Below are 57671 nucleotides of genomic sequence, written 5' to 3' on the forward strand. Positions count from 1 at the left end.
TCATTGATTTTTTCATCAGCAATTTGTTTACGCTCATGTAGTTCATTAACCTTCGTATCAACATTTTCCTTAACTTGGTTAAGTTCATTCAATGTTTGATCCACGTTTTCTTTGTGCTGCTGCAATTTCGCATCTAACTCTTGTCTATGTTGCTTAATTTCAGCTAATCGATCTCCCGTACTTTGCTGAGGAGTAGCATCAGTTACTTCCGCATGAGCAGAGTTTGCGCCAGCAATCATTGCTAAAGCTAGTGTAGACGCAGCAATTGTTTGTTTTGTTTTCATATTTTTGTACCTCTTTCCTATGAATGCACTCTATTGTGTAAAATTGAGCATATAATAATAGATTATTACATCATTATATACCATGTACGATGTCTAGAGGAAGTATTTGCATAATAATCTATCATTATGTAATTCTCATAGTCTCCTATTTTGGAGTAGGGGACAAATCTTTAACAAGATGCACAATTTCTTCTATAGTAAGGTTTATATCCTTGCTATTGCGAATAACAAACAAATAATCAGCCTCGTTTTCTATAGGATCTACTACATCTTCTTGTAGTGATTCAGACTGTTGTCGATCGAGTACTTCTTTGAAACTAGAATAACTGCCTCTAAAAATATTCGTACTTCGCGTGCTTCGAGCTACTCTTTCGTAAAGTACATCATCTGGAATATCAAAATGAACGAGTATGCGTACATAGTCTTCTTTTGGAAACAATTCATTTAGTAAATACATCCGGCCATTTCGGCTTCTATTTGAGTTGCAAATAATAAGGTGTAAATTTGTATGTTCTTTTGCATAATCAACAATGAATTTCGAAAGACCGTGTTTAAAGGTATTGGCGCCTTCAGCCGGCTGTAATTTTTCATAATGCGAGTTAATAAATTCTGCTTGGTTATCTTGATCCATAACGAAAGAGTGGGGTAACTCTTTTTCTAGTTCTTGAGCAAATGTAGTTTTTCCGCTATGTGTTTTTCCTACTGTAATAATGACGAATCGTTTCATAGTGACCTCCATATGTATTATTATAATTTGGAACATTCTGTGTGAATCAACAATTTTCCTGCTAGAGAATATACAAATTGTTGGAGTAATAGCAGGCTGAAAATTTGACAAAAAAACTTATTTATGCTATAATTTAACAATATAAAAATAAAGTGTATAATAGGGTTCTCCTGGCCAGGGGAACCCTATTTTGTTGTGAAAATGAAGGAGTGTATGTGCGTGAAAAAAGGTGAAGCAAGTGTAACGTCGCTAGTATCAGCTTTCGGGAGGGCGTATCATAGTGATTTTGATCGTCCTAAAATTTTTGATGATTATGTAGCTAAAGATTTTATTTCACAAAAAGAGCGTAATGATATTGAAACAAATATGGTTCAAGGAATACAGTTTTTTAATACAGACATTGCACATCAGTTTCAAGACAATCCACAAGAAATATTAAAATGGATTACACAAGTTCAATTATCACCAACACCTTTGGCACGCGCGGCATATTGTGAAAGAGTATTACTACATGAAATTATATTAGGCGCAAAACAATACGTCATACTCGGTGCAGGCCTAGACACATTTAGTTTTAGACACCGAGAATTAGAAAATAAAATAGAAATATTTGAAGTGGATCATCCTTCTACGCAATCGTTTAAAATACAAAGAGTGAAAGAAGCAGAGTATGAAATTCCAAGCAATCTTCATTTTGTTTCGATGGATTTTACTAAGGATTTCTCGAAGCAAACATTAGTAAATGAAGGATTTGAAAACAAAAAGACTTTCTTTAGCCTATTAGGTGTTACGTACTATTTAACGAAAGAGGAGCTTTCTAGTTTAATAGAATACTTATTCGAGATGGTTCCAGAGGGAAGTTCTATCGTATTCGATTATCCGGATGAAAACTTATTTACGGAAAAAGGACTGTCCAACCGAGTTGAAAATATGGTGAAAATGGCTACAGTAGGCGGAGAACCGATGAAATCGTGTTTTTCTTATACCGAAATGGAAGCACTATTAGAGAAGGCGGGCTTACTCATTTATGAGCACGTATCACCAGAGGATATTCATACATTATATTTTGAAGGACGAAACGATTATTTAAAAGCTTTTGAGACGGTGCATTATGTGCATGCGGTGAAGAAGTAGAGGATTAGTAGTGTGAATTTAAAATAAAGTCATGATGTTTCGAATGGAATTTCGATGTTTCTGAAAGATATGAACCGAGATATCTTAATAATGAAGAGGTCTTGTTTTTTTATACACACGGATCAGTTTATTTTAATAGTTAGATTAAAATAAACTGTGATATGATTAGTATTGGATTTATCCCGCTTTAATGGGCAGTAAGACCCCCACCTCAAAATTTAGCGAAAGCACAGAATTTAGGTGGGGGATCAACTGCCCATAAAAGCCCGATTGGTTCAACTAATAATCAGTGGGGGTTTTCAAATGACGCCAGAACAAATTGTTAGAAAATTTTTTGAAGAAGTACGTTCAGGGAAGAATCCTGACTATTCAAATCAGTTGATGGCAGAAAAAGTATTGGCACATCAAATTGTATCTGAAGAAGAACAAACAGTTTGCAGAACACCTGAAGATTATGCTGAACATGTAAGAGAGATGATTGAAGTATATGGTGATTTTTCTTTAGAAATACAAGAGTTTTTAGTACAAGGAAGTAAAGTATATGTACGTTGGAAACAAGTAGGTAGACACTTAGGAGAAATCGATGGATATCAACCTACAGGACTCCCAATCATTCAAATGGCAAGTGCTGTGTATAGAATAGAAGATGGAAAAATAGCAGAGTATTGGATTCAAATTGATAGGTCAGGAATTCAAAATCAATTTGAGTGCAATAAAAATATGCAGTAGTTAATTGTTAAGAGTAATAGAAAAATAAAAGCAAGAAACAACATCTTGTTAAGCGAAAAGCTTTTGTTGTATAAGGTGTACAAAACAATTAAACTTTTTTCGGGAGAATTATTTGAATTATCACAAAAAAATCGTATTATGATTGACCGTTTTTAAAAATAAGCTCTTATCTTTTGTTTATTAAAGCTACAATTGGGCATGGGGAGAAATCTCTGTGTCTCTTTTTTATGAAAAAAGGAGATGGGGTGTAGTGGTGGAAAATATTAAGTACATTGCTATTGGAAGGTGGGGGATTATGAAAAATTATATAGGGGTAGCCGCTGCCATCAGTATCTTTATCCTTTCAATTATCTTTTTATATTTCAACCCGCATAGTAAGCAATTACTGGATAAAGATTTATATATCACCGTATTTTTTATGTTCTTATTTCCTTCTTTTCTAGCAGTAATTGCGACAGTGGCAAGGAAAAAAGCTTTTATGGTCGTTTGTTGCATGTGGATGTTACCAGGAACTCTTTATTTGAGTGTCGCTGCAATACCCTCGTTATGGAATTTATATATTATATTTTTAATGATTTATTTTCTATGTATCGTTTGGATGAAAGAGAGAAGTGCTTGAAGAGTAGTTCTCTTTTTTATTAAGTTTTTGAAACAGCGCATTATGTATATACAGTAAAGAAGTAGAAGATTAGTAGGCATGGGGAGAAATCTTTATGTCTTTTTTTATGAGGATTTTTAATTTTAAAAATATATTGTAAGAAATAATTTACAATTTGTAAAAAATAAATTACAATTATCTAAAGAGGTGTTGCTATTGTTGCATAATAAAATTGTAGTTTGTCGAGCAGAAAAAGGTTGGACCCAAGAAGAACTGGCAACAAGAGTGGGAGTTAGTCGTCAAACTATCGCTACTCTTGAAAAGAATAAATATAACCCTTCTCTAATTCTTGCCTTTAAAATCGCAAATGTATTTGAAAAGCCGTTAACCGACGTATTTGATTATCTAGAGGAGTGATACATATGTTGTTGTTAAAAATTTTGTTATTTGGTTTAATAGTGATAAGTAAGATGTATGTAATAAAATTTCAATCAAGTGATGAAGCAAACGACGAAAGAGGAAGAGAAATTCTATATAAAACAAATAATGCTTTGTACAATATTCTATATTTAGGTATCCTTGCCATTATTGTTTTACAATTAATTGATATTATTCCTTTGAAATTTCTACCTGATTTGTTGTTATATTTTGCACTTTCATTAAGTGTGTTAGGCAGTATTTTTATATTTATCAACAGAAACAGTAAAAATTACTAATACGAGTTAAGTGTTTAATCTTGTTCTGTTAGTTGATTAAACAAAATGTTTTTTTAGTAGGCTACATAAAATAATCAATCTTTTTTATAAAAACTTAAGGAAGCCAGAAGAACCCCACACATTTTAATCAAAATGTGTGGGGTTCTTCTTTTTATAGAATAAATATTTGCAGCAATATTTTGTTCAAATTCTAATTAAAACTAAAATCCACCTTTTCTATTATAAATTTTTGTAGTTTGGAATATATCTATTTGATTAACCTAACTAGTATTTTAGGGGCCTTAACTGAAACAATAAATATAACTTCATATCAATCTTGTTAATGAATTTCATTGCCCTCGGATAAAGGACAATAGTAGAACTTTGATTTTTATTACAATTTTGTAAGGTTAAGTAATAAAAATCGATAGAATGGGATATTAGAATGGGATACTCTGATTGATGGGTAGAATATTCTGAAAAAGGGGTAGAGCAAATGAAGAATAGGCAAAAAGCATCGATAATATGCAAAAGTATTTTATGTTTAATGATTTGTATATTCATTACGAATGAAGCATGGTTTACAAATGTGGTGAGGGCAGAATCGGGCACGTTAACTGATAGAAGTATAGAGGATTTCAAAAAAAAGCTGGATGAGCAGGTACCAAAATGGCAGGAGAATTATGAGGTACCAGGGGTTGCAATAGGGATTGTACATGAGGGGCGTATTGCTTATACACTTAATTACGGTTATGTAGACAAAAAGACAAAAAAAGCGGTGAGTGATGATACATTGTTTCAAGCTGGTTCCATATCTAAAAACCTTACAGCGTGGGGAATCCTACATCTTGTAGATGAAGGTCGTTTATCACTAGATGATCCCGTTGGAAAATATCTGACCAAATGGAAATTACCTAATTCAGAGTTTAATAATAATGAAGTCACAATAAGAAGATTGTTAAGCCATACAGCAGGGCTGTCTGCACATAAAGGATACCTCGGGGTTGCACCAGGGAAACATCTTGACTCTATTGAGGAGTCTCTATCTGGAAAAGGATGGCTTAATGAACCAGTGGAGGTTACCAATAAACCAGGTTCAGAAACAATTTACTCTGGTGGTGGATATACAATTTTACAACTTGTAATGGAAGAGGTTACCGGAATACCGTTTGATCGTTATATGGAAGAACAAATTATGAAACCTTTAGGAATGAAATCTAGTTCATTCTTACAACGTCCTGAAAACCATAACCTGTCGAAAGCTTATGGATATTTTGGAGAGGAGCTCCCTAGTTACCAATTTACCGAACAGGCTGCTGCAGGTCTTAAGACAAATGTTACCGATATGATGACATTGATACTTGCAAGCATGGATGCAAATAATAAAGGGAATGGTGTCATCAAAAGTGAACGTGTTACGGAAATGCAAAAGCCGGTATTAGGGGAGAATGGTTTAGGTATATTTGAAAAAAAACTATCTAATCAATGGAAATTAATTTATCACTCTGGTGACAATCGAGGGTGGCATTCTTTTTATGGTTTCATTCCTAATACAAAGGATGGATTGGTAATCCTTACAAATGGTGAAGGTGGTATAGACTTACGACAGGATATTTACCATGCATGGATTGAACATGAAACTGGAAAATTACCTGAAAGTTACTTCTCTCTAGCTGAGCAGAGAAAAATTAATTCCATTACATCAATTGTTATTGGAGCCATACTTAGTGTATATTTGCTGCTATTCGTAATTAGATTGTACAAAGGTAGAAGAACTTTCATTTTTAAGCAAGAGAAGAAACCTTACATAAGATTAGTAGTTAGGGTATTTTTACTTAGTATTACTGCTATCCTCGTTTTTTGTGCTGCCTACTTGTGGAGGGTTTTCAGCTTGAATTCCGGTAATACAATAAATTTTATTCTAATAATGGTATGGATTATAACATTATTAATTAGTGGATTTTTCCCGAAAATTAGAAGTAATAAAAAACAACGTATGAAAATAAAAGATTTAACATCAAAATTTACATGTATGTAATGTAAAAGGCTAGAAAGCTAGATTGGCGTGAATCGCTAATTGTGGTTTGCAAAAAACGACAAAATCTCTTAAAAAACACTTAACTTTTAACTCCATCTACCTTTACAATCCCTCCCTATAATGTGAATTGGACAAGCACCTAAGAGAAAGCAGAACATGTCAGTTTGTACATTCTATTATTAGGGGGAGAATTTGTATGAAAAAGACAGTTGCTTCGTTAGCAGTTATGGCGGCATTATTGCCGACGTTTTCAGCACATGCGGAAGGGAAAGAGCAAGTTCGAAAATCAGCTACAACTTTTAATGTTATTAGTGATATTCAAGGGGATTTAGGGGATTTTGATCACGTATTAAAAGATATGAACAAAGTGACACCACTTTCTAGAGCGCTTATTATGAATGGGGATATAACGTCAACGGGACAACAGTCACAATATGATGATGTGAAGCGTGTGTTAAACAAAAATAAGCATCCAGAGAATGTATGGTCAACTGTTGGGAATCATGAGTTTTATGCTGGTAAATGGACAGTTGATGGGAAGCTCTCTCAAAGTACATGGCCCAATGGTGTAACGGAAGAAACGCTATTCAACCGTTACTTACAATTTAGCGGGCAAGAAAAGGTGTATCATAAAAAAGAATTAGACGGTTATCCGCTTTTATTTTTAGGAACTGAAAAATATATGAAATACCACGATTCAAAAATGTGGGATGAAGTATTTATGAGTGATGAGCAATTAGGTTGGTTAAAACAAAATTTAGAAGAATATAGCCAAAAAGATAAAAATAAGCCGATCTTCATTTTCTCTCATCACGTTTTACCTGATACAGTATCTGGATCAAGACAATCACCGTACTTACAAGATTATTTAAACGTCGATAAGTTGTACGATATATTAAAAGACTATCCGCAAGTTGTTTTCTTCACGAGTCATACGCATTGGGATTTAAACTTGCCAGATTGGGCTGGTAAAAAGAAGATTGCAGGCGGAGATAAAAAAGGATTTACGGTTGTAAATACGGGCGGAATTGAAACAGGATGGATGTCAGCTGGACCAAATGGCGGAGAGAAGACTGCTCCTGATGGTTATTCATTTAAACAAGGGCTACAAGTGAAAGCATATGGTAACAATGTAATTGTAACAGCTTACGACTATAAACGTGATAAGGATATAAAGAAGCTACTAATTAGTGATGCGAAGGTCGCACAAATGGCACCAAATGTAACCGCTGACGATAGTAAAAATGTAATTGTCGGTGCAACGGAGTATATGGAGTACTCTGTAGAAGGAACGAACGAGTGGCTGACGTATAATCCAGGAAATTCACCAAAATTTGATGGGGACAAAATTGTATACGTACGCCATAAAGGCGAAATGAATTTAGAACCAGGATTAACGCAGCTACTTCGATTTTCGGTAAATAAGTGATTAGAGAGGGCCTACTTTTTAATGAGTGGGCTCTTTATATTTTTTTCACTTTTTGTCGAATCGTCGATATATTGAAAAAATCGTTGGTATAAATTTCATGTACCGTAATGAAGTTAAAATTATTAATACAATTCCATTCATCAAAACCAAATTCCAATACATTTTTCCTCCAGAAAGGTGACTTCATCATTTTTACATGCAATAATAGTATCGTTACATACATTGTGAAAGAAGTACAAAAGGAGCGTTATTAATGAATTTAGCTAAATTCCCGAGAAAAAAATATACAGAATCATATACACCAATTGAAAAATTAAACAATTTTTCTGAAGTACTTGGTGGGCCGACTATTTATTTTAAACGAGATGATTTACTTGGTTTAACAGCTGGTGGTAATAAGACGAGAAAGTTAGAGTTTCTAGTTGCGGATGCGCAGGCAAAAGGAGCAGATACGTTAATTACGGCTGGTGGTATTCAGTCAAACCATTGCCGTTTAACCCTTGCAGCTGCGGTAAAAGAAAAAATGAAATGTATTCTTGTATTAGAAGAAGGGCTTGAGCCAGAAGAGAAGCCAGACTTTAATGGAAACTATTTCTTATATCATTTACTAGGTGCTGAAAATGTAATTGTTGTACCAAACGGAGCAGATCTTATGGAAGAGATGCATAAAGTCGCGGAAGAAGTAAGTGAGAAAGGTAGTACACCATATGTAATACCAGTTGGTGGATCAAATCCTACTGGTGCAATGGGATACGTTGCTTGCGCGCAAGAAATTATGGCACAATCATTCGATCAAGGAATTGATTTCAGCTCGGTTGTTTGTGTAAGTGGTAGCGCTGGTATGCACGCTGGTTTAATTACTGGTTTTACTGGAACACAAAGTAACATTCATGTAATCGGAATCAACGTAAGTAGAGGAAAAGCGGAACAAGAAGAGAAAGTAGCGAAACTTGTAGAGGAAACTTCAGCTCACGTTGGTATTCCGAATTTTATCTCGCGCGAAGCTGTTACATGCTTTGATGAATATGTAGGACCAGGTTACGCGTTACCAACGCCAGAAATGGTGGAAGCAGTTCAATTACTTGCGAAAACAGAAGGTATTTTACTTGATCCAGTGTATACAGGTAAAGCAGTAGCGGGACTAATCGATTTAATTAAAAAAGGTGCATTTAATAAAGAAGACAACATTTTATTCGTACATTCAGGTGGTTCACCAGCTTTATATGCGAATACGTCTTTATTTGCGTAAGTGTGAAAAAGCATTGGGTATCCAATGCTTTTTGCTATATACTGGAATTATTAGGGGGTGAGAGGAGGCAGTATATGAGTTCAAGTTTAAAATGGATTATATACACGGTGCTCAGCATTTCTATTTTACTAATTTTATTTGTGGCTTATGGAGTTTATTTATCTTTCACTTAAGTGAAATGGTAACCAAACCAAAGGAAAAATAAAATAATCGCTGTGTTACATAGAGTAAAACATAAACCGATAATGGCTAAAACTTTTTTCTCAGTCCGGCTACAAAAAGAGATGACTGCTAATAGGATTGCTATAACAGCGGAAACTAATATGAAGTAGGCGAAAGGCACGACATATTCTACTCCAACTCGGTCTAAAATAGGTGTGAAGAGAAAGAGATTAATAGTAACCAATATACTTACAATGAGAAACGTATAACTTTTCCAAGTGTATGTTTGTAACTGCATGGAACGATACTCCTTTCTCTTTATTATTTCTATTTTTAAGTTTAAATTAATTACCTTTATTTTACAAATTAAAATATTTTGTATTGAAAAGAGGGTATTAATATGAAATTTAGAAATTGGCCTCTAGTTATTATTAGTATCTGTATATTCATAATAACCGGCTGTTCAAATGTACTAGAAAATGAAGATCAAAGAATCGAAGTGCAAAAACGTATTGGTGCTAATGAATATGAAGATCTTAAGGTAGTGACAGATAATAATGAAGTGTTGCAAGTAAAGAAAATATTACAGGATACTACTTTTGAAAATAAAAAAGTGGAAATGTCTCGTCCACCGGATTATCAATTTGTTTTTCAATTTAAAAATCCGAAAATAGAGGCGAAAGCTGTGTTGTATCAAATTTGGGTAAGTGCTAACAAGGAGAAATTGGAAATTAAGGCGGGGGATAATCGGTACGCTCTATTAGAAGGGAAACATGCAACCACGTTGTTTCAAATCGTTACAGGGGAGAAGTTAGCTGAATAAACGTATATAGAATTATAGGAATCCAGTTCGTATTTTGCATTTTGAGAGATACTTAGTTTTCAATAAAAATAGTTATCTTTTGATATTGGAATAAATATTGAGAATCGGATAAAATGGAAATTGGACATTGACTTGATGAGCATAGGTTTCTACGCTTATAAGCAGATTACTGCACCTTAACGTGTGCAGTAATCTGCCAATGAATAATAAAATTAGGAAATATATTGTTTTTACAAAGATTCGATGTTATGTTTATTTTTCTTAATATAATATTTCCCTTATATAGGAGTGGCTATTTGAAGAAGTTAATATTATTAGTTTTATTGGCTACATGCTGCCTCACCATTGCAGGATGTTCTAATAATAGGATTACAACAAAGGATGAGTCTAAAACTTCAACACCTGTAAAGATTAAACGTATCAATAAAGCGTGGTACAAACATATATAATAGTTTAAAGAATCTTGAAATTGTTGATGATAAAGATTATAAGGTGAAATTAGTTAGGCCGATAGTAAATGTTGTGAAACATGGTGGAAAGCAGGGAGCATGATTTGCATTTAAATGTATATAATATGCGACATTAAAATATTCACAAAGAAGAGTCTACATGTAGTCCTTTTTTTGTGGATATTTTTCATAAATAATAAACACCCTATGGTGCCTTTCTCTGATTTGAACTATCCGAAAAGTATTTTATCAAGTTAAGTAGTATCGTTCTTTAAAATTTGGCGAATACGAGGGGCACGTAATAGCTCGATTGTTGTGATCCTTTTTCACTTTATCTATCATCTTTATATATCTTACTATTAAAAAATCTGACTTTAATCGATTAAATGAGATAAAAACTGGTTAAAAACAATGAAATTTTAGGAAAAATAAGGTACACTATTCAATGGTTTTGGTTTAAAATCGATTGACGTTAATGTATACGGGGGAAAGATTGATGAACAATAATACAGTAAATGAATCTGTTGAAGAAGTTGAGAAAAAACGGGTAAGATCAAAAAAACGTTTTACAAATTGGAAACTTATCGCAGCGGGTGGCGGTGTAATTGCACTTCTCGTTGGGGGAATGAGTTATTACCAGGCAACTCACTTCAATTCAAATGTTACGATTAATGATACAAAAGTCGGTGGTTTGAGCGCTGATCAGGCAATGCAAGAATTAAAAACATCTGGACTAGCAAACAAAGTCTATATTGATCAACAACAAATTTTAGATGAACAAGATACAAAAACGGAGCTAACGGAAAAAGACTTACCACAAGTTAAGAAACTATTAAAAAGCCAGTGGACATTTTTCCCTTCTGCAAAGGAAAAAGATTATTCATTGTTACCGAAAGAAGCGGATCAGTATCGTAGTGAAACGATGAAAAAACTTGTAGAAGAAAAGATTGTTTCTATGAATGAAAAGTTAAAAGCGCCTCAAGATGCTATGGCGAAGCTCGAACAAGGAAAAGTTGTAATTTCGAAGAGCGTTGATGGAAAACAATATGACGTTACGAATCTACTAAAAGATTACGACAAGCAGAAGCATAAAAGCGAAATTCATTTAAAGTCTGCATACATACAACCTATTAAAGAAGACGATCCAATCATTAAAAAAGAAGAGAAGGCATTACAGAATCTTCTTCAGCAGTCTGTTGATTATAAAGTGCAGGATGAAGTGTATTCATTAAAAGCGAAAGATCTAATTCAAAATGCGTCTATGTCAAAGGATATGAAAGTGACAATCGATGCGAGCGACATTAAGAATAAGATTACTGAAATTAATAAGGCTAAATCTACATTACATAAAGACTTTGCTTTTAAAACACATTCTGGTTCGGTTATTTCAGTAAAGGGACAAGGATACGGCTGGGCACTAGATGTGGAAAAAGAAACAAAACAACTTCAACAAGCCTTTGAGAAAGGCGAAAAATCGCTTTCTGCTTCTAATATTCACGGGAATGGTTGGGAGAAGGAAGGGGTCGGCTATAAAACAACATCGAATAATGGCATTGGAGACACATATGCAGAAGTGTCCATTGCAGATCAACAAATTTGGATTTATAAAGATGGAAAACTAGTTCTCACAACAAATGTAGTAACGGGTAAACATAGCACGGGTGAAGATACATCACCAGGTGTATGGTACGTTTTATATAAACGAACTCCATACACGCTGAGAGGTAGCGCAGTAGGGAAAGCTGATTATGCAGTGAAAGTAGATTACTGGGTTCCATTCACAAATAGCGGTCAAGGATTCCATGATGCCGGCTGGCGAAAAGACTGGGGAAATAATGCTTATGTAACAGGGGGATCAGGTGGGTGTGTAAACCTTCTGCCTAACGTTGCAAAAACTGTGTATGATAGTTTGAACACATATGATCCAGTTATTGTGTACTAGAAAATAGGTACGTATTAAGAAATAAATAAAGCAGGAAATCTTACTTGATGGTACATGAAAAAACACCTCTTGAATTCGCATACGAAGTATGTAAATTTAATGGAGGTGTTTTTTGTTTGAAAACAAGGGTTCATTGCCTATAAGAAACAAATTGGACAGAGATTGAGATGAAAAATAGATATTCAAACAGTCAATAAAATTGACACTGAATATCATTTTCATTTATGATGGAATCGTCGTATGTAATTGGATATGATTTTTATGAAAAAAGTTTACTAATATAATAGATTTTTATTAAGGTGTCCCATTTAAGAATTAAAAAGTAGGAAAGGGTAATATAAAAATGAACTGGAAAAAAGGCGGATTATGGATTATTATTTTTTTCATTGTAAAAGGTACGATTTCTACACTTTTAATCGTTACAGGTGCTAAATATTTTGATTTATCATTTATGCAGATTTTCGTACTCATATTGATTTTATTACTGATTTCTCTCATAAGTCGAAAATTGCTACATAGACATAAACAAAACAAAAAGCAAAAAGAGCTAAATATATAATGAAGCCCCAGAGACCTTTTGATTTCTGGGGTTTTATTTTGATATTTTTCCATATGCATATCAACTTAACAGAACAGGTTGTCCAACATGATAAAATCGATGCTGTTTAAAATGCGTCGATTACTGTTATATAAGGATTGAAGAATCTTTATTCTGAAGTTACAAACATTCATACATTATGCTCGTTTTTCAATTGGTAGTTTAAAGGTAAAAGTACTACCTTCTCCTAATTTACTTTCAACCGTAATTTCTCCTCCATGTAGTTCGACAATCCATTTTACCATCGACAATCCTAAACCTGTGTTTCCGGTGCTTGAAGATGTTCTTGCTGCGTCAACTCGATAGAAGCGGTCCCATATTTTCATAATATGTTGCTCGCTGATGCCTATGCCATTATCGGAGACTTTACCTATTATGTTGGTTTCATCACGGAACAGTTGCATATGCACAGTGCCGTTCGCTTTGCTATAAGCAATCGCATTCGTTAGTAAATTCATTAATAAACGCATCATCAATGTTTGATCTGCTTTTATAAACAGGTTTTCCTCTATATGAGTTGTTATATTAATCGATGCTTCTTGATCCATTAACGAAAGCTCTTCTACAACGATTTCTGTTAATTCACTCATATTGATGCATTCAAATTGAAAAGTATTATGGTTTCCTTGATCAGCTCTTGCTAACAATAAGAGTTGAGATAGTAGCGCGGACATTTTACGTGATTGCTTTAAAATGACTTCTAACGATTCTTCCATTTCTTTCGGGTTATTTCTCTGCGATAAAGCGTATTCGCATTGTGAAATAATAACAGATGTTGGTGTTCTCAATTCATGAGATGCGTCAGATGTAAATTGTTTTTCACTTTCAAATGATGTTTCCAATCGCGCAAACATTTTGTCAAAGGTTTGTGCTAAATGATACATTTCGTCTTTCGGTGAACCCTGTAAATGAATTCTCTTCGAAAGGTCTTTACCATCACTAATTTTACTAGCTGAATCACTCATTTGTTGCACAGGTCGAAACGCTCTTTGTGTAATAAAATATCCTCCGACTGCCGCAATGAGAATAAGCAATGGAAATGAGATGAGTGTTAATACAATAAGCGTATTCATTGTTGATGATAATTGGTTCATGGTCATTATTCCACGAATCCAGACTTGCTCATCGCCGCCTGCATTATGGAGAAAATCATATACAATCCATTCTTTATTCCCGTCTTTAATGGTTTGTATTTCATCGGATTTAAGCGATATCTTTTTATTAAAGCTTGTTGGACTATTTCCTGCCAGCAGCTCACCTTGTTTATTATAAATGATGATATTTACTCCATCTTCAAAGGGTTCAAAATCATCGTCCATCTTTAATTGTCCATGCTTATATTCGATATCTTCCATGCTTTCTTTTACGGTGCTTTTCAATTGATCTTTCATATTAAAAAGCAAAATTTTATCTGAAGAAGTTAAAATAAAAGCTAACACGAGTGCCATAATAATTACAATTAGCCCCGTATACCACAGGGTTACTTTCATTTTTATTGATAGTCTTTTCATGACTCTACTCGCAATACGTAACCAGTTCCTCGTACTGTATGAATTAACTTCGTTTCAAATTGGCTATCAATTTTTTTGCGAAGATAGCGGACGTAAACATCAATAATATTCGAGCCACCTTCATAGTCGTAATTCCACACATGTTGCTCTATTTTATCTCGTGTCAACACAACTTCTTTATTACGAATCATATATTCTAAAATAGAAAATTCTTTACTGGAAAGAGTGATAACTTGGTCTCCTCTTGTTACTTTATGCATATTGCAATCAACAACTAGGTCAGCGATTTCAAACACATTTGATGTGTTTCCTGTATTTCTTCGCATTAACACTCGAATTCTTGCTAGCAGTTCGTCAAAAGCAAACGGCTTTACTAAATAATCGTCCGCACCTAAGTCGAGTCCTGTTACGCGATCATCAATTGTATCTTTAGCTGTAAGAAGCAAGACAGGAGTTATATTATTATCTGCGCGTAATTTTTGTAATACTTGCAAACCATTTATTCCGGGAATCATAATGTCAAGCACAATCAAATCGTAGGTAGCCATGTTTATATAATCCAAGGCATCTTCTCCATTCCCACATGCGTCGACACTATAATGTTCTGCATTTAATCGTTTTACTAATATATTTTGTAAGTCTTGTTCATCTTCGACAATAAGAACTCGCATTAACATTCTCCTTTTTTCCTTATTTATCCCGCTTTAATGGGCAGTAAGACCCCGACCTCAAAATTCAGCGAAAGCAAAAAAGTTAGGTGGGGGATCAACTGCCCATAAAAGTCCGATTGGTTCAACTAATAATCAGTAGGGGGTGAAGAAAACCCCCACTGATTAAAGTTTCACTTTATATGTATCACTATAATTCCAAAACATTAAAGAAAGATTAGAAACGATTTAATTATATCATTTTATTTTTTTGTACATTAATCTTCCTTTAATGTTTGTTCAGTAATATAAAGGCAAGGATAAGGTGCACATGTAAAGGGAGGAAAACAGAATGGGAAAATGGATGTTGATTGGAGCAATGTCTTGTTTATTCTTAACAGCTTGTTCTACTCAAGCTGATAACAATACAGAAGTACAACAACTGAAAGTGGAAAATGATACATTGAAAAAAGAAAGTGCTCAATTACAACTAGAACCAAGCAAAACACAAGCTGCTGCGAATGATACGAAGCAAATACAAGATTTCAAAAACGAAGTCACAGCTATCGTTGAAAAGGCAAATAACACGAAACCAGTTGGAGCAAAAGAAGAAAACTTAAATACGTACTTTGCAGCAAAAAAAGAAATTGATCAATTGGATGACAAGATAGATCTATCCGATAATCAGCTTGAAGCAGATTATCGCGCTGGAACGATAACGATTGAACAATATAAAGCGCAAGAAAGAGAACACGATATACTGGAAGATCAATTAGAGCAAGCAGAAAATGCGCTGGAAGCAAGATTTGGAATAGATGATTAATCATGAAGGAGTGGATGAAAATGTTAAAACATAAAAAGAAAATAATGATAAGTGTAATTGCTATTTTAGTAAGTGGTATTGCTATTGTTGGTGGATATTATGGTATGGGTTACAACTATGCCAAAAAGAATGAAAACTATACAGAGAAACAAGTTCGTGAAATTTCTTTAGCGCATACAAAGGGAGAAATTATGAATGTGAAAAAAGAATTCGAATTAGAAGATGACAACTTAGCACAATCTACATTTGAATATGAAGTGGAAATTAAGACACCTGATAATCTGTTAAATAGTTTAAAAGTTAGTGCTAGAACAGGTACAATAGAAATCGATAGTGAAGATTAAAAAATATCGCGTATTTGAAAAAAACTCCTAACAAAATTTTGTTAGGAGTTTTTTCATGTTTATACTCTACTATTTTTAAAGGGGGACCGCTACATCACCATCAAGCTAACAAAACAAAATACCAATTAATATAAAAAAATACGCTATTCTTTCTGAATAATCATAGGAAAAGTATCGGTCCAATCCAAGTGTATATTTGTGATGAGTTGAATTCAAACTTGACCTTGGATTCAGAGATTTTTCTTTTTCTCTAAGCGTGCAAATTTGATTACGTATAATTACATAACAACTTGTTATTGTAACTTTGATATCTTGCGGTTACATTCCAAAATGCATACAACAGCGCGGCTTCAAGGTTATACTGAGGCTGGAGGTGATTCAAAGTGACATACGATCGGAAAATGAATTTGAAACAAACGAATTAACAACTAAATTATTACCGGTCAACTCAAACTGTATATCGATTGGTTTATAAACGAATGCTGTGATATTTTTCGGGAGCTGATCTTTTCATTAGCCAGGAGAGTTTTAAACATCAAGTCTTCATTTTGAAACTTAAATCGCTTTTATATTAGGTTTCAAATTTTATGTGGCACAGACATTAATTGAAAGATAGGTTTTTCCTGCTCTGACTTACATCGTAAACTTGATAATTTATAAAGATGGATTTAACGGGGGGATATTATGAAAGATAGCAAACATTTAAATTTTCATAAGCTTTGGCTAGGACAGTCTATAAGTTTGTTAGGTACTCAGTTTACAATAGTAGCTTTGCCACTTTTTGCATTAGAGGTGTTACAAACAAGTGAAGCAAATGCTGCTATGCTTCGTGGGGTTATATTCGTCCCGTACCTAATTTTCGGGTTAGTAGCCGGTGCTTTAATAGACATTTTTCATAGGAAAAATGTCTTGCTAATTTGTAGTATATGTCAAGGAGTATTGTTTTTATCAGTATTCATACTGACTGTAACAAATAGTATTACGTTCCCTTTATTGGTATGTATCATGTTTTTTAATGGAATATTCACCACGTTTTACAACATCGCTATTCCTTCTTTCTTACCGGAAATAGTAACAGATAAAGATCAGTTAAAAAAAGGAAATGCTCAACTAGCACTTTCGGAGTCTCTTTCTATAGTAATTGGTCCTATGCTAGCTGGAATTGTCATTACTCTAGTTGGATTAACAGGTTCATTCACTGTTGACGCAGTGACGTATTTTGTTTGTTTTGTATTTGTATTGTTTATTTCAAAGTTTAAACCGCATACAGAGGGCACTTTAAAAGACGTAAATATAAAATCTATATACCAAAACATATATGAAGGGTTGATATATGTTAAAAAACACCCTGTATTAGAACCGATTGTAACGTGTGGTGCTGTTTACGGTTTTTTTAAATACATATTAAATAGCATTTTAGTAATATTCCTTTATAAAGTAATGGGGCTATCTGAAATTGAAATAGGGTTTGTTGTAGGTTCAGCAGCGGTGGGATTTTTAATAGGTAATACGGTTCTCATGAAAAAAAGTCAGCAAATTAATAATACAAAAATGCTTATTTATAGCGCTACTGTATCAGTTACCGGTTTGGCTTTTATACCGATAATGGGATATATGGGAACAGTTTACGGTATAGTAGCCGCAAGTATCATACATGGTATGGGGGAAGGGGTATTTGGCCCTTACGCTGCAACTATACGACAACTTGCCTCACCAAAGCACATGCTAGGCCGAGTAAATGCTGTACAGCGTACGCTTAATTGGGGAGCTTGGGCATTGGGAAGTTTTGCTAGTGCATTTTTAATTTCTATATTTGGGCTTCAAACTACGTTGTTTATAGGAGGTTTCGGAACAACATTGTGTTTAGTGGTGTTGTTAAGACGAGGTGTATCAAAAGGAACTGACATTGAATATACGAGTTCATTTTAGAGGGGATGATTATGATGAATAAGGTATTAAAAGGAACTGACATAGAAAATAAACCACACATTTTATTTATAGGAGGATGGACAAAGCCTATACAAGATGCGTTAGACAGTAGGTTTATTGTTTCGTATATAGGGTCTTATGCTAAACACATATATTTTGATGGAACTATTTTAGAAAAGTGTTTCTATAAAAAAGAAATAGACACAACAAACATCCCCTTGTCTATATACTATGCTGAAGAATTATTCAAAGAGAAACCTTTTGATGTGGTTGTATCTTTCAACGAAACAGCATTAGATACGGCTTGCATAATTGCAAAGATTTTTAATGTTAAAGGTCCTTCTTACAATGCTAATATGATAACACGTAATAAAGATATGATGCGTGAACTTCTAGCAGGTAAAGACTTTTCGATAGATTCGACAGTTTGCAATAACATTGAAGACATTAATGAATTTTTGAACAAAAAAGATAGTGTTATAATAAAGCCACCGATTGGGGCAGGTGGTAAAGGGGTATCTAAGCTAGACACAGGAACTGACGTAGGGAGATTTATTAAAGAAAACGGTATGCAACTACCTGTTTTAGTAGAAGGGTATATTGAAGGTGATATAGTTTATACAGTTGAAACCGTTTCTTATAACAAAAAGCATTCTATACTTGCTATATCAGCTGAAGTATTTAAAGAAGATACATTTATAATAAACTATACGATTATGCCAGCACCTTTAGGTGAATCTCAAAAACAGTTAATTATGGAAAAAGTAATACTATTTTTGGACGACGTGCAAATGGAAAACGGCATTACTCATACAGAAGTAAAAATAGACAAACACAATAAACCAATAATTATAGAATCTCAAGTTAGAATAGGTGGCGGAAACATTTGGAAGATGGTAGAACTATCAACCGGCATATCTCAATTTAGGTACTATTATGATGTGTTAGCTACTGAGACTATAGATGAATTTAGATGTGTATCTTCGAAATGTCAAGCTATGTCCTTAAGTTTGATTCCAAAATCAGGTTACTTAAAAGAAATTAAGTATAAAGAATTAGCTAACATATCCGAGGTCGTATTAATTGATCTATTAGTAAAAGAGGGCGACACTATACCAACTATTGTAGATAGCACTCAACGTAAAGGGAGTATATTATTTATGGCTAATGATATAAAACATATATATGAAGTTGCAGAGAGAATATGTAACAATATAACGTTTGTTTATCAAGATTTATCAGAATGGAAACCTTCTTTTAAAAAATATATGTAAAAAGAAATGTGGCAAATTTGATTTACGTTAATATTGAAGACGTTGATGATTCGCTAATTTTCGCAAGGAAAGTTAGAAGAGTGTTATGCAATTAACTAATTTATTTAGTTAAATGAGCAATGTAGTACATGAAAAAACACCTCTTGAATTTGCATACTAAGTATGTAAACTCAATGGAGGTGTTTTTCATTTGAAAGTAAAGTTTTATGATCTAGAAGAAATAAAATGAAAAAGGGTAGTTATTCAAATCAATAATCGCTTTTCTTAATGAATTACAATTCGGAGAGTTCTTTCTGGACTTTTAGACGATAGTCTTTATTACCGAGTAATTTTGATTCGAACGAATTCAAATTGTTTCGAATGAGCATTCCCTGCCATAAGTTTAGTTTATCTGTTAAGATAACCATTTCAATCTTATCGCTATTATGATTTTCTGAGTATAATGCGTCGTTTGCTATAAATGCAGTTGATCCACCTTTTGCACCAAGATGAACAAAACGCGCATGGTTGCCTTCGTTCATCTGCATTGGCCACTCAAGTAAATCCCTTGCTGTTTCAGCAGCTTTCACTGGAAGTTGATCATTTGATATAACAGCTAATAACTTCCCATAATCATTGGCTGATGCACCAATTAGACGATCGGACCATACTCTTTGTAAATCTAAGGACAAGTCAAATGAATAGTCTTCACTTTTGATCGTTCCTTTTTTCATTTGCTCACTTAAATCTTTCGCTAAGTTCCGGTATTTCTCAATCGGCATCGCTTCAAGCTCTTTTACTAATTGTTTGTTCTCCGTTGATCCACTTTTCAAGTGCTCTGAAATTAAGAGAGCACTTACAATCGGATAGACTTCTTCATGTTGCGTAAGTCCAAGGGATTTCGCCCGTTCATTGATAGCTGCTGCGCCAAGCACATCAATAAGATAATCTGTATTGGCATTAGAGCTATAGCTTATCATCCCTTTTGCAACGTCATGTAGCGTTACTGCATTATTTTTAACCTTTTTTTCACTATCTATCGATTTCAGCCACTCTTCATGTGCATTGCCATCCGTTCCTTTTAAATAATAACGGGTTAACTCATCAAGTGACACAGTGCTATCTTTATCTAACAAGCCTGCATCAACCTGCATCGCATATTCTACAGCTATTAGCATCTTCACTGTGCTTGCTAATGGTCGAACGACATCTGATTGATAAGTAATTAATTCAACACCATTTTCCGCCAAGTAAAAAGATGTTGTTTGCGGATTGTCTTTCAAATGGTTCAAAACGTAATCAGGATTGTCTCGGAATACAGAGTAGCCTGCAATTCCTAACATAAGAATAATCGAACCATAAATCAGTAATCTCTTCTTTGTATATGTTTTTTTATCGAATACAATCATTGCAACAAAACCAACCACAACTGCAAGTAAATAATTTACATTGAAAAATAAAACCGCAATGATAATTGTTAGCACAATTACTAATGTCACAATAACTTTTCTAATTTCCTCTTTTGTCCTGTTCTCTTTTTTTAGTAAAGGCAAAGGTGCGGTAATTAAAATTCCTAATATCCCAATCCAAGCCCAAATATTCATACTGCCAACCCCTTTCTTACGATAGATAGAAGTGACTTAATATTTTCTTCTTAGTACCGTTATGATTGTTGTGTGAAGAATCATTAAACCTGAGATTAAAAACCAAATAACTAATTTGTATGTAGCGTAATCCAGGTGACTAATGAATTGGTCATACAATTCAATCAAAAACCATCCCAAAGGCATTAAAGGAAATACAATACCATAGGATTTATTTGAAATGCTCTTCCCACGCTCATCCTTATTCTCTTCGCCCATTTCGAATTTCAGTGAAATAAAGACTGCAATAAAGAAAATAATTACATAACTAATACGAAGAATAGCTAGAAAAATTTCCATATTTATTTCTCCTCCTATATTTCATATTGAAAAACTTCATGTAAATCCACATTGAACATGAGTGCTATGTCATACGCTAATTTTAAAGATGGATTATATCTGTTTTTTTCAAGTGAAATAATTGTTTGGCGACTTACACCGAGCTTATCAGCAAGCTCTCTTTGTGATAATCCTCGTTCAGCTCTTAATACAACAATCCTATTACGAATCTTTCTTTCGTTACTTAACGGCATCTCAGCTCACCTCTTATATTTAAAAAGGTAATATATTTTTGACCTAAAGTAAAGTTTTTTTTACATTTAGTATGAAATATATTACTTGTATTAGTGTGGGTATTAAAAGTATGTATAGAATCTATAAAAGAACTAAACTAGGATGGAATTTTAGTATTAAAAAAGTAAAGTACATAAAAAACTGCTTTTTCCTATGTGGACATTTAGAAATGAAAAATCAATGGAAGTGAAAAAAGATGACTCGTTTTATGCTAAAATTCATTTAGTGTATATTTTCGTTAAAATGTGGGTGGGCCCCCTTTTAGCAAAACCGGAGTGGAAATGATGAGTATAAACAGTTTTGTGGGATTGATAAAGGACGACTTATTAAAAGAGATAAGCATAAGAAGTGAGGATGAATTCGAGCCTGTAGTAGTTAAAGATATTCCTAGACTTTGGAAGTGTTTAGGGATAGGTAATTATGCCGCAGTATTCATGCACAAAGAATACAAAGATTGGGTAGTGAAGGTTTACGCACGAGAAGGAGAAGGAATTGAAAAAGAGTCAGAAGTATACCGAAGAATCGGAAACCATCCTTCTTATTCGAAGCTTATATATAAAGGAGAAAATTTCATAGTATTGAAACGTTTAAAAGAAATTACCTTATACGATGCTATTCATAAGGGGATTAAAATTCCTAAGCAGGTGATCCTTGATATCAATGAAGCATTAGAGTATGCAAGGGAACAGGGATTAACTCCTTGTGACGTTCACGGGAAAAATGTGATGATGGAGAACGGAAGAGGATATGTAGTCGATGTATCTGATTTCTTAAAAACAAAAGAAGATAGTAAGTGGAGAGACCTAGAAAAGGCATATTTTATATTTTATTTGCCTTTCATTTATAAATTTCCTTTCCCTATTAAAATACCATATTGGATGTTAAACATTGTTAGACGTTCGTATAGAAAATATAAGAAGTTTAAAAAGAAATTCAAATGGTAAAAGGGCCACATACTTATCTTTAGGTTAGATAAGTGAACCACTAGTAAACAAAAGGACCGTACATTTTAGATATGTCTAATATGTACGGTCCTAGTTTTATAACTTTATGAAGTAATCAGTAAGCTTTACATTTCCTTTTTCACGCAATTACTTATTTTTCCTCTATCTTTTCAATTCTTCTTTTAAGAGAAGCAATGAAGGCATCTTGATTGTTCTCGTTTTGTTTAAACCTAGGGTCCACAAATACTTTTTCTTGTTGATTTCGCAAGAATTGATGCGTTCTTTGAGCTCTGTATGGTTATACAGTGTGGTTTTACTAAGTAGGATTCTTTTTGCCACACTCCAGAAGTTAATTATATTTTTCGACGTACGAAATAAAAAGCTAAGGACCCCATAATTACAGGTACAACGAAATCAAAGAAATGGGAAACATTAAATGGAAAAAGAGAAAGAAATGGTATAAGTGCATAGATAACTGCTTGTCCTATAAATATAGGAATTCCAAATTTAAATTCTCTACATCGCTTGATTTTCCTGTATAGCACTTCTCCAATTAGACAAGCTACAAGAGCCGGTATACTACCATAAGTGACAATCGTTTTAATGAATCCTAATACAACGTTCGGATGAATAAAGCTAGGATGAGAAATATATGAAATCAAGAACCATCCAAAAATAAAAGCAAACAGACTTGCAGCATAACTAATTACAAATTTTATCAACGTAATCATCCTCACAGTTTTCTAATAGTAACTCCATTGTATGACATAACGTCCTATTAACAGTAGTCAATGATGCATATAATTTTGTTTTTGGGGGTAGGTGCATTTCTTAGCTTGATAACGATGGGATGAGTCCTCAATAGTGACAAATATCCATACTGCTATTAACTGGTTAATTAAAGAAAAATTTGTTCCACAACTCTTAAGTTATTATAATATGAAAAAATGAAATTCTCCTTCTGTAATTCATCCAAATGGTTCAATCTTCGCATCTTTTGAATTCCCTGAAGTGCTAAACATAAGAAAAATAATTAACTATCCTATGCAAGAAAGTTTAGATAGCTAAAAGCATATGTTTTATTGAAAGGATGTGATTGAATTATGGAAAAGCCGAATTGGGGAATTGGAGGATTAGTATTCGTTGGTTGCATGTTTCTTGGCGGAGGAGTGGGATCTATATTAGGCGATACTCATGCTGGATGGCTAGTAGGGATGGGGGCTGGATTTATTGGGATGGCTTTAACGAGACTGATCAGAAAGTAATATAATGGGATTCCTCTTATGGTGAATAATGTAATTAATGGCATAAGAGCTCTATAAATTATAGTTAGAACCTTATCTTTAGTATTTGTCATTTCTAAATTTCTCCATACATAGATATGATTCTCAAGTCGGAGGATGGCACCTTAGGGTGTTTTTTTTGTGCTCTCTAAAAATGCCTTACCATATAATAGACTTCGTTAGATTTCGATAATATTTTTTGTAATAGAATAGATTCATTACCGTTTCAGACCTAAGTATTCATTCATAACCTAACAGTAAAAAGGGGGATGATTAGAGGTATGGCGTGTAATGATGAATTAATTTGTCAACAGTTTGCAAGGATTATCGGTGGCCAAGAAGGGTTCGCCGGTGGAAAATGCGTGGCTACAATAAATCGGGATGAAATACAAGCAACTATCTTAGGAAAACGTTTTAGAGTAACAACTTCCATTTCATTCGAATCACGAGATAATAAAACAGGACGAGCATTATGTTTAGGCCGGATAGCGCTATTGCAAAGAGAAGTCAATGGGTTTGTTGCTACAATTATTAAACAAGGAATAATCGTTTCGTCTATACACAATGAGTGGTTATGTGATGAGCCGAATTTAATTTACGTTAATATCGAAGACGTTGATGATCCGCTAAGCTTCGCAAGGAAAGTTAGAAGAGCTTTATGCAACTAACCAATTTATCCCGCTTTAATGGGCAGTAAGACCCCCACCTCAAAATGCAGCGAAAGCAAAGAAGTTAGGTGGGGGTCGGGCTGCCCATAAAAGTCCGATTGGTGAGGGCTAATAATCAGTGGGTGATGAAGAAAACCCCCACTGATTAAAGTTTCACTTTATTTAGTTAAATGAGTGAGTATGTGGGTTAGAATATTTCAGATTGTTGACTCGTTTTATAAAGTGAAAGAAGACGTTCCATAATTGGAATGTCTTTTCTTGATGTTTTTATAATTTGGAAAACGAGGAAACGAACCTGGAGGAAGTATGTTTGAGGAGATTAAAAGGAAATGGTTTTTAAGTCTTGGCTATGGATCTATCCTCCTGTTCTAATTAACTAAAAGAAGAACTTTCCCATACCGATTAGACTACTAAGCATTCCGATTCCATTCATGGTGCCTTTTCCTACTGACAGTAAGTTTCCAAGCATTCCTGGCTGACCGTTATTCCCCCATCCCATGGGACTTACCTGTCCTCCCCATCCTGGATGGTTTCCAAAAATACCCCAGTTATTATTGGTATTAAAATGAAAAGGCTTGACTGGCGGTGATAGTAAAGCGGCAATATGGCCTGGTGCGAACATCCCTGTATGATTGAATGGTTGGGGCCATGCAGGTTTTTGAAAATTAAAACCTGCATGGCCTTGTAATGGAGCCCAATTAGCAGCATGTCCTTGGGGTATCATCCCTGCATAATGGATTGGCTGACCTAAAGGGAAGGGAGGGGGCCCGGGATTGAAACCCGTATAATTGGCTGGTGAATCCCAACCAAATGGATAGACTCGACAACTCCAAATTTCAGGAACTTTCAAATCATTCATTCCCTCAGTTTTCGCTATTTGTTGCTGTAAATATAATGATGACATTGCAATTTGGTTATTATATTGCTCTCCGTTTCCATTTGAATTCAAATACCAATATTGGTACATAAGCGCATTCCCCTCACTTTAAAAATGTAATGTTAGACTTAGCCTATGTAATATTCCTTTTTATGGATGGTTACATAACTAGATTTACAAGCCTGTATTTAAAGGAATAGGTGTGTGGTCATATTTATCCAGCTATTTGTGGGCAGCAAGACATCTCCAGCTCAAAATTCAGCGAAAGCGGCTGCTTGTAAAAATCCGACTGTTTAAAGTGTCACTTTATTTTAGAAGGGGATTTTCAGTCGCTCCTTTTGTTTATTTCAGCATAATTTAATTTTGGATAACAAACGTGTTTATCAAGGTTTAATCAACCAAAAAAATTAAAATGTTATGTTGAGCAAGTAGAATTACTAAAAAGAGAATATCCATTCGAAGAGTTTGGCAAAATACTGCAAGGACAATGTATCCTTATGCAGATATACAAACGATTTAAACTGATCAATGGAATTTATAATGAAGGGGCAAATGAATATATGAGTGAAACATTACATAAAAGAAAACCACCATATTTAATGCTTGTAATTCTTTTTATTGGGGCATTTGTTTCATTTCTAAATAACTCGCTTTTAAATGTAGCTTTGCCATCCATAATGAAGGATTTAGACATTAATGATTATTCAACGATCCAGTGGCTTTCTACAGGGTATATGCTTGTAAGTGGTATATTAATTCCGGCATCAGCATTTTTAATAACTCGCTTCTCCAATAGGAGCTTATTTATTACATCTATGGTGATTTTTATTTTTGGTACGGCCTTAGCGGCTTTAGCACCAAACTTTAGTTTATTACTTACTGGCCGGATGGTTCAAGCAGCAGGTTCTTCAGTCATGGGGCCTTTGTTAATGAATATTATGCTAGTAAGCTTTCCAAGAGAAAAAAGGGGAACAGCAATGGGGATTTTTGGGCTAGTTATGATTACCGCTCCAGCAATTGGACCGACACTATCGGGTTATATTGTAGAGTATTATGACTGGCGTTTGCTTTTTGAAATGATTTTACCGTTAGCGATCATTAGCTTACTGTTAGGGATTTGGAAATCGGAGAATGTCATGAAACAAAACAAAAATGCAAAACTTGATTATCTCTCATTACTATTATCTTCTATCGGTTTTGGCGGTTTGTTATATGGATTCAGTTCTGCAAGCTCCGACGGTTGGACGAATAAAGTTGTTTTAACAACCTTAACCATAGGCGCTATTGCCCTAATTGCTTTCATTGTCCGCCAATTAAAAATGAATGAACCGTTATTGGATTTACGTGTTTACAAGTACCCAATGTTTGCACTTGCGTCTGTAATTGCGATTGTTAACGCAGTGGCCATGTTTTCGGGTATGATTTTAACACCAGCTTATGTACAAAACGTCCGCGGTATTTCGCCGCTGAGCTCTGGGCTGATGATGCTTCCAGGTGCGGTAATAATGGGGATTATGTCACCAATTACAGGTAAACTATTTGATAAATATGGCCCGCGTATTCTTGGTATAGTAGGACTTTCTATTACAGCTGTTTCAACTTATATGCTGGCCAACCTGCAACTCGACTCTAGTCACACACATATTATTCTTATTTACACACTGCGGATGTTTGGGATGGCTATGGTGATGATGCCACTTATGACAAACGGACTTAATCAATTACCAACTCGTTTAAATCCGCATGGTACAGCTGTTAATAATACAGCTCAACAAGTGTCCGGTTCGATTGGTACTGCTATTCTTGTTACGATTATGAATTCTGTAACAAAAACAAAAGCTGAAAGTCTAATGGCGGATGTAGATCCAACAATCTTCACCGAAGCTACGAAGGCAATGTTAACTCAGAAGGCTTTATTATCCGGAATTCAATATTCATTCTATGTAGCGCTTGGCATGAATGTTGTTGCACTACTATTAGTTTTTTTCGTTAAACGTGTAGATACAAGTGCGGAAGCTGTCGAGAGGTTAAATCGGTAGAGCAAAATAAAACTTTAGATCATGATTCATATAAGTTCTTACTGTTTAGTTAGATTATGAAGAAATGCAAATGTCTGCTGCTATGGCGCTAGTATTTAAATTTGGAAATGAACCAGTGAAATAATTATATATAGTAAAAAGGATCTGATATTCATATCAGATCCTTTTTCATTAGCAACACAGTATAGTTATTTATCGTATTTGTTTGAATTGACATGAGAAGCTACTGGTTTTCCTAATACTACAATCTTTAGCTCTCAATTTCTTATAAACATTATAATAATATACTTCATTTTCATTTAGTATTTTTTCTGCAAGTTATACATGTAATAGCAACAAACAACTTAGATTACGAACTTTATAAGCAATATCATAATCGTGAATAGTTAGGGAAAAGATAAAATAAGGTAATCAATTACATATCTTTATCCCAGGCGATTCATTGCTATCTTCTTTTTATTGAATGGGATATTTTATCCCGCTTTAATGGGCAGTAAGACCCCCACCTCAAAATGCAGCGAAAGCAAAGAATTTAGGTGGGGGGCGGGCTGCCCATAAAAGTCCGATTGGTGAGAGCTAATAATCAGTGGGGGATGAAGAAAACCCCCACTGATTAAAGTTTCACTTTATTTCATGTTTTTTGAAAGGGTGTTTTTAATGGATAAAAAAGTATCTGCCATTCCTCAACCGAAAACATATGGATTGCTGGGGAATCTCCCATTAATCGATAAAGATAAACCGACCCTATCCTTTATCAAGATAGCGGAAGAGTATGGTCCCATTTTTCAAATTCAAACTTTAAGTGATACCATCATTGTCGTTTCTGGACATGAACTGGTAGCAGAAGTCTGTGACGAAACACGATTTGATAAAAGTATAGAGGGTGCTTTAGCGAAAGTTCGCGCCTTTGCTGGAGACGGATTATTTACAAGTGAGACTCATGAGCCTAACTGGAAAAAGGCTCATAATATTTTGATGCCTACATTTAGCCAACGGGCAATGAAAGATTATCATGCTATGATGGTCGATCTTGCCGTACAACTCGTTCAAAAATGGGCAAGGCTTAATCCGAATGAAAGCGTAGATGTACCGGAGGATATGACCCGCCTTACATTGGATACAATTGGTCTATGTGGTTTTAATTATCGATTTAATAGCTTTTATCGTGAGACCCCTCATCCTTTTATTACTAGCATGAGCCGTGCTCTAGATGAGGCGATGCACCAATTACAGCGGCTGGATATAGAAGACAAACTCATGTGGAGAACGAAACGTCAATTTCAGCATGATATTCAATCTATGTTTTCTTTAGTAGATAATATTATTGCTGAACGTAAAAGTAGTGGAAATCAGGAAGAGAATGATTTACTTTCCCGTATGTTAAATGTGCAGGATCCGGAAACTGGTGAAAAATTAGATGATGAAAATATTCGTTTCCAAATTATCACTTTTTTAATAGCTGGGCATGAAACAACAAGTGGATTATTATCTTTTGCAATCTATTTTTTATTAAAGAATCCAGATAAATTGAAAAAAGCCTATGAAGAAGTAGAAAGGGTTTTGACAGATCCTACTCCAACATACCAACAAGTTATGAAACTTAAGTATATCCGGATGATTTTAAATGAATCGCTACGTCTATGGCCTACTGCTCCAGCATTCAGTCTCTATGCAAAAGAAGATACAGTGATTGGTGGGAAATATCCAATTAAGAAAGGAGAAGATCGTATTTCTGTTCTTATTCCACAGTTACATAGGGATAAAGACGCGTGGGGAGAAAACGTGGAAGAATTCCAACCTGAACGATTTGAAGATCTGGATAAGGTTCCTCATCATGCTTATAAGCCATTTGGAAATGGTCAACGGGCATGTATCGGTATGCAGTTTGCACTTCATGAAGCCACACTTGTAATGGGCATGCTTCTTCAACATTTTGAATTCATTGATTATCAAGACTATCAGCTGGACGTAAAACAAACATTAACGTTAAAGCCTGGTGATTTTAAAATTAGGATTCTACCCCGAAATCAAACTATTAGCCATACTACTGTTCTTGCGCCTATAGAGGAGAAACTGAAAAACCATGAAACCAAGCAGCAAGTTCAGAAGAATCCTGCTATTATTGGAGCCGATAATCTTTCGCTGCTTGTTCTGTATGGCTCGGATACAGGGGTAGCAGAAGGTATTGCAAGAGAACTAGCAGATACAGCTAGTTTAGAAGGTGTTCAAACGGAAGTGGTAGCTCTTAACGATCGAATTGGAAGTCTGCCAAAAGAAGGGGCGGTTCTTATTGTAACTTCTTCTTATAATGGAAAACCGCCAAGTAATGCAGGACGGTTTGTGCAGTGGTTGGAGCAATTAAAACCAGATGAGCTAAAAGGTGTTCAATACGCAGTTTTTGGTTGTGGAGATCATAATTGGGCGAGTACCTATCAACGAATTCCAAGATACATTGATGAGCAAATGGCTCAAAAAGGAGCAACAAGATTTTCTACACATGGAGAAGCGGATGCAAGTGGTGATTTCGAGGAACAGCTCGAGCAATGGAAACAAAGTATGTGGTCTGATGCGATGAAGGCATTTGGGTTGGAACTTAACAAAAACATGGAGAAAGAACGCAGTACATTAAGTTTACAATTTGTTAGTCGTCTTGGAGGATCTCCTCTTGCGCGAACATATGAAGCGGTTTATGCATCTATACTAGAAAATCGTGAGCTTCAATCATCTAGCAGCGAAAGAAGCACGCGACATATTGAGATATCCTTGCCAGAAGGCGCTACGTATAAAGAAGGAGACCACCTTGGGGTGCTGCCAATTAATAGTGAGAAAAATGTCAACCGAATTTTAAAACGCTTTGGATTAAACGGAAAGGATCAAGTCATATTGAGCGCAAGTGGGCGCAGTGTAAATCACATACCTTTAGACAGTCCTGTTCGTTTATATGACCTTCTTAGTTATAGTGTAGAAGTGCAAGAAGCAGCCACTCGGGCACAAATACGAGAAATGGTGACATTCACAGCATGCCCCCCTCATAAAAAGGAATTGGAATCATTATTGGAAGAGGGAGTTTATCATGAACAAATATTAAAGAAACGTATGTCAATGTTGGATCTTCTTGAAAAGTATGAGGCTTGTGAAATCCGATTTGAACGCTTTTTAGAACTTCTTCCTGCGCTCAAACCGCGTTACTATTCTATTTCAAGCTCTCCACTCGTTGCGCAGGATTGTCTGAGCATTACGGTTGGTGTTGTTCATGCACCTGCATGGAGTGGGGTAGGGACATATGAAGGAGTCGCTTCTAATTATTTAGCTCAGCGCCATAATAAAGATGAGATTATTTGTTTCATTCGAACGCCACAATCAAACTTTCAATTACCTGAAAATCCAGAAACACCAATTATCATGGTTGGACCAGGTACTGGAATTGCACCATTCCGTGGATTCTTGCAAGCGCGTCGTGTTCAAAAGCAAAAAGGTATGAACTTAGGAGAAGCACATCTATACTTTGGTTGTCGTCATCCTGAAAAGGATTATCTTTATCGTACAGAACTAGAAAATGATGAAAGAGATGGATTAATCTCTTTACACACAGCTTTTTCTCGCCTAGAAGGATATCCTAAAACATATGTACAGCATTTAATAAAACAAGATAGAATCAATTTAATTTCGTTATTAGATAATGGGGCTCATCTTTATATATGTGGTGATGGAAGTAAAATGGCTCCTGACGTAGAAGACACCCTTTGTCAAGCCTATCAAGAAATTCATGAAGTCAGTGAACAAGAAGCAAGGGATTGGTTGGAACGTGTGCAAGATGAAGGACGATATGGAAAAGATGTTTGGGCTGGTATATGAATTTTTCTTAATTGGATAAGTAATATTTCATTCACGAACTTCTTTCGACTAAGTATAACTGTAAACAAAATAAACTGTTTTATAAAAACCCTGTATTTTTTATTGAATATGGGGTTTTCTTATTTTTAAATAAAAGGGGCGTATATGTTGATTCAAAATCCAATAATCTTTATGTATTATATACACAACATGTTAGATTTGAAATACTTAATAAAAAGGGGAAACATCAGGGAGAAGTAGACTTTAATTTAAACTCAACAAAATGCGTAATTGTTGTTACTCATTCACAAGAATTTGCAAAAAAAAATCAGATCCAGCATTTTATTTAAGTAAAATGAAGTTAGTAGTAAACGAAATTAAGAATAGTTAAGAAAAAGCTATTTTTGTCCTTAATTAACATAATTTTCGAAATGTATGAATGCTAATATTTGTTATATGATATATTTATCAAATTATTATTCATGTAGTTTCTATGATGAATCTGTAAGATAGTTTAAGGGTTGAATGTGGATTTGAAATAAAGAAACGATTTTTTGAGAGGAGAAAAGTAAATGTTTATAAGAACAGAAAGATTATTAATACGAAATTTTGAGTTCAAAGATTGGCAAGATGTCCATGAGTATACATCAGATAGCAATGTTATGAAATACATACCTGAAGGGGTTTTTACTGAAGAAGATACAAGAAACTTTGTAAATAGAAATATGGGTGAAAATGCAGAGAACTTTCCTGTGATACTGGTAGATGAAAATATTCTGATTGGTCATATTGTTTTTCATAAATATTTTGGTGACCATACTTATGAGATTGGGTGGGTATTCAATCCTAAATATTTCAATAAAGGATATGCTTCTGAAGCAGCACAAGCTACATTAAAATATGGGTTTAAGGAAATGAAATTACATAGAATTATAGCTACATGTCAGCCCCAAAATACCCCGTCATATCGATTGATGGAGAAAATTGGAATGAGAAGAGAAGGATATTTCAGGAAGTGTATACCCCATGGAAATGAATGGTGGGATGAATATTATTACGCTATTTTAGAAGGAGAGTAGTGTCTCAGAACGCATTGTTTAAATCAAAATCATAATTAAAATGTGGGCGGTTCTCTATGCCCATCAAGCTAACATTATATAAGTTTAATTTCATGTAAGATTTTTAAAAAAATTAAAATAAAGGTTAATTTTCTTAATACAGTATAGTATCTACAGCAGTTTATTCAGCAAACGGGCAGGATTGTGAAAGTATTGAGTTCGAGATATCTTCCTAAAAAACATTACTATAATAAAAGGATGACAAAATTTTTATGGTTAGTATGATAATTTGGAAACAGAAGTCAGCTTAATCTATGAAAAACTTATCAGAGGAGTGATGTAAGTGAAACAAAATGTTTACGATAATCCGAATTTCTTCAAAAACTACACAGCGTTGCGTGAAAGTGGAATAAACGCTAATGACTTCATAGAACAGCCAGCAATCAAATCATTAATTCTGTGTTTGAAAGGAAAATCGGTATTAGACTTGGGTTGCGGTGATGGTCATTTTTCAAAGTATTGTATAGAAAATGGTGCAAAAAACGTAGTAGGTGTAGACATATCCAAAAATATGATTGAACGTGCTAAAAAGTTAAATCAGGATGATAACATAGAATTTATGTGTCTTCCTATGGAGGATATGGGACTAACCAATCAAAAGTTTGATCTGATTATAAGTTCCCTCTCTATACATTACATTGAAGATTACTCGGCAATGATTCAAAAGATTAATGAACTATTAAAAAGCAGTGGTGAATTTATCTTTTCAACCGAACACCCAATAGCAACAGCTCGCAAAGGGAGCAACCATTGGATAAAAACTGAGGATGGTAATAAATCACACTGGGCATTAGATAATTATCAAGAAGAAGGAATCAGAGTACACAACTGGTTTGTTGACGATAGTGTGGTAATTTATCATCGAACAGTTGCCACATTAATAAATACTTTAATTGAACACGGGTTTTCGCTGGATAAAATAATCGAACCACAATCAACTTTGGCAGGGATAGAGAAAATGCCAGATTTAATAAACGAATCGCGAAGTCCATCTTTTATTATAATCAAGTCAAAAAAACAAAATAATATTTAAAAATATCTACCGCAATCTGGGAGCTTTTATTGAATTATGACAACAGCCGTTAAACTGTATGCATTCGAATTGAAAATATTGAACATAGGAGTGAGTGAAAATGGCATATTTACTACAAGTTGATTTTCCGTTTGAAGGTCCTTTTGGTGAAGAAATGGAAAAAGCATTTTTGGATTTAGCAAAAAGTATTAATAAAGAAGAAGGATTCCATTGGAAAATATGGACGGAGAACGAAGAAACGAAAGAAGCTGGAGGCATCTATGTATTTGAAGAAAAACAAGATGCTGACAAATACGCCGAAATGCACAAAAACAGACTGCAAGCATCTGGTATTAAAGATATTAGAGTAAGAATTTTTCACATCAATGAAAAGTTAACGAAACTGAATCGTGGTTATAGTAAATAATAAGGGTTACGGAATTCAAAAAAAGGAGGGGATAATCCCTACTTTTTTGAATTCTTCCTTTATAAAAAAATTCCTATATAAATAGGGATTCGTGTATCTTCATATAGTTCCTTGGAAAAGGTAACGTATGAGAGTTCTTAAACTTGTGAAATTGACGAGAAAGTACTGCGGAAAAAGTTGTATTGAAATAATGATTTATAAAAGGGTACGCCCCTTACTGGGAGGTAAGGGGCACAGGAAATGCAAATTTATTTGTAATTTGCTAAGTTGATTATAACATATATACCTGTCTATACATGTTACAAAATTATGAACATAACTAATATTTAGTAACTAGGAGTGATGAAGGTTGTAGGACTTAAAAATGCGAGAAGAGACCTGATAACAGGTCCGTTTTTGTTATTGTTTTGGCATATAATAAATAATGTTGATTCTCGCGTATCGATACGGGAGAAATAGAGGGAATATCTCATCGCTATACTTTCCTATGAATCTACAGAAAGAGTAGCGTGTTTTTATTTAGGAGTATTTTTTTATTAGTTTGATACCGATGTGACAATACCTCTTTATTATTTTTCAGGTTACAATACATGTATTGCATCACTAACATATGATCATTCTTAAGAATGTCATTAAAATGTTAGTGCAGCAAAATAAATTGTGTTATGATGTGAGCAAATATAAAGCTATGTAACGGAGGGATTCACATGCCGCATGTTGTGTTTCGTGGAATTACTACTGAACAATTAAAAAGGATAAGCAAGCCATTAGTAGAAGAACTCGCAGAAATCTGTGAGTGTGGTACGGATAATTTCACATTGGAACTACCAAGTTCTACGTTTGTATTCAATGGAGAAGAAATAGAGGCGTTTCCTCTTATTGAAGTGAAATGGTTCGAGCGTGGACAGGAAATTCGTGATCGATTTGCCAAGGCTATTACTACATATGTAATGGATTTTGGACTTCCAGAAGTAGAGGTTGTATTTACGGTTTTCACAGAATCAGCGTATTATATTAACGGGAAGCATTGTGCAAGTTAGAGCTATTTGAAAGATTTTTATAACATTAAGAAAAGAAATAGGAGAGAATATCCTATTTCTTTTTATTTTTATAATAAAATATAAATGCTAAATCTAAAGTAATGATAATAATTAGAAGTGATAGGTGTATAAGTGCATCAGTTTTTCCGTTTAATAAAGACTTTATAAAGAAATCCCATTCTGTTTCATAGGGAGGCTCTGACCAATTTCGTTGCATTCCGAAAGTTATTCCATTTATCTCTCCGTCTCAAAAAACTCAATCCATTCTCCATCAGGACCAGCGAAGAATATGTAACGTGTTCCATCTGGTAATGTTTCAATTTCTTCTCCTAGTAAAAAGGTTACTTTTTGTTTCTTTAGCCTTTCAATTTCATCCTCTAATGAATCCACTTTAAAGCAAATGTGATGTACTTTTCCTTCTGCCGGAAGAGAAGAGTTGTAGCCTTCAATTAATTCGAGTATCGTTTCCTTCGATTCTTCCACACCTAAAAAAGCGAGTTGTAAGTCTGGATTCGGGTGCCCCATACGTTTAATGAGCTGTAAGCCGACTACTTCTTCATAAAATGAAATAGATGTTTCTAAGTTTGCAACCATAAGTCCAACGTGTTCGATTCTTCTAACTGGCATGTAGATTCCTTCTTTCTGAAAATTATATACAATATATTATTGAAAATTAAGAAAATAAGCAAGATAAAAACCTTACAAATTTTAGTGCGTTATATGTTATAGTGAGAAAGTATGTTTGGGGAGAAGGAAGGAGATTATACGATGAATACACCTACTCAAACTCCTTCATTATCGGCAACGATGAAAGAGTGGCATTATGCATTAGCGTATGAAATTAAACATTGGAAAACGATAGGTGGTAGTAAAATTTCTATCATGAACGGTCGTTTTTTATATACAGATTATGAAAGTACAGTATACGTATTTCAGCTTATTTCGGAAGTAAGCTTACCTGAAGGTTCACCGATTCGAATTGAGTTTGATGGTGAAGAAGCGACAGGGGAAGTATTATCTGTACACGGATTAGAAATAGAACTGAAATTAAATGATTATATACAAGGTGAAATACGAGAAGCTGTTTTATACAGTGAACCGTGGCAATTGCTAGAGCAACTACAAGAGCGATTGAAAGAGGCACATAAAGATAAGTTAAAACGTAATCGTATAAAGCGTCTTGTTGATGGGACGAGCAGTCCAAAACATATTGAGAAGATGAAAAATCCGAAAAATGAATTGGCGTATCGTTCGTTTTACAATCCGACAACGTACGTGTGGGGACCACCTGGAACAGGGAAGTCTTATAATTTATCACGTATTATTTCAGCGCATTATCAAAAGGGAAAATCGGTACTTGTGCTAGCTCATAGTAATGCGGCAGTGGACGTATTAATGAGTGAAGTAACGAAGCAAATTGAGAAGAAAAAGAAATGGACGCCTGGCGAAATTGTTCGTTACGGTTATAGCCAACATGATCATATACGAAATCATGAAACGTTGCTTGCATCGAAGTTAGTTGAAACGACGAACGGATCTTGGGGAGAAGAAAGACTCTATTTAGAGGAAACACGACAAGATCTCCGTGAAAAGATTTTATCATATAAAGCGACTTCTGCTGATAAGAAGCGTATACAAGAGATTGAAAGTGATCTTCGAAAGCAAAAAGCGAAAATTAAAGAAGTAGAAAAAGAATACATTGAAAATGCAAAAGTAATCGGTGCAACTTTATCGAAATGTGCCATTGATTCACTGATTTATGAGCGTACATTTGATTTAGTTGTCGTAGATGAAGTGAGTATGGCATATGTGCCGCAAATTGCATTAGCTGCATCACTTGGAAAACGCATCGTCGTATGTGGTGATTTTTTACAGTTACCTCCAATTGCAATGGCGAACCATGAACTCGTTCGAAAATGGCTCGGGGAAGATATGTTTTACCATGCCGGGATTGTTGAGTCTGTCAATAAGTCAGAAGGGCATCCGAACCTCTTTATGCTGCAGGAACAAAGACGTATGCATGCGGATATATCTAAGTTTACAAACTCATTTATTTATAAAAATAGAGTGTATGATCATCCGTCTGTTTCAGAACGTAAAGAACTTGCGCAATTGCAACCATTCGCAAATGAGGCGAGTGTTTTATTTGATACGAGCTTAATGGGGGCCTTTTCGTTAAAAGACGCTGCTTCAGGTTCGCGTTTTAACATTATGTCTGGTTTAGTAGCGATGCAAATGATGTTAATCGGACTGTTAGATGGTGTTCAATCGATCGGTGTTGTTACACCTTACAGGGCACAATCCCGCTTTTTATCAACGTGCATTAGAGAAATGTTGCAGAGAACGAAATATCAAAACATACCTGTTTTAGCAGCGACGGTTCATAAGTTTCAAGGGTCTGAAAGAGATATGATGATATTTGATACAGTGGATAGTTATCCGCAAGAACGACCAGGCGTGTTATTCTTTGACCATAAAAACCATCGCCTCGTCAATGTAGCTGTAACGAGAGCGAGAGGGAAGTTCATTCAATTATCAGATTGCCATTATATGCGTAAAAACCTTTCGAGAAAACAAGCGTTATCACAATTAACAGCTCATATAGAACGTCATGGAGATGTGTATGATCGCACGACATCAAGACAATTGTGGGAACGAAAAATTTCGAAACGTTTACGCTGGTTTATGGAAATGAATCTTGAAGAGCCGAAATGGTTATTGAAAGATATTTTAGCTGCAAAAAGAAAAATCATCATTTCACTTCCAAGTACAAAACAAGTGGATAAGCGAGTATGGCAAGTGTTAATGCGTACAAATGCGCAAATAACAGTGTATAGTGATGGACCAGTTCCGTTAAAAAATGTAAAGTTACAAAGACAAAATAAAGCATTCCCATTTATCGTAATCGATGATGAAATCTTTTGGGCAGGAGCACCGCTCACATCTCAAATGATGTTTGAAGGTAGTATGGAATTCCCATACGTTTGTGCAAGATTACAAGCACCGGAAACAATTGGTGTGTTAAAAGGATTTTTAGATATTCGGTAAATTCGGATAGGAATTCCTTGACTTTTAATCGGAATGAACTTAGAATGAATGTAATTTAATATAATTTTATGAAAATTCTTATCGTGAGAGGTTGAGGGACTGGCCCTATGACACCTCGGCAGCGGATTCTTTATGAATACTGTGCCAATTCCAGCAAGGTAACTTGAAAGATAAGAAAGAAGCTCATTTTGACTGTATATGCAGAAGCCTCTTTCTATCTTTTAGAAAGAGGCTTTTTTATGTGAAAATATAAGGGGGAAGAAAAATGGGAGCGACAGGAGTAACGTCACAAAGAAAAACAATTGAAGAGAGTATTGAAAGAAATAAGGAAAAGTACATAGAAACAAGTCACGATATTCATGCGAATCCGGAGATTGGTAACCAAGAGTTTTATGCATCAAGAACGTTGAGCTTATTGCTAGGAAGCGCAGGATTTCAGTTGCAGCACAATATAGCTGGACATGAAACTGGTTTTATCGCGCGAAAAAGTTCAGGAAAACAAGGGCCAGTTATCGCATTTTTAGCTGAGTATGACGCTTTACCAGGACTTGGTCATGCGTGTGGTCACAATTTAATTGGCACAATTAGCGTTGCGGCAGCGATCGCATTATCAGAAACGCTTGAAGAAATCGGCGGAGAAGTTGTCGTGTTTGGTACTCCGGCTGAAGAAGGAGGGCCAAACGGTAGTGCGAAAGCGAGTTATGTAAAAGCTGGTTTGTTTAAAGATATCGATGCGGCACTTATGATTCATCCGAGCGGAAAAACTGCGACAACGAGTCCTTCACTAGCAGTCGATCCACTTGATTTTCATTTTTACGGAAAAACAGCTCACGCCGCAGCTTCACCAGAAGAAGGAATTAACGCATTAGATGCGATTATCCAGCTGTACAACAGCATTAACGCACTTCGCCAACAACTTCCGTCAGATGTGAAAATTCATGGTGTTATTACTGAGGGCGGGAAAGCACCTAACATTATTCCTGACTACGCCGCAGCAAGGTTCTTCATCCGCGCAGCGACGAGAAAAAGATGTGCGGAAGTAACAGAGAAAGTAAGAAACATCGCAGAGGGAGCAGCACTAGCAACAGGTACGAAAGTGAAAATCCATCAATTCCAAAATGAAATCGATGAACTACTCGTAACAAAAACATTTAATGACGTCGTAGCCGAAGAACTAGAATTACAAGGTGAAGACGTAAATCGGAAAGAAAGATTTGGCATTGGTTCAACAGATGCAGGAAATGTAAGCCAAGTCGTACCGACAATTCATCCGTACATTAAAATTGGTCCAGACGATTTAATTGCACATACGAATGAATTTAGAGAAGCAGCACGTTCAAAATTAGGAGACAAAGCGTTAATTACGTCCGCAAAAGCACTAGCAAATACGGCGTATCGATTAATTACAGAAGAAGGGTTGTTAGAGAAGGTAAAGGAAGAGTTTAGAGAGGCACAGAGGAATCAAGGATAGATGGTTAAAGGGAGTGGGGGGATCCACTCCTTTTCTTTTTTGCGTAACGCTGATGCTAAGATTTTTTGCAGTAAAATCAATGTTAGTGGAACTTTTTTAATTAAATTTTTTCAAAATTAACATAAATGCTTGCAATATTTAAATTAGTACTATATAGTTCTAGTTATGACAAAGGTAAAATTAATGAATCAAAAACGTGTGATTGAAGTAGCTGCAACATTATTTTTAGAAAAAGGGTTTGCTTATACAAGTATGGATGAATTAGTACGTGTAAGCAAAGTTTCCAAGTCTAATGTGTATTATCACTTTTCTAATAAGGAAGTATTATTAGAAGGGGTCGTTGATTATTGGATTGAAATGTATCAATCTGCAATTGATGACGTACTTTCTCAGAACCAATTTTTAGTTGAAGATCGTATCCAACTGTTTTTAAAGCAATTATCACAAGGAGTTCAGTCGAGAGAGTATAAGGGGAGCTGTCCATTTATTACTCTTTATATTCAAAGTCCTAAACAGGCCACGCAAATAAAAGAAAAAATAGGTCTTTTTTTTACAGGATTACAAAAGAAAGTTTCTCTATTACTTAAACAAGGGGTAGAGAATGGAGAATTCAGAAATACGATTAATATTGATGAGGTTGCATCACTTTTTATTACAAATCTTGAAGGAGCTTTATTTATTTCAGAAACATTGAAGGATGCAACTGTAATTACGAAAACAGCAGATCATTTTTTAAAATTGCTTCGATAAAAGAAGCTTTTTTTTTACATCAAATTAGTACTGAATAGTACTAAAAAGGAGAGTTTATATGAGAACAGTATTTTTAATTGGTGGAACAGGCTTTATTGGAAAGCAATTAGTAAAAGAATTAGCCAAAGAGGATGTTAAAATTCTTCTTTTAGTGAGATCGAAAAGTAAAGCAACACGCATTTTTCAAGAAAGAGGCATCTTAAAAAAGGCAGTTCTGCACTTTATTGAAGGTGATTTGACGAAAGTAGATTTAGGTCTAAGTGCTGAAGATAAGGAGAGGGTATTGAAAACGGATGTGATTATTCACGCAGGAGGCCCCATGGATATTCAAGCGACAAGTAAAGAGGCAGCTTCCGTATTTTTAAATGGCGCCAAACACATTAGTGAATTAGCTAAAAGCATTCATCAATTGAAGGGCTTGCAACAATTTATTCATGTTGTAGGTTATATGAGTCCCTTTGATGATAAAAATAGCAAGATTGCAATTGATGTGTTTAAAGAAGGAAACAATTATTTGAAAATGAAAAATCCATATGAGAGAACAAAATTTTTAGCAGATCTTTATATCCGTCACCAGGCATCAGCAGTAGGTTATCCGCTTTCTGTAATTAATCCGCCAACTGTAGTCGGTAGTAGCAAAACAGGGAGTACAGAGCAGATAGCAGGATTAGGTTTGCTTGTGATGAGTATGCGAAGAGGGCTCATGCCAGTGATTCCTGGAGGTAAGGGATATAGGTTACCACTTATTTCAAACGATGAGCTTGCGAAGTTTATTGTGCAGGTTTTCAGATTGGAGCAACCGACTATACAAACATATACACTTGTTGAAGACAAACAGCACGATCAGAACATTGCTGAATTATTAAGTATTATGTCGGAAAGTATGAATATGAGGGCACCAAAAATCTCTGTCCCAATGCCACTTATGAAAGCAATTATGAATAGTGGAGTAAGTAAAATAACAAAAATTCCTTCTGATGGACTGAATTTTATTACAAAACGAAAATTTTCAAATGTTTCAGCGAAAAAAATTATGGGAGGAGATTGGTTTAAGAAGACGAGTGTAATGAAATTTTTCCCTGCCGTAGTAGCTGATTTGGATTATCGAATGATGCATCAAAATGGCCAGCATAATCATTTATTTAAACGAACACTATGTGATAACACTACCCTTTACCAATTACAAGGAGAGGGTAAACCGTTTATTTTATTACATGGTTTATTGAGTGATGGAGAGGATTTATTTCCTTTAGGACAAGAGCTTCATGAAAAAACTGGTCAACCTGTATGGATCTTGGATCTTCCAGGTTTGGGACGTTCTCCTTTTAAACAAGAGAAAAATCTTCTAGATATCTATTTGAATGTAGTGAAAAAGTTATTAGAGAAAGCTACGAATGGGGCACATCTAATTGGTCATTCATTCGGTGCGTTTATTCTTCTGGAAGCATTGGTACAAGAGTACATAGATAAGAAGTATTCAATCACTTTACTTCAGCCGCCTATTGCTAAAAAAAATGCTAAATCGCTAAATGTTCCCCAATTTATGAACAAATGGACATTAAAATTGGCAACTACTAATTTGATAGAGCGTTATTTATTAAGTAATGGTTTGTTTGAAAGTATGGAGAGCATCCCTGAACATTATATCGAAAAAATAAGTAACAGTTTTACTTCTCCTAGAATTTTAAATACTACGGTTCAGCTTAATAGTTTACTACTGAAAAACGATCAAGGTAATTTCAATGAAGTAACAAAGTATAATCTTCACATTATTTGGGGGGATTATGACAGAGGTTATTCTGCTCCATCGCATCTTGGTAAGGTTGATTTTGTTCCATATGGCCATCATTTTCCTCTTAGCCATCCGAGTGAAACGGCAACATTAGTAATAAAAAATAGTAATACTATCGGATGAGAGTGTGAGATAAATAAAAAGTTTGTAGTAAGATCGTTGTGTCTTTGAAATAAAATCGTACTGTGTGGGAGCCCGCCCCATCACTATCAGAATAAGAAACGCAAATACCTCAAAACGAAAAAATGAGCATTTTGTTACAAGTTATCACAAAATTTTCGTTTTTTGGGTAGTTTTATTTTCTTAGATTGATTGCGATGAGCGGTACCCCATAAAGGCCCCTGATACATAATTGATGTTCTGCCATTTGTAGAAAACAATCCACTTATACCATTTTAACAAGAAGAAATATCTCGTCCATGTTGTAATATTGGCTTACGTTAAACTTGTGAAAAAATCATATTCATGTATAATACAATTGATGTATGATACATTAGTTGTAGGAGGGTGACCTTTTTGAAAAGAGAAGATGCCTTAAAACTAAGAACAGATATTAAGAAAATGATTATAATAACTGGGGTTTTTGAATCTCAAAATTTGCCCAATGGACCATTTGAAAAACCTTTACCAACTTCTCAAATGATGGCGTTAGAGGAACTAGAGGTGGAAAAACTAACTGTTTGGCAACTATCCAATAAACTTAGATTAGAGACTTCAACTGTAAGTAGATTGGTAGATAAGTTAGTAAAAAAGGGGCTTATTTATCGTGAAGTAAATGAAAAAAATAGAAGAGAAATTTTTCTGCACCTCACAGAAAAAGGTCACATAACTGTTAATTGCTTAAGAGAGCAATCCGTTGCATTTTATCAAAGTATTCTCAATAATTTATCAGAATCAGAACAAAAAATAGTTGTGGATGGTTTTGAATTATTTATTGATTCTATTTCTAAGCCTTTTGATTAGAGTGAGGTAAGTCATAACATTTGGAGGATAAAATGAGTTTGCATTTTGAACGTCCTATTATTGAATTAAAAGAGAAATTTGATGAATTAAAGAAAATTATGAAAGAAAATAATGTAGATTTATCGTCAGAAATTCATGAATTAGAAAAACGTTTAAATAAAATGCAAGATAAAATTTATTCTAATATTACACCTTTTCAACGAGTTCAAATTGCAAGGCTACGTAACCGACCCACGACAATGGACTATATACCTTTATTGTTTACAAACTTTCTCGAACTTCATGGTGATCGATTATATGGTGATGATAAAGCAATGATAGGTGGTATTGCAAAATTTAAAGGAATGCCCGTTACGGTTATTGGTCATCAAAGAGGTAGAAATACAAAGGAAAGTATAGAAAGAAATTTTGGAATGGCACATCCAGAAGGTTATAGAAAAGCGCTAAGACTTATGAAACAAGCTGATAAATTTAATCGCCCTATTATTACATTTATTGATACAATAGGCGCCTATCCAGGGATAGGGTCTGAAGAACGTGGAATTTCTGAAGCGATAGCTCGAAATCTATTTGAAATGACTACACTTCAAGTACCAATTGTTTGTATTGTAATTGGAGAGGCATCAAGTGGTGGAGCTCTTGGTATTAGTGTCGGTAACCATATCCATATGTTAGAGTATTCATGGTACTCGGTAATTTCGCCAGAAGGAGCAGCATCTATCCTATGGAAGGACGCTAAGTATGCTCCAGAAGCTGCTGAACATATGAAAATTTCAGCAAAAGATTTAAAACATTTAGGAATTATTGATGAAATCATTCCTGAAATTAAAGGTGGAGCACAAAATGATATAAAATCACAGGCAAAAATGATTGAATCTGTAATCGAATCATCTCTAAAAAAATTGATACTATTATCCTCGGAAGAGCTTATACAACAGCGGTATGAAAAGTATAGACAAATAGAGAATTATAAATGAAAATATTTAAAGTCCGTATTGCATTTCGGAGGATTCTTGCGAAAAAATTTTAAATATTTTGTAAGTAACCTCTTAAACTGGGATATGCTGATAATATTACTCTACAAAAGATGTGTGATCGGTATGGAAAAGGAAAATTTGTTCAAATGGAAGCATTATCACATACCCATCAACTTAAGAAATTGATTGTTCCCCAAAACGATAAAATGAGCTGAATTCTCATAAATAACTGGGGGGTATCTCAAAAGCTTAGGTTGATGGCAATGGGCTACCGCCAACAAGACACGAATTTTGCATGCTAAGCAAAAAAACAATAAGCTGTCCACATGGACAGCTTATTTACATAATTCTTGTTATTGGAAGTAAAGTAAACCCCTCTTATTGGGGTACGAACACTGTTCTTGTTATAATTAATCTTTTTCAGAACGTCTATAATTCTCTTTTAAAAAATATATGTAAATATAATAAAAAACAAATGATTAATAGAAATATTCTACGCCACTCGTTTTTTATTGGACTTCTTTTTACTGTACTTTTATTTTCTTTATGGGTTATTAGAAAAATAATTGTCTATATAAGTCTTTATTTTTTCAAAATCCTTTTCCATAAATAAGATTGCTGGTACTTCAATTATTGGAAGATTATTTTCATTATCAAAAGGTGGACACGGTTTGGGAACTACCAAATAGTCAACTGAGTTTTTATCCCTAATATAATTAATTGAAATATCATAATACTTAGAAAAATATTCCTTCAAATCATCCTGATTCCTTAAAAATGGTAGAGAAAATATTGAACCATAATTTATACCAGCGTCGACAATTAATACAAAGCATATTTTTTTCATGATACACTCTCCTCGTATAATAAGTTTTAAGTTAATAACTGTTCCTTGAAAATTAAATAGTTTTTATCTTCAAGAGCTAGATCCAAAAAATGATGTATGGGTAAAATTTAGTCTTGGATACTGGGGGATTTCCCTACCTTATTCAAAGAAAGGCATTACATGCTATTCCGAATGCAATAAAACAAATAAAATACTAAGACAACAACAGTAATAATACTCGATGCTGTTTTGAAAGTTTTGTTTTCATACGTTTTATTTAACAAGAAGAAGAACAAAACGACCCAGACCCCGTTGGAAAAGAATGATGTTAGTGCATTAAAAACAACTCGAAACGCAAACATAGAGTCTTCCATTAGTTTTTCACCTTTCTTTTTCCTTATTATACCATTTAAAAAGTGATGTGTCGTGTTTTTCTTGTATATTCTATACATGTGAGGTTAACATAACGTCCTATTATCGGTAGCGAGTTTTTCATAGAATCCTTGTTTTTACTAAATTTTTTGTCTCTATGTCTATCTATCACTTATATAAGATTTTATACATCATTGATATAGCAGAGATTCTAGGGATCTTCGCTATATCAATGATGTATAAAAAAGTAGTTAAACTAGTGTGTTTTACTCCGATTCATTTCAAAATATAATTGAAAATCCACCTTTAAATTAAAAAAGAAGGTGTTACCTTTATATATAAATAACTTCGAAATATTGTATAACAGATAATTTTTATGCATGATTGATTAGCATTGCTTATTGTGCTAACGAATCATGATAGTGTGGCGACCGACAAACTAAATAGTTGCTTATCCTCAATTATTAGAAGGGAAGTTCTATCATTTCGAGAATTTATTAGACATAGACGAGTGCTGTAAATTCCTATATCTACATAAAGAGGTGACTACGCATGAATCAAAGACCGTCAGAAGAAGAGTACGCCGGGGACTCCGGCGAATATATCCGTTTGGTACCGGACGGTAACATCATCGATATTCTACTCGCCCAGGAAAAGCAAATGACCGAGCTCCTGGCATCGTTGACCGAAAGCCAGGCCGCATATCGGTATGCGGAAGGAAAATGGACGCTGAAAGAAGTCGTGGGCCACATTGCAGACGCGGAACGCGTCATGACCTACCGCCTGCTCCGGTTCGCAAGAGGGGACCAGACGCCTCTGACCGGTTTCGATCAGGAATTGTTCATACCTCCTTTCGGAAGCTGGACAACCGAGCAATTGGCCGAAGACTACCGGGCCGTACGGCAATCAACGATCACATTGCTGCGCGGGCTACCGGCGGAGGCGTGGACCCGCAAGGGCACAGCCAACGACCTAGGCATTACGGTGCGCGCCCTCGCGTACGGCATCGCAGGACACGAACTTCATCACATGGGGGTCATCCGAAATCGGTACTTGAGTTAATCGTCGGCTGAGGCCGATTAAGCATTTTTGGAATCGGTCATAAATTTAAAACTGAATGTACTCGTCTATCGCTTGATTTAGTTCCTCAAACGTATCGTATTTATGTAAAAGCAGGCTTATTTAAAGATATTGATGCGGCGCGTTCAGAGAATTAGGAGATAAAGCATTAATTACATCGGCAAAAGCACTAGTAAATACGGCGTATCGATTAATTGTGGAAGAAGGGCTGTTAGAGAGGCGCAGAGGAATCAAGGATAAGTGATTAAAAGGAGTGGCTTTAACCACTCCTTTTTTATGGGTTTTTAGGGAAGAACATGCTAATTAATTTAGGGATTTCAAAATAAAAAATATCTTTTTTCCATTCTGTGTATAATGAAAATATGGGATATTTTGTGATTTCAGCAAATATGAAAATGGTAGATAAACTTTTAAGTTAGTTGTTTGAAAGATTCAAAAAATGATGTCGGTAGGTGAAGTAATGATAGAAGATATTCAATTGAAATCCATCAATGAGTTAGTTGACGATAAACAGTACTTTATTCCTTCGTATCAAAGAGGTTATCGATGGGGAAAGAATCAAGTTCAAAATTTATTAAATGATTTAGAAGAATTTATGAAGAAGTATTATCAAAAAGATGATATGTTTTATTGTTTACAGCCATTAGTGATCCGAAAATGTGAAGATGGTTATGAAGTAATAGACGGTCAACAACGTTTAACAACAATTGCATTAATTCATGCATATTTAGAAGAAGAATCTTTTTCAATTACTTATGCAACAAGACCAGAGAGTGCGGAGTTTATTCAAAATATAGCTGAAAATTATAATGAAGAAACTTCTATTAAAAATATAGACTATCACTTTTTTAAAGAGGCTTATACAGTTATAAAAGAATGGTTTGAACAAAAGCGTCAAAATGGGCGTACTTTTAAAAATAAATTTTCTATTATGCTAGGTGAACAAGTGAAAGTAATTTGGTATGAAGTGGGAGAGGATGTTGAAGTACGCGAGGTGTTTAGTCGGTTAAATAGCGGGAAAATCGAATTAACGAATTCGGAGTTATTAAAAGCTGCTTTAATTTTGAAAACGTCTTCTTATGAAAGACCAATGATTTCAACACAATGGGATGAAATCGAGCATCGATTACAAAATGAGCGTTTTTGGAGGTTTTTAGGCAAGAAGAAAAATTACATAAATCGAATCGAATTTCTATTTGATATTGCGGCGAATTATGTGAATTCACATAATCCAGATCCGTATTATACATTCTATAAATTACAAGAAGAGGATATTCAAACGGTGTGGCGCCAAATTATTGCGGATTTTGCTTTACTTGAAGAATGGTATGAAGATAGGGCATGTTATCATTTGCTAGGTTATCTTACTCAATATAAAAATATTACTGAGTATATTACTTTATATAGAAGTGATAGTATTAACGATAAAAAACATTTTAAACTTGTAATAAAACAAAGAATTTCAAAAGAAATCGAGTCTATTAATTTAAGAGAACTTGATTATTATCACGATAAAGTAGAGATACGAAAAGTGTTATTACTGTTTAATATTTTAATTGTTTTAAAGCAAAAAAATGTTGATGCTTATTTTCCTTTTGAATATTATTTGGAAAGTAAATGGAGTTTAGAACATATTCATGCTCAAAGTACAGAAGGATTAAATACGAAAGAACAGTGGAGCGTTTGGGTGCAAGGGACTATTAATTTGTTAGAAGGATTGAGTTGTTATAAAAAACTTGTAGAAGATTTAAAAACAGTCTCTTTAGAAGAGTTGACGGAAGAGAAATTTAATGGGATTTTTCAAAAGGTAGTAGAAAAAACAAATGATGATTTTTTAAGTGAAAGTAACGGTTTAGACAATTTAGTGTTACTAGATCAAGGAACAAATAGTAGCCTAAGCAATCACTTCTACCCAGTAAAATATAAGCGATTGATAAATTATGACAAATCAGGAGCTTATATCCCTTTAGCGACTCGCAATACATTTATGAAGTATTATAGCGATAAAGTAACGCAATATGAGTTATGGTCACTTGAAGATGGTGAAGCATATGTAAAAGCAATTGAATCTGAATTCAATGATTTGATATTGCAAGCTAAAGGAGTGATACAGCTTTGATAATGACATTTGCCCAATTAATTGAAGGTTATAGAATAGTAATTCCGATGATACAGCGGGATTATGCGCAAGGACGAGAGGATGATAAAGCCACTTTAGTACGGGAAAATTTAATAGAAAATATAAAAGCAGCTTTATTAGAAGGGAAACCTTTAGATTTTGATTTTATATACGGAACAATTGAAGACCGTGAAGGTAAAGAAACTTTACTGCCGCTAGACGGTCAACAACGATTAACTACATTATTTTTACTACATTGGTATTTGAATATAAAAGAAAGCGGCGATATGCAGCCTATATTAGAAAAATTTAGTTATGAAACGAGGATAACAGCTAAAGATTTTGTATATTATTTAGTTCGCAATTCAATTGAATATGATGATAAACCTTTATCAAAAGTGATTGAAGCTCAAAAATGGTATCAATATAAATGGAAGTTTGACCCTACAGTAGATGGTATGCTTCGAATGCTAGATAAAATCCATGAAGAGTTTTATAAAGTAGAGGATGGGTTATTAGAAGTATTAAGTGGAAAAGAATGTCCAATTTTCTTCACATTTAAAGATTTAAATAACATTGGATCAGGTGAAGAATTATATATTAAAATGAATGCCCGTGGCCGAGCTTTAAGCGATTTTGAAAATTTTAGAGCACAATTTGAACAACTATTAGAAGTACTAGGTTATAACGATAAGGCAAAAGAATTTTCTTTTACATTAGATAAAGAATGGACAGATTTCTTATGGCCTTATTTAGATGATTCGAAGACGTTAGATAAACCGTTTTTGAGATTATTTAATTTCATTTCTTCGAGCAAAATCTCAAGAATAGGTACAGTTGCGCCAAATACGTTTAATAAAGATTATACTAATTTTAAAGAATTGAGAACCATTTACAAAGAGGAAGAAAATGTTACGTTTCTTTTTGACATCTTTACGATTTGGAAAGATGCAGAACAGATTGAAAACGAGTTTTCTGCTATACACGAACAAATTCATTTATTTACAGATGAAAGAAATTACTTTAAAGCTTTGCTCGAAGAGGATAACCTTACATGGCCAGAACGAATTTATTTATATGCGATCATCCAATCGAAAGTTTATAAGAGGGGTGATGCAATTGAATTATTAAGACTTGTTCGGAATATAGTCAATCGAATTAGACAAGCGAAAGATGGAAGGTTCACGTCAAACATGCGCTATGACACAATTCCTACTATATTTGATTTCATTGATTATTTAGTGGAATCGGAAAAACCTGTACATGAAGCAATTTTAGATATTTCACCAAAAATGTTCTCTAAAATTAGTGATGCTAGTGTAAGACATGAACAAGAAAAAGTTCAATTAATCCTCGAAAGACCAGATTTGAAAGAGTGGTTATATAAGCTAGAGGATAATATATACTTCAAAGGCGCATTAATGGTCGTACTACCAATCTTTAAAAAATATCCTGAAAAACTGTACGATATGATGCAAGAACTATTAAGTACAAACCAATCTTTAGTTTCAAGAGCTTTTCTAGCAATTGGAGACTATGCGCATAAAATTGGCTATACAAATTTAGGACCTCGATATATATTTGGAGGAGATACAGTAAAAGAATATATATGGACGACTTACGATCCAAATTTACAAGTGCATTATGAAAATTTTCTAGAGAAATTAATAACACTTGAAGACGATATTATTGAGAACAAATTGAGAAATTTAATTCAAGAACAAAAATGGAATCCAACAAACTGGAAATATTATTTTGTTAAATACCCAACTATATTAACAGGGAAGAGAATGATATTTTCCTATGAGGATGAGGATCAACTGTTAATAGAAAAGTTAAGTGGTGTGAGTTTGCGAGCAGAACATATTAACCCGATATATAAAGTCGTTATAGAGAGTATTCCAGCACTATGTGATTCGCAATATAGCAACGTTCGTTTATCGGAAAGAAGTAAACTAGTTACAAAAAGCGGACTCGTTTTACAAATTTCTAACGGTAAATGGCAAACTGATGATGACGAATTAAACGATAAACTAATCGATATTCAAAAAACGGAAAAGGATTTAGTACAACAAATGGTAAAAGTGATTCATTACTAATTACGAAGATTAATGATTTTCGTTGTTAAATAGAGTAAAAGTGAAAACGAAAGAGCCAACTCATACAAGGGGGCTCTTTTGATTTCTTTGGAATAGCCTTTACATTTCGTTATATTAATCAAAAAAAATTGATTAATAAGTTGCATAAAGAACTCAACAACGTATATACTATAAACATCAAAAAAAGTTGATGAAGAGAGAGGGTATTACAGTGGCGCAAGATTTTCAGCTCTATGAGAAAAAATTCAAAGCATTAGCAGACCAGAAGCGTTTAGAGATTATGTATGAACTTTGTCAGCGAGGCCAGACTTGTGTATGTGATTTAACAGAGATTTTTGAAATGACGCAATCTAAGTTGTCCTATCATTTAAAGATTTTATTAGATGCAGGTTTAATTGTAAAAGAAACAAAAGGTACGTGGAGTTATTATGATTTAAATGATGCGGAAGTAAATAATTTATTATCAGAAGAATTGTGCTGTATCTTTAGAAAAACAGGAAAAGGTAGTTGCTGTTAAAATTTTGTACTATTAATCAAAAAAAATTGATTAATAACATGTAAAGAGGAGGAATAAGCTATGAAATATGTTCACGTTGGTATAAATGTTACGGATTTAGAGAAGTCTATCGAATTCTACGAAAAGGTATTTGGTGTGTCACCAGTTAAGGTGAAAGTAGATTATGCAAAATTTTTATTAGAGACGCCAGGACTTAATTTCACGCTGAACGTACGAGATGAAGTGAAGGGAAATCAAGTAAATCATTTCGGTTTCCAAGTGGATACAGCTGAAGAAATTACATTACATAAAGAAAGATTAGAAAAAGAAGGTTTCTTTGCGCGTGATGAGATGGATACGACTTGTTGCTATGCAGTACAAGATAAGTTTTGGGTAACAGATCCTGATGGGAACGAGTGGGAATTCTTTTATACGAAAGCACAGAGTGATGTTCATAAAATTGAAGAGTCATCTTGTTGCACGACTTCTAACGTAGTAGAAAAAAATTCTTGTTGTTAATAGGAGATGGAAAATAAAATGAAACGTTTATCATTTCTAGATCGATATTTAACACTATGGATTTTTCTAGCTATGGCTGTTGGGATTGGTTTAGGGTTTGTGTTTCCTAGTGTAGTAGACGGATTAAATACATTACAAGTTGGAACAACGTCTATCCCGCTAGCTGTCGGTTTAATTGTTATGATGTATCCACCATTAGCGAAAGTTCGTTACGAGGAAATGGGCCGTGTATTTAAAGATGTAAAAGTATTGGTTTTATCTTTAGTACAAAACTGGATTATCGGACCTGTACTTATGTTTGTTTTAGCAATAATTTTTCTTCCTGATAAGCCAGAATACATGGTCGGACTCATTATGATTGGTTTAGCACGTTGTATTGCCATGGTAATCGTTTGGAACGATCTAGCTGATGGGGATAAAGAGTATGCAGCAGGTTTAGTGGCTTTTAATTCCGTATTCCAAATGCTATTCTTCTCTGTTTATGCATACGTGTTTGTAACAGTCATTCCAGAATGGTTAGGCATTGAAGGGGCTATTGTCGATATTACAATGGGAGAAGTAGCGAAATCAGTATTTATCTATTTGGGAATTCCTTTTATAGCAGGTATGTTAACACGCTTTGTACTCGTTAAGTTAAAAGGAAGACAGTGGTATGAAAAGGTGTTTATACCTAAAATTAGTCCACTTACATTACTTGCATTGCTATTTACAATCATCGTTATGTTCTCTTTAAAAGGGGAAATGATAGTTAGCGTACCATTAGATGTAGTAAGAATAGCAATTCCGTTATTAATCTATTTTATTGTCATGTTTTTTGTTTCTTTCTTTATGGGAAGAAAAATTGGTGCAAACTATCCGGTGACAACAACGTTAGCATTTACAGCAGGTAGTAATAACTTTGAGTTAGCGATTGCTGTAGCAGTTGGTGTGTTCGGTATTCATTCGGGCGCAGCATTTGCAGCTGTTATCGGACCGTTAGTTGAAGTACCTGTAATGATCGCACTTGTAAACGTCGCTTTTTGGTTTAAGCGTAAATATTTTAATGATCAACCAGTCTAAATTTAAAAACAAAGGCGGAAAACAACATGGAAAACAAAAAGACAATTTACTTTTTATGCACAGGAAATTCATGCCGAAGTCAAATGGCAGAAGCATGGTGCAAACAATATGTAGGAGATAAGTGGAATGTATATTCTGCAGGAATCGAAGCACATGGAGTAAATCCAAATGCTATTAAAGCGATGAAAGAAGTAAATATTGATATAACAGATCAAACATCAGATATAATTGATGCAAACATTTTAAATAACGCTGATTTAGTTGTTACGCTTTGTAGTCATGCAGATTCTGTTTGTCCTTCGACACCTCCGCACGTAAATCGTGTTCACTGGGGATTCGATGATCCAGCAGGAAAAGAGTGGTCTGAATTTCAACGTGTTCGCGATGAAATTGGGGAACGTATAAAGCGATTTTCTGAAACAGGGGAGTAAATAAAGGAAAGAGCCAATCTTCTATCGTATAGGAGATTGGCTCTTTCCTTTATTAGTCATGACTGTATTGGTTCGCATAAATTACCGAAAAATAGAGGATATTCTATTGGATTGATAAAGTTAGAAATGTATTTAATCATGTAGGTGTTCACAAATAATAAAGTCATTTAAAAAATCATAAAGTTGTTTAGAATTAGAGATGGTATGATGAATAATCACACTATCTTTTCCTTTTTATGTATAATTAAATAAAAGGATTTTTAGATATTAAAATAAAGGGTAGTATATTAGCGCAAGGGGGAGAATGATGGATAAGTTGTTACAAGAAATCATTAATTGGTTAAAGATGAGAGATGAACAAATTGTTATCGGTATTTCAGGACATGGTGCAGCTGGAAAAACGACGTTTACTAATAGACTCGTAAAGCTACTAAATCAAAATGAAGTAAATTATATTAATACAGATCCTTACATTGTTAGTTCGGATATCCGCAAGCATGCAGTGATTCACTATACATATCAAAATGAAAATCATCGTTATAAAATGACAGCTTGTCATCCAGCGGCGCACCATTTGGCAGCTTTAGAAAGAGATATTCATATGATTAGAGCGGGGCTAGATTTTTATACGATAGATACGCATTATATGAAAAGTAAGTTGATTTCTTCGGAAAATAAAGTAACGATTGTGGAAGGAATGAGCGCCGCATTTATTAATCCTGATTTATTTGATTTGAAAATTTATTTTTATACAGATGGCGAAACGGAACTAATGAGAAGATCAAGCCGGGATATAGCTGAAAGGGGAGCCGATATAAATTATTTAAGGCAGTCTCATGAAGAACGCCGGATTCAATATGAAGTATTTATGCATTCGTATAGTCAGCGTTTTGATATAATTATCAAAACTTCTGATGAAACAATATGTTTAGAGAAAAATACATTTGAGTTTTATAAAGTTTAAATGAAAATCCTCAATTTGTTAATTGCATTATGACGGTTAATTTTTCTTATTTAGTACTTGTATTAAACAAATGTATTATTTAATCAATAATACATTCACTATGAAATAACTAGATTTTTAAAAAGATTTAGTAGCCTTCTTTCATCTACATAGATAGAAGGCTACTGTAATTTTGGCGGCAAAATTATATAACTGTATTATTACTCACAGTAGGATAGGATTCTCTATTTGAATATATTAGGTGTATCTTAAAAATTCTCACTTTAAAAGGTTTTTATTAGGAAGTACAAAAATGAATTTTTGTATGTAAGGAGAATAGGATGAAACACATAATAAAAGACATAGTAATAAACTACTTTAAAGAAATTCATTCACTACTAGTGGAAGAAGAATTACATAAGAACAGTTGGCATACAGATTTACACTATAAAATCATGGTGAATGGGAATCGGTATTCCGCACGGTTTATAAATAGCGATCGAACAATCAATCCGGCCTTTGGGGCGTTATCAAATGAACAATTGAAAGAGCAAGTACGCTTTACGTATTATTTACGAGAGCATGGAATCCCATTTATGCAGATTAAGGAGAATAGGGCGGGAGAGTCATTTACATTTGTCACTTGGAATGATGAACAGTACCGGTTTGTATTGTCTACTTGGATGGAAGGGGAACATGTTACTCATTGTACAGAAACGATGGCAGAAGTCTTTGGAAAGGAAGCAAGAAAGATACATGATATTTCTAGTACATTTCAAAGCCCAACTTTTCAAAAGAAATCTCATTTAGATGGATATGGTGAGTTTATAAAACTGTTAGAAAATAAAGGTGGTACATGCAAGCAATTGCAGAGATATATGGATTTAGCTAAGTATCATATAGAATGTGCACATACGAATGATTTAGAGTATATAGTACAAACAGATTTAAATCCTTTAAATGTCATATGGGATGCAAATCAATGTGTAAAAGGAATTATAGATTTTGAATCGATTGGATATGTTGATCGTATGGAAGGATTAGCCTTTTTAATAAAATGGTACTCCCGGATAGAAGGAATACAGTCGCATAAAGTATGTTCGGAAGTTGCTAGAGCATTTTTAGAAGGGTATGGAGCTAATAACATTTTAACTTCAAATGATTATAAAAGACTTTCTTCATTGCTATGGTTATCCGGCAGTTTAAATTGGAACTTTGTTAAAAAGACGATGAGTCTAGTAGATGACGAGAGAAAAATAGAGGAACATTTGAGAGCTTATAAAATAAGGGGAGAAAATCTATCTGTATTAGTAAGCTGAGAAAGAGCCAACTCACACGAGTAGGTTCTTTTTTTTGTACTACGAATCTTCGTAATAGAACGATGTTACGGCGTTCTTTCCATAGAATATAAGTGTAAAAAACGCACATTTCATCATAAAAAAATGATCTTTTTCATATTTTACAGGTTATCTGATGAGTAGGTATATTTTTTGTGAAAAAAATGTTTTCGAAAAGTGTTGAAATATTTTGAAAATTAAATTATTATTATCCATGTAAACTACTAAGTAATCGTTTACATGGATGAAATAAAGCTTTAAACGAAACTGAAGTAAACGATTTCTTGAAAACTTAGAAAGAGTGATGAAATGGCTAAGTCTACAATTAAAGATGTTGCAATGGAAGCGAATGTGTCTACAGCTACAGTATCTCGGGTGTTAAATGCAAGTGGATTTGTAAGTGACGACATTAAAGATCGTGTTTATTTAGCTGTGAAAAAACTTAATTATCAACCGAATGCGATTGCTAGAAGTTTAAAGCAAGATAAAACATATACGATTGGTGTTGTGATTCCGGATATCACAAACCAGTATTACATGACAATTTCAAAGGCGATTGAAGATATTGTACAGCAAAAGGGCTATAATCTTATTTTTTGTAGTAGTCATGAAAATCCTAAAAAAGAGGATAAATTGTTGCAACTACTAGTGGAACAACGGGTAGATGCGATTGTGTTGGCGACTGCTGGAGGTTGTGAAGAAAGAGTAAGAAGTATTCATCAAGCCGGTGTACCAATTGTTTTAGTTGACCGGACTGTTGAGATTGGAGGTCCAAAATTAGATTCAGTTATAGAAAGTAATTTTGAAAGTGCTTATACATTAACGAGTTATCTTTTAAAACAGGGTCATAGATCGATCGGTCTTGTGAATGGATTGTTGAGCGTTAGTACAGGTAAAGAGCGCTATGAAGGATTTCAAAAAGCTTTGGAAGAGTTCGGGATTCAGGAAGATGAAAACTACACGTTTAATAGCACTTTCACAAGAGAGGGTGGAATGAAAGCAGTTGATTATTTTCTTAATTTCACTGAGAAACCGTCAGCTATTCTAACCTTGAACAATGAAATGGCATTCGGTGTTCTTCTTGAATTAACGAAGAGAGGATACTCAGTACCAGAGGACATAGTGATCGCTTCATTTGGTGATGTGGAAGCAGCGCAATTATTACGAGCACCTGGGATTATATCAGTAGCTCACAAACCATATGAAATGGGAGAAAGAGTAGGTGATATTTTACTAAAGCGTTTAAATAATGAAGAAGGCCCTTTTAATGAAATATTTACACCGAAATTACTAATAGATGCACAAAGTGTAAGTAGTTAAAACGATTAGAAATAATGATTTTCGTTCAGATAAAAATTGGAAGGGAGATAGAAATGTTAAAAGGAATACCGAAAATAATTAGTCCAGATTTAATGAAAATTCTTTTAGAAATGGGGCATGGGGATGAGATTGTGTTAGCGGATGGAAATTTCCCCGCTGCCTCTTGCGGAGAGAAGCTCATTCGATGTGAAGGGCATGGGGTTCTTGAAGTTTTACAGGCAATTTTGCAGTTCTTTCCGCTCGATACGTATAGCGATCATTCCGTTTCGTTAATGAAGGTTGTACAAGGGGATCCTACCACGCCCTCCATTTGGGAAACGTATGATGCAGTGATTAAACAATATGATACTCATTTTGATAGTTTTGAGATGATTGACCGCTTTGCGTTTTATGAGAGAGCAAAGAAGGCTTATGCAATCGTTGCAACGAGTGAGAGTACTCTTTATGCCAATATCATTTTAAAAAAGGGCGTGGTTACGGATTAGCGCAGTATGAAACTTATATATTGTTTCATTTAAAAAATCATAGGGTAGTAGGTGATGGGATGAGTGAATTGCTACTGAAAATGGATGGAATTAGTAAAGCGTTCCCTGGCGTGCAAGCGCTTTCTAACGTGCGGTTTGAATTGAAAAAAGGCGAAGTTCACGCACTTTTGGGAGAGAATGGAGCCGGAAAATCTACATTAATGAAAATTTTAACAGGGATTTATCAAAGGGATACTGGAACGATTGCATACGAAGGAAAAGAAATAGAGGTACCCGATACAAAAGCAGCACAAAGACTTGGGATTAGCATTATTCATCAGGAACTTAATTTAGCTCCGCATTTAACAGTTGCCCAAAACATTTTTATTGGAAGAGAACCTAAAGGGTTATTTAATCTTTTTTTAGATGAAAAAGAACTAAATAATAGAGCAAAAAAACTATTTGAAAGGTTAAACATTCATTTAGATCCAAGAGAATTGGTAGGGGATTTAACAGTTGCGAAACAACAAATGGTGGAAATCGCTAAGGCACTTTCCTTTGATTCAAAAGTATTGATTATGGATGAACCAACCGCAGCTTTAACGGATACTGAAATCGATGCATTGTTTGTTATGATTCGGAAATTACGGCAGGGCGGTGTGGGAATTGTTTATATTTCTCACCGTATGGAAGAGCTAAAGAAAATTACGGACCGTGTATCGATTATGCGAGACGGTACATACGTAGGAACGATGAACACGAAAGATGCAACGATTGAACAAA

Annotated in this window: 54 protein-coding genes, 3 pseudogenes and 1 riboswitch (1 of these 58 running past the window's edge); of the genes and pseudogenes, 43 read left to right on the forward strand and 14 right to left on the reverse strand. The window is 34.4% G+C overall.

What is annotated here, in order from left to right; translation table 11 throughout:
• Together MR113_RS03720 and MR113_RS03725 are read right to left on the reverse strand one after the other, a co-directional pair.
• Positions 1–284: pseudogene (locus tag MR113_RS03720) on the reverse strand (LPXTG cell wall anchor domain-containing protein); the annotation flags it as partial.
• Between the two features lie 145 nt (positions 285–429).
• The gene (locus MR113_RS03725) at positions 430–1011 is read right to left on the reverse strand and encodes an ATP-binding protein (protein WP_242251142.1); all 582 of its coding nucleotides are present in this window, start codon (positions 1009–1011) and stop codon (positions 430–432) included.
• A 219-nt stretch (positions 1012–1230) separates the two neighbouring features.
• Between MR113_RS03725 and MR113_RS03730 the strand changes: the two genes are divergently transcribed.
• From MR113_RS03730 to cuyA, 8 genes are all read left to right on the forward strand, one after another.
• Positions 1231–2145 (forward strand): class I SAM-dependent methyltransferase, encoded by a 915-nt coding sequence (locus MR113_RS03730; protein ID WP_242251144.1) that lies wholly within the window; start codon positions 1231–1233, stop codon positions 2143–2145.
• A 303-nt stretch (positions 2146–2448) separates the two neighbouring features.
• Positions 2449–2874 (forward strand): ester cyclase, encoded by a 426-nt coding sequence (locus MR113_RS03735; RefSeq protein WP_242251146.1) that lies wholly within the window; start codon positions 2449–2451, stop codon positions 2872–2874.
• A 295-nt stretch (positions 2875–3169) separates the two neighbouring features.
• Entirely contained in the window at positions 3170–3493 is a 324-nt protein-coding gene (locus tag MR113_RS03740; protein ID WP_242251148.1) for a hypothetical protein, read from the forward strand.
• 195 nt (positions 3494–3688) lie between these two features.
• Positions 3689–3889: a helix-turn-helix transcriptional regulator gene (locus tag MR113_RS03745; protein WP_000903049.1), complete on the forward strand. Its 201-nt coding sequence runs from the start codon at positions 3689–3691 to the stop codon at positions 3887–3889.
• Between the two features lie 5 nt (positions 3890–3894).
• Positions 3895–4188 (forward strand): hypothetical protein, encoded by a 294-nt coding sequence (locus MR113_RS03750; RefSeq protein ID WP_033691900.1) that lies wholly within the window; start codon positions 3895–3897, stop codon positions 4186–4188.
• A 475-nt stretch (positions 4189–4663) separates the two neighbouring features.
• The gene (locus MR113_RS03755) at positions 4664–6205 is read left to right on the forward strand and encodes a serine hydrolase domain-containing protein (protein WP_242251150.1); all 1542 of its coding nucleotides are present in this window, start codon (positions 4664–4666) and stop codon (positions 6203–6205) included.
• 196 nt (positions 6206–6401) lie between these two features.
• Complete coding sequence (locus MR113_RS03760; protein WP_242251152.1) at positions 6402–7634, forward strand: DUF4073 domain-containing protein; 1233 nt, start codon at positions 6402–6404, stop codon at positions 7632–7634.
• Positions 7635–7887: 253 nt separating this feature from the next.
• Positions 7888–8883, forward strand: coding sequence for a D-cysteate sulfo-lyase (gene cuyA, locus MR113_RS03765; protein ID WP_242251154.1), 996 nt, complete (start codon positions 7888–7890; stop codon positions 8881–8883).
• A gap of 169 nt (positions 8884–9052) precedes the next feature.
• On the opposite strand, the gene MR113_RS03770 is transcribed toward cuyA, so the two are convergent.
• Positions 9053–9343 (reverse strand): hypothetical protein, encoded by a 291-nt coding sequence (locus tag MR113_RS03770; protein ID WP_242251156.1) that lies wholly within the window; start codon positions 9341–9343, stop codon positions 9053–9055.
• Between the two features lie 102 nt (positions 9344–9445).
• On the opposite strand from MR113_RS03770, the gene MR113_RS03775 reads away from it, so the two are divergent.
• From MR113_RS03775 to MR113_RS03785, 3 genes are all read left to right on the forward strand, one after another.
• Complete coding sequence (locus tag MR113_RS03775) at positions 9446–9868, forward strand: YhfM domain-containing protein (protein WP_242251158.1); 423 nt, start codon at positions 9446–9448, stop codon at positions 9866–9868.
• Between the two features lie 945 nt (positions 9869–10813).
• Positions 10814–12259, forward strand: a complete 1446-nt coding sequence (locus MR113_RS03780; RefSeq protein ID WP_242251169.1) for a L,D-transpeptidase family protein — start codon at positions 10814–10816, stop codon at positions 12257–12259.
• Between the two features lie 343 nt (positions 12260–12602).
• On the forward strand, positions 12603–12818 hold the full coding sequence (locus MR113_RS03785; protein ID WP_046954849.1) for a hypothetical protein: 216 nt from the start codon (positions 12603–12605) through the stop codon (positions 12816–12818).
• Between the two features lie 176 nt (positions 12819–12994).
• Here the strand turns inward: MR113_RS03785 and MR113_RS03790 are convergent, their stop codons facing one another.
• Together MR113_RS03790 and MR113_RS03795 are read right to left on the reverse strand one after the other, a co-directional pair.
• Entirely contained in the window at positions 12995–14368 is a 1374-nt protein-coding gene (locus tag MR113_RS03790) for a sensor histidine kinase (protein WP_242251171.1), read from the reverse strand.
• Complete coding sequence (locus tag MR113_RS03795) at positions 14365–15039, reverse strand: response regulator transcription factor (RefSeq protein WP_242251179.1); 675 nt, start codon at positions 15037–15039, stop codon at positions 14365–14367. The genes MR113_RS03790 and MR113_RS03795 overlap by 4 nt, the downstream gene beginning before the upstream one ends.
• A 328-nt stretch (positions 15040–15367) precedes the next feature.
• On the opposite strand from MR113_RS03795, the gene MR113_RS03800 reads away from it, so the two are divergent.
• The 5 genes and pseudogenes from MR113_RS03800 to MR113_RS03820 all read left to right on the forward strand — a co-directional run.
• Positions 15368–15838, forward strand: a complete 471-nt coding sequence (locus MR113_RS03800) for a hypothetical protein (RefSeq protein ID WP_242251182.1) — start codon at positions 15368–15370, stop codon at positions 15836–15838.
• Positions 15839–15858: 20 nt separating this feature from the next.
• Complete coding sequence (locus MR113_RS03805; RefSeq protein WP_242251184.1) at positions 15859–16182, forward strand: PepSY domain-containing protein; 324 nt, start codon at positions 15859–15861, stop codon at positions 16180–16182.
• Between the two features lie 684 nt (positions 16183–16866).
• Positions 16867–18111, forward strand: a complete 1245-nt coding sequence (locus tag MR113_RS03810) for an MFS transporter (RefSeq protein WP_242251187.1) — start codon at positions 16867–16869, stop codon at positions 18109–18111.
• Between the two features lie 14 nt (positions 18112–18125).
• A complete protein-coding gene (locus tag MR113_RS03815) occupies positions 18126–19385 on the forward strand; it encodes an ATP-grasp domain-containing protein (RefSeq protein WP_242251189.1) in 1260 nt (419 codons plus the stop codon).
• A 14-nt stretch (positions 19386–19399) separates the two neighbouring features.
• Positions 19400–19480, forward strand: a pseudogene (locus tag MR113_RS03820) (DUF1259 domain-containing protein); the annotation flags it as partial.
• Between the two features lie 177 nt (positions 19481–19657).
• On the opposite strand, the gene MR113_RS03825 reads toward MR113_RS03820, so the two are convergent.
• From MR113_RS03825 to MR113_RS03835, 3 genes are read right to left on the reverse strand one after another with little or no spacing between them, the layout of a single operon-like run.
• A complete protein-coding gene (locus MR113_RS03825) occupies positions 19658–20968 on the reverse strand; it encodes a serine hydrolase (RefSeq protein WP_242251192.1) in 1311 nt (436 codons plus the stop codon).
• Positions 20969–21004: 36 nt separating this feature from the next.
• The gene (locus MR113_RS03830) at positions 21005–21307 is read right to left on the reverse strand and encodes a hypothetical protein (RefSeq protein WP_061677752.1); all 303 of its coding nucleotides are present in this window, start codon (positions 21305–21307) and stop codon (positions 21005–21007) included.
• Between the two features lie 14 nt (positions 21308–21321).
• Positions 21322–21540, reverse strand: coding sequence for a helix-turn-helix transcriptional regulator (locus MR113_RS03835; protein WP_242251194.1), 219 nt, complete (start codon positions 21538–21540; stop codon positions 21322–21324).
• Between the two features lie 324 nt (positions 21541–21864).
• Here MR113_RS03835 and MR113_RS03840 point away from each other — a divergent pair, with 324 nt between their 5' ends.
• Complete coding sequence (locus tag MR113_RS03840; RefSeq protein WP_242251196.1) at positions 21865–22524, forward strand: protein kinase family protein; 660 nt, start codon at positions 21865–21867, stop codon at positions 22522–22524.
• 353 nt (positions 22525–22877) lie between these two features.
• On the opposite strand, the gene MR113_RS03845 is transcribed toward MR113_RS03840, so the two are convergent.
• Positions 22878–23255 carry a hypothetical protein gene (locus tag MR113_RS03845; RefSeq protein ID WP_242251198.1) on the reverse strand — a complete coding sequence of 126 codons (378 nt, stop codon included), beginning with the start codon at positions 23253–23255 and terminating at the stop codon, positions 22878–22880.
• Positions 23256–23627: 372 nt separating this feature from the next.
• Here MR113_RS03845 and MR113_RS03850 point away from each other — a divergent pair, with 372 nt between their 5' ends.
• Positions 23628–23789: a hypothetical protein gene (locus MR113_RS03850; protein ID WP_242251200.1), complete on the forward strand. Its 162-nt coding sequence runs from the start codon at positions 23628–23630 to the stop codon at positions 23787–23789.
• A gap of 299 nt (positions 23790–24088) precedes the next feature.
• Positions 24089–24475 (forward strand): DUF1259 domain-containing protein, encoded by a 387-nt coding sequence (locus tag MR113_RS03855; protein ID WP_242251202.1) that lies wholly within the window; start codon positions 24089–24091, stop codon positions 24473–24475.
• Between the two features lie 376 nt (positions 24476–24851).
• Here the strand turns inward: MR113_RS03855 and MR113_RS03860 are convergent, their stop codons facing one another.
• A complete protein-coding gene (locus MR113_RS03860; protein WP_242251204.1) occupies positions 24852–25442 on the reverse strand; it encodes a hypothetical protein in 591 nt (196 codons plus the stop codon).
• 470 nt (positions 25443–25912) lie between these two features.
• On the opposite strand from MR113_RS03860, the gene MR113_RS03865 reads away from it, so the two are divergent.
• From MR113_RS03865 to MR113_RS03890, 6 genes are all read left to right on the forward strand, one after another.
• Positions 25913–27391, forward strand: coding sequence for an MDR family MFS transporter (locus tag MR113_RS03865; protein WP_242251213.1), 1479 nt, complete (start codon positions 25913–25915; stop codon positions 27389–27391).
• Between the two features lie 657 nt (positions 27392–28048).
• Positions 28049–31246 carry a bifunctional P-450/NADPH--P450 reductase gene (gene cypD, locus MR113_RS03870; RefSeq protein WP_242251223.1) on the forward strand — a complete coding sequence of 1066 codons (3198 nt, stop codon included), beginning with the start codon at positions 28049–28051 and terminating at the stop codon, positions 31244–31246.
• Positions 31247–31797: 551 nt separating this feature from the next.
• The gene (locus MR113_RS03875; protein ID WP_061677742.1) at positions 31798–32304 is read left to right on the forward strand and encodes a GNAT family N-acetyltransferase; all 507 of its coding nucleotides are present in this window, start codon (positions 31798–31800) and stop codon (positions 32302–32304) included.
• 322 nt (positions 32305–32626) lie between these two features.
• Complete coding sequence (locus MR113_RS03880) at positions 32627–33376, forward strand: class I SAM-dependent methyltransferase (protein ID WP_048543649.1); 750 nt, start codon at positions 32627–32629, stop codon at positions 33374–33376.
• Positions 33377–33476: 100 nt separating this feature from the next.
• Positions 33477–33782 (forward strand): monooxygenase, encoded by a 306-nt coding sequence (locus MR113_RS03885; protein WP_061677738.1) that lies wholly within the window; start codon positions 33477–33479, stop codon positions 33780–33782.
• Positions 33783–34489: 707 nt separating this feature from the next.
• Entirely contained in the window at positions 34490–34822 is a 333-nt protein-coding gene (locus MR113_RS03890) for a DUF1904 family protein (RefSeq protein ID WP_001120967.1), read from the forward strand.
• A 52-nt stretch (positions 34823–34874) separates the two neighbouring features.
• On the opposite strand, the pseudogene MR113_RS03895 reads toward MR113_RS03890, so the two are convergent.
• A pseudogene (locus tag MR113_RS03895) lies at positions 34875–35060 on the reverse strand (hypothetical protein); the annotation flags it as partial.
• Positions 35057–35449 carry a VOC family protein gene (locus MR113_RS03900; protein WP_229134557.1) on the reverse strand — a complete coding sequence of 131 codons (393 nt, stop codon included), beginning with the start codon at positions 35447–35449 and terminating at the stop codon, positions 35057–35059. The pseudogene MR113_RS03895 and the gene MR113_RS03900, both read right to left, overlap by 4 nt.
• Positions 35450–35560: 111 nt before the next feature.
• On the opposite strand from MR113_RS03900, the gene MR113_RS03905 reads away from it, so the two are divergent.
• The 6 genes from MR113_RS03905 (at position 35561) to MR113_RS03930 (ending at position 43823) form a co-directional block, all read left to right on the forward strand.
• Entirely contained in the window at positions 35561–37870 is a 2310-nt protein-coding gene (locus tag MR113_RS03905) for an AAA domain-containing protein (RefSeq protein WP_242251231.1), read from the forward strand.
• Positions 37871–37945: 75 nt separating this feature from the next.
• Positions 37946–38047, forward strand: a riboswitch (SAM riboswitch).
• An 88-nt stretch (positions 38048–38135) separates the two neighbouring features.
• Positions 38136–39341 carry a M20 family metallopeptidase gene (locus MR113_RS03910; RefSeq protein WP_242251241.1) on the forward strand — a complete coding sequence of 402 codons (1206 nt, stop codon included), beginning with the start codon at positions 38136–38138 and terminating at the stop codon, positions 39339–39341.
• Between the two features lie 183 nt (positions 39342–39524).
• Entirely contained in the window at positions 39525–40091 is a 567-nt protein-coding gene (locus MR113_RS03915; protein WP_001072320.1) for a TetR/AcrR family transcriptional regulator, read from the forward strand.
• 58 nt (positions 40092–40149) lie between these two features.
• Positions 40150–42006: an alpha/beta fold hydrolase gene (locus tag MR113_RS03920; protein ID WP_242251243.1), complete on the forward strand. Its 1857-nt coding sequence runs from the start codon at positions 40150–40152 to the stop codon at positions 42004–42006.
• A 393-nt stretch (positions 42007–42399) separates the two neighbouring features.
• Positions 42400–42846 carry a MarR family winged helix-turn-helix transcriptional regulator gene (locus MR113_RS03925; RefSeq protein WP_242251258.1) on the forward strand — a complete coding sequence of 149 codons (447 nt, stop codon included), beginning with the start codon at positions 42400–42402 and terminating at the stop codon, positions 42844–42846.
• Positions 42847–42878: 32 nt separating this feature from the next.
• Entirely contained in the window at positions 42879–43823 is a 945-nt protein-coding gene (locus MR113_RS03930) for an acetyl-CoA carboxylase carboxyltransferase subunit alpha (protein WP_242251260.1), read from the forward strand.
• 544 nt (positions 43824–44367) lie between these two features.
• Here MR113_RS03930 and MR113_RS03935 read toward each other — a convergent pair.
• A complete protein-coding gene (locus tag MR113_RS03935; protein ID WP_242251262.1) occupies positions 44368–44670 on the reverse strand; it encodes a hypothetical protein in 303 nt (100 codons plus the stop codon).
• Between the two features lie 155 nt (positions 44671–44825).
• The gene (locus MR113_RS28475) at positions 44826–45023 is read right to left on the reverse strand and encodes a hypothetical protein (protein ID WP_098656125.1); all 198 of its coding nucleotides are present in this window, start codon (positions 45021–45023) and stop codon (positions 44826–44828) included.
• Positions 45024–45573: 550 nt separating this feature from the next.
• On the opposite strand from MR113_RS28475, the gene MR113_RS03940 reads away from it, so the two are divergent.
• The 12 genes from MR113_RS03940 to MR113_RS03995 all read left to right on the forward strand — a co-directional run.
• Positions 45574–46083 carry a DinB family protein gene (locus MR113_RS03940; protein WP_242251265.1) on the forward strand — a complete coding sequence of 170 codons (510 nt, stop codon included), beginning with the start codon at positions 45574–45576 and terminating at the stop codon, positions 46081–46083.
• Between the two features lie 478 nt (positions 46084–46561).
• Positions 46562–48220: a DUF262 domain-containing protein gene (locus MR113_RS03945; protein WP_242251267.1), complete on the forward strand. Its 1659-nt coding sequence runs from the start codon at positions 46562–46564 to the stop codon at positions 48218–48220.
• A gap of 2 nt (positions 48221–48222) precedes the next feature.
• A complete protein-coding gene (locus MR113_RS03950; protein WP_242251414.1) occupies positions 48223–50319 on the forward strand; it encodes a DUF262 domain-containing protein in 2097 nt (698 codons plus the stop codon).
• Positions 50320–50509: 190 nt separating this feature from the next.
• Positions 50510–50836: an arsenical resistance operon transcriptional regulator ArsR gene (arsR, locus tag MR113_RS03955; protein ID WP_242251277.1), complete on the forward strand. Its 327-nt coding sequence runs from the start codon at positions 50510–50512 to the stop codon at positions 50834–50836.
• 60 nt (positions 50837–50896) lie between these two features.
• A complete protein-coding gene (locus tag MR113_RS03960; protein ID WP_242251279.1) occupies positions 50897–51334 on the forward strand; it encodes an ArsI/CadI family heavy metal resistance metalloenzyme in 438 nt (145 codons plus the stop codon).
• An 18-nt stretch (positions 51335–51352) separates the two neighbouring features.
• Positions 51353–52393 (forward strand): ACR3 family arsenite efflux transporter, encoded by a 1041-nt coding sequence (gene arsB, locus MR113_RS03965; protein WP_002128038.1) that lies wholly within the window; start codon positions 51353–51355, stop codon positions 52391–52393.
• A gap of 26 nt (positions 52394–52419) precedes the next feature.
• Positions 52420–52824: an arsenate reductase (thioredoxin) gene (arsC, locus tag MR113_RS03970; RefSeq protein WP_242251291.1), complete on the forward strand. Its 405-nt coding sequence runs from the start codon at positions 52420–52422 to the stop codon at positions 52822–52824.
• 307 nt (positions 52825–53131) lie between these two features.
• Positions 53132–53788: a uridine kinase family protein gene (locus MR113_RS03975; RefSeq protein WP_061678321.1), complete on the forward strand. Its 657-nt coding sequence runs from the start codon at positions 53132–53134 to the stop codon at positions 53786–53788.
• 320 nt (positions 53789–54108) lie between these two features.
• On the forward strand, positions 54109–55086 hold the full coding sequence (locus MR113_RS03980) for a phosphotransferase enzyme family protein (RefSeq protein ID WP_242251305.1): 978 nt from the start codon (positions 54109–54111) through the stop codon (positions 55084–55086).
• 327 nt (positions 55087–55413) lie between these two features.
• On the forward strand, positions 55414–56424 hold the full coding sequence (locus MR113_RS03985; RefSeq protein ID WP_242251308.1) for a LacI family DNA-binding transcriptional regulator: 1011 nt from the start codon (positions 55414–55416) through the stop codon (positions 56422–56424).
• A 53-nt stretch (positions 56425–56477) separates the two neighbouring features.
• Complete coding sequence (locus MR113_RS03990) at positions 56478–56909, forward strand: RbsD/FucU family protein (RefSeq protein WP_242251309.1); 432 nt, start codon at positions 56478–56480, stop codon at positions 56907–56909.
• Between the two features lie 59 nt (positions 56910–56968).
• A protein-coding gene (locus MR113_RS03995) for a sugar ABC transporter ATP-binding protein (protein WP_242251311.1) crosses the window boundary here: on the forward strand, positions 56969–57671 show its beginning. The gene runs 803 nt beyond the window's last position; 703 of the gene's 1506 nt are visible here — the first part of the coding sequence; it begins with the start codon at positions 56969–56971; the stop codon falls past the right edge of the window.

The sequence above is a fragment of the Bacillus cereus group sp. BfR-BA-01379 genome (assembly GCF_022663605.1).
Classification (GTDB): domain Bacteria; phylum Bacillota; class Bacilli; order Bacillales; family Bacillaceae_G; genus Bacillus_A; species Bacillus_A mobilis.

Coding starts and splice junctions, on each gene's coding strand:
- MR113_RS03725 (WP_242251142.1), bottom strand. CDS start 1,011: ATGAAACGATTCGTCATTATTACAGTAGGAAAAACACATAGCGGAAAA.
- MR113_RS03735 (WP_242251146.1), top strand. CDS start 2,449: ATGACGCCAGAACAAATTGTTAGAAAATTTTTTGAAGAAGTACGTTCA.
- MR113_RS03740 (WP_242251148.1), top strand. CDS start 3,170: ATGAAAAATTATATAGGGGTAGCCGCTGCCATCAGTATCTTTATCCTT.
- MR113_RS03750 (WP_033691900.1), top strand. CDS start 3,895: ATGTTGTTGTTAAAAATTTTGTTATTTGGTTTAATAGTGATAAGTAAG.
- MR113_RS03755 (WP_242251150.1), top strand. CDS start 4,664: ATGAAGAATAGGCAAAAAGCATCGATAATATGCAAAAGTATTTTATGT.
- MR113_RS03760 (WP_242251152.1), top strand. CDS start 6,402: ATGAAAAAGACAGTTGCTTCGTTAGCAGTTATGGCGGCATTATTGCCG.
- cuyA (WP_242251154.1), top strand. CDS start 7,888: ATGAATTTAGCTAAATTCCCGAGAAAAAAATATACAGAATCATATACA.
- MR113_RS03770 (WP_242251156.1), bottom strand. CDS start 9,343: ATGCAGTTACAAACATACACTTGGAAAAGTTATACGTTTCTCATTGTA.
- MR113_RS03775 (WP_242251158.1), top strand. CDS start 9,446: ATGAAATTTAGAAATTGGCCTCTAGTTATTATTAGTATCTGTATATTC.
- MR113_RS03780 (WP_242251169.1), top strand. CDS start 10,814: ATGAACAATAATACAGTAAATGAATCTGTTGAAGAAGTTGAGAAAAAA.
- MR113_RS03785 (WP_046954849.1), top strand. CDS start 12,603: ATGAACTGGAAAAAAGGCGGATTATGGATTATTATTTTTTTCATTGTA.
- MR113_RS03790 (WP_242251171.1), bottom strand. CDS start 14,368: ATGAAAAGACTATCAATAAAAATGAAAGTAACCCTGTGGTATACGGGG.
- MR113_RS03795 (WP_242251179.1), bottom strand. CDS start 15,039: ATGCGAGTTCTTATTGTCGAAGATGAACAAGACTTACAAAATATATTA.
- MR113_RS03800 (WP_242251182.1), top strand. CDS start 15,368: ATGGGAAAATGGATGTTGATTGGAGCAATGTCTTGTTTATTCTTAACA.
- MR113_RS03805 (WP_242251184.1), top strand. CDS start 15,859: ATGTTAAAACATAAAAAGAAAATAATGATAAGTGTAATTGCTATTTTA.
- MR113_RS03810 (WP_242251187.1), top strand. CDS start 16,867: ATGAAAGATAGCAAACATTTAAATTTTCATAAGCTTTGGCTAGGACAG.
- MR113_RS03815 (WP_242251189.1), top strand. CDS start 18,126: ATGAATAAGGTATTAAAAGGAACTGACATAGAAAATAAACCACACATT.
- MR113_RS03825 (WP_242251192.1), bottom strand. CDS start 20,968: ATGAATATTTGGGCTTGGATTGGGATATTAGGAATTTTAATTACCGCA.
- MR113_RS03830 (WP_061677752.1), bottom strand. CDS start 21,307: ATGGAAATTTTTCTAGCTATTCTTCGTATTAGTTATGTAATTATTTTC.
- MR113_RS03835 (WP_242251194.1), bottom strand. CDS start 21,540: ATGCCGTTAAGTAACGAAAGAAAGATTCGTAATAGGATTGTTGTATTA.
- MR113_RS03840 (WP_242251196.1), top strand. CDS start 21,865: ATGAGTATAAACAGTTTTGTGGGATTGATAAAGGACGACTTATTAAAA.
- MR113_RS03845 (WP_242251198.1), bottom strand. CDS start 23,255: ATGATTACGTTGATAAAATTTGTAATTAGTTATGCTGCAAGTCTGTTT.
- MR113_RS03850 (WP_242251200.1), top strand. CDS start 23,628: ATGGAAAAGCCGAATTGGGGAATTGGAGGATTAGTATTCGTTGGTTGC.
- MR113_RS03855 (WP_242251202.1), top strand. CDS start 24,089: ATGGCGTGTAATGATGAATTAATTTGTCAACAGTTTGCAAGGATTATC.
- MR113_RS03860 (WP_242251204.1), bottom strand. CDS start 25,442: ATGTACCAATATTGGTATTTGAATTCAAATGGAAACGGAGAGCAATAT.
- MR113_RS03865 (WP_242251213.1), top strand. CDS start 25,913: ATGAGTGAAACATTACATAAAAGAAAACCACCATATTTAATGCTTGTA.
- cypD (WP_242251223.1), top strand. CDS start 28,049: ATGGATAAAAAAGTATCTGCCATTCCTCAACCGAAAACATATGGATTG.
- MR113_RS03875 (WP_061677742.1), top strand. CDS start 31,798: ATGTTTATAAGAACAGAAAGATTATTAATACGAAATTTTGAGTTCAAA.
- MR113_RS03885 (WP_061677738.1), top strand. CDS start 33,477: ATGGCATATTTACTACAAGTTGATTTTCCGTTTGAAGGTCCTTTTGGT.
- MR113_RS03890 (WP_001120967.1), top strand. CDS start 34,490: ATGCCGCATGTTGTGTTTCGTGGAATTACTACTGAACAATTAAAAAGG.
- MR113_RS03900 (WP_229134557.1), bottom strand. CDS start 35,449: ATGCCAGTTAGAAGAATCGAACACGTTGGACTTATGGTTGCAAACTTA.
- MR113_RS03905 (WP_242251231.1), top strand. CDS start 35,561: ATGTTTGGGGAGAAGGAAGGAGATTATACGATGAATACACCTACTCAA.
- MR113_RS03910 (WP_242251241.1), top strand. CDS start 38,136: ATGGGAGCGACAGGAGTAACGTCACAAAGAAAAACAATTGAAGAGAGT.
- MR113_RS03915 (WP_001072320.1), top strand. CDS start 39,525: ATGAATCAAAAACGTGTGATTGAAGTAGCTGCAACATTATTTTTAGAA.
- MR113_RS03920 (WP_242251243.1), top strand. CDS start 40,150: ATGAGAACAGTATTTTTAATTGGTGGAACAGGCTTTATTGGAAAGCAA.
- MR113_RS03930 (WP_242251260.1), top strand. CDS start 42,879: ATGAGTTTGCATTTTGAACGTCCTATTATTGAATTAAAAGAGAAATTT.
- MR113_RS03935 (WP_242251262.1), bottom strand. CDS start 44,670: ATGAAAAAAATATGCTTTGTATTAATTGTCGACGCTGGTATAAATTAT.
- MR113_RS28475 (WP_098656125.1), bottom strand. CDS start 45,023: ATGGAAGACTCTATGTTTGCGTTTCGAGTTGTTTTTAATGCACTAACA.
- MR113_RS03940 (WP_242251265.1), top strand. CDS start 45,574: ATGAATCAAAGACCGTCAGAAGAAGAGTACGCCGGGGACTCCGGCGAA.
- MR113_RS03945 (WP_242251267.1), top strand. CDS start 46,562: ATGATAGAAGATATTCAATTGAAATCCATCAATGAGTTAGTTGACGAT.
- MR113_RS03950 (WP_242251414.1), top strand. CDS start 48,223: ATGACATTTGCCCAATTAATTGAAGGTTATAGAATAGTAATTCCGATG.
- arsR (WP_242251277.1), top strand. CDS start 50,510: ATGAAGAGAGAGGGTATTACAGTGGCGCAAGATTTTCAGCTCTATGAG.
- MR113_RS03960 (WP_242251279.1), top strand. CDS start 50,897: ATGAAATATGTTCACGTTGGTATAAATGTTACGGATTTAGAGAAGTCT.
- arsB (WP_002128038.1), top strand. CDS start 51,353: ATGAAACGTTTATCATTTCTAGATCGATATTTAACACTATGGATTTTT.
- arsC (WP_242251291.1), top strand. CDS start 52,420: ATGGAAAACAAAAAGACAATTTACTTTTTATGCACAGGAAATTCATGC.
- MR113_RS03975 (WP_061678321.1), top strand. CDS start 53,132: ATGGATAAGTTGTTACAAGAAATCATTAATTGGTTAAAGATGAGAGAT.
- MR113_RS03980 (WP_242251305.1), top strand. CDS start 54,109: ATGAAACACATAATAAAAGACATAGTAATAAACTACTTTAAAGAAATT.
- MR113_RS03985 (WP_242251308.1), top strand. CDS start 55,414: ATGGCTAAGTCTACAATTAAAGATGTTGCAATGGAAGCGAATGTGTCT.
- MR113_RS03990 (WP_242251309.1), top strand. CDS start 56,478: ATGTTAAAAGGAATACCGAAAATAATTAGTCCAGATTTAATGAAAATT.